General features: G+C 34.1%; 57 protein-coding genes (2 of these 57 running past the window's edge). 23 read left to right on the top strand and 34 right to left on the bottom strand.

All coding sequences use genetic code 11. The features are described 5' to 3' along the window. Window positions 1-1,472: the 5' portion of a glutamate synthase large subunit gene (gltB, locus tag J7574_RS16720; RefSeq protein ID WP_290971034.1), read on the bottom strand. 3,046 nt of this gene lie to the left of the window's left edge; 1,472 of the gene's 4,518 nt are visible here — the first part of the coding sequence; its start codon is at window positions 1,470-1,472; its stop codon lies beyond the left edge, outside the window. 416 nt (window positions 1,473-1,888) lie between these two features. Here gltB and sucC point away from each other — a divergent pair, with 416 nt between their 5' ends. Beyond that, window positions 1,889-3,082 carry an ADP-forming succinate--CoA ligase subunit beta gene (gene sucC, locus J7574_RS16715; RefSeq protein WP_091131042.1) on the top strand — a complete coding sequence of 398 codons (1,194 nt, stop codon included), beginning with the start codon at window positions 1,889-1,891 and terminating at the stop codon, window positions 3,080-3,082. A 266-nt stretch (window positions 3,083-3,348) separates the two neighbouring features. Here sucC and J7574_RS16710 read toward each other — a convergent pair whose 3' ends face one another. From J7574_RS16710 to J7574_RS16695, 4 genes are all read right to left on the bottom strand, one after another. Continuing rightward, the gene (locus J7574_RS16710; RefSeq protein WP_290971030.1) at window positions 3,349-3,816 is read right to left on the bottom strand and encodes a DUF1456 family protein; all 468 of its coding nucleotides are present in this window, start codon (window positions 3,814-3,816) and stop codon (window positions 3,349-3,351) included. Between the two features lie 98 nt (window positions 3,817-3,914). Next, the gene (locus J7574_RS16705) at window positions 3,915-4,949 is read right to left on the bottom strand and encodes an aminotransferase class I/II-fold pyridoxal phosphate-dependent enzyme (RefSeq protein WP_290971028.1); all 1,035 of its coding nucleotides are present in this window, start codon (window positions 4,947-4,949) and stop codon (window positions 3,915-3,917) included. Window position 4,950: 1 nt separating this feature from the next. Further along, window positions 4,951-5,961: a dipeptide epimerase gene (locus tag J7574_RS16700; protein ID WP_290971026.1), complete on the bottom strand. Its 1,011-nt coding sequence runs from the start codon at window positions 5,959-5,961 to the stop codon at window positions 4,951-4,953. A gap of 28 nt (window positions 5,962-5,989) precedes the next feature. Beyond that, window positions 5,990-6,787, bottom strand: coding sequence for an alpha/beta hydrolase-fold protein (locus J7574_RS16695; protein WP_290971023.1), 798 nt, complete (start codon window positions 6,785-6,787; stop codon window positions 5,990-5,992). Window positions 6,788-6,844: 57 nt separating this feature from the next. On the opposite strand from J7574_RS16695, the gene J7574_RS16690 reads away from it, so the two are divergent. After that, complete coding sequence (locus tag J7574_RS16690) at window positions 6,845-7,246, top strand: excinuclease ABC subunit B (RefSeq protein WP_290971020.1); 402 nt, start codon at window positions 6,845-6,847, stop codon at window positions 7,244-7,246. Here the strand turns inward: J7574_RS16690 and uvrB are convergent. The 4 genes from uvrB to rlmF form a co-directional block, all read right to left on the bottom strand. Beyond that, window positions 7,243-9,234, bottom strand: coding sequence for an excinuclease ABC subunit UvrB (gene uvrB, locus J7574_RS16685; RefSeq protein ID WP_290971018.1), 1,992 nt, complete (start codon window positions 9,232-9,234; stop codon window positions 7,243-7,245). The genes J7574_RS16690 and uvrB overlap by 4 nt on opposite strands. Before the next feature lie 156 nt (window positions 9,235-9,390). Continuing rightward, window positions 9,391-10,329, bottom strand: a complete 939-nt coding sequence (locus J7574_RS16680; RefSeq protein ID WP_290971016.1) for an alpha/beta hydrolase — start codon at window positions 10,327-10,329, stop codon at window positions 9,391-9,393. 85 nt (window positions 10,330-10,414) lie between these two features. Continuing rightward, entirely contained in the window at window positions 10,415-10,651 is a 237-nt protein-coding gene (locus J7574_RS16675) for a uroporphyrinogen decarboxylase (RefSeq protein WP_290971013.1), read from the bottom strand. Between the two features lie 307 nt (window positions 10,652-10,958). Then, window positions 10,959-11,906, bottom strand: a complete 948-nt coding sequence (gene rlmF / locus J7574_RS16670; RefSeq protein ID WP_290971011.1) for a 23S rRNA (adenine(1618)-N(6))-methyltransferase RlmF — start codon at window positions 11,904-11,906, stop codon at window positions 10,959-10,961. Between the two features lie 180 nt (window positions 11,907-12,086). Between rlmF and J7574_RS16665 the strand changes: the two genes are divergently transcribed. Further along, window positions 12,087-12,827, top strand: a complete 741-nt coding sequence (locus tag J7574_RS16665) for a hypothetical protein (protein WP_290971009.1) — start codon at window positions 12,087-12,089, stop codon at window positions 12,825-12,827. Between the two features lie 2 nt (window positions 12,828-12,829). On the opposite strand, the gene J7574_RS16660 is transcribed toward J7574_RS16665, so the two are convergent. From J7574_RS16660 to J7574_RS16630, 7 genes are all read right to left on the bottom strand, one after another. Continuing rightward, window positions 12,830-13,492: a thiamine diphosphokinase gene (locus tag J7574_RS16660; RefSeq protein ID WP_290971005.1), complete on the bottom strand. Its 663-nt coding sequence runs from the start codon at window positions 13,490-13,492 to the stop codon at window positions 12,830-12,832. A gap of 65 nt (window positions 13,493-13,557) precedes the next feature. After that, window positions 13,558-14,013, bottom strand: a complete 456-nt coding sequence (locus tag J7574_RS16655; protein ID WP_290971003.1) for a RidA family protein — start codon at window positions 14,011-14,013, stop codon at window positions 13,558-13,560. Window positions 14,014-14,095: 82 nt separating this feature from the next. Beyond that, a complete protein-coding gene (locus tag J7574_RS16650; protein ID WP_290970999.1) occupies window positions 14,096-14,539 on the bottom strand; it encodes a DinB family protein in 444 nt (147 codons plus the stop codon). Window position 14,540: 1 nt separating this feature from the next. After that, on the bottom strand, window positions 14,541-15,023 hold the full coding sequence (locus J7574_RS16645; RefSeq protein ID WP_290970996.1) for a GyrI-like domain-containing protein: 483 nt from the start codon (window positions 15,021-15,023) through the stop codon (window positions 14,541-14,543). A 2-nt stretch (window positions 15,024-15,025) separates the two neighbouring features. Continuing rightward, the gene (locus J7574_RS16640; protein ID WP_290970993.1) at window positions 15,026-15,847 is read right to left on the bottom strand and encodes a DUF4249 domain-containing protein; all 822 of its coding nucleotides are present in this window, start codon (window positions 15,845-15,847) and stop codon (window positions 15,026-15,028) included. A 30-nt stretch (window positions 15,848-15,877) separates the two neighbouring features. Next, complete coding sequence (locus tag J7574_RS16635; RefSeq protein ID WP_290970990.1) at window positions 15,878-18,259, bottom strand: TonB-dependent receptor; 2,382 nt, start codon at window positions 18,257-18,259, stop codon at window positions 15,878-15,880. A gap of 99 nt (window positions 18,260-18,358) precedes the next feature. Then, window positions 18,359-19,579 carry a macrolide family glycosyltransferase gene (locus J7574_RS16630; RefSeq protein WP_290970988.1) on the bottom strand — a complete coding sequence of 407 codons (1,221 nt, stop codon included), beginning with the start codon at window positions 19,577-19,579 and terminating at the stop codon, window positions 18,359-18,361. A gap of 107 nt (window positions 19,580-19,686) precedes the next feature. Between J7574_RS16630 and J7574_RS16625 the strand changes: the two genes are divergently transcribed. Continuing rightward, window positions 19,687-20,628 (top strand): helix-turn-helix transcriptional regulator, encoded by a 942-nt coding sequence (locus J7574_RS16625; RefSeq protein WP_290970986.1) that lies wholly within the window; start codon window positions 19,687-19,689, stop codon window positions 20,626-20,628. 64 nt (window positions 20,629-20,692) lie between these two features. On the opposite strand, the gene J7574_RS16620 is transcribed toward J7574_RS16625, so the two are convergent. The 3 genes from J7574_RS16620 to trmD form a co-directional block, all read right to left on the bottom strand. Continuing rightward, entirely contained in the window at window positions 20,693-22,912 is a 2,220-nt protein-coding gene (locus tag J7574_RS16620) for an NADP-dependent isocitrate dehydrogenase (RefSeq protein ID WP_290970984.1), read from the bottom strand. A 283-nt stretch (window positions 22,913-23,195) separates the two neighbouring features. Further along, window positions 23,196-23,546, bottom strand: coding sequence for a 50S ribosomal protein L19 (gene rplS / locus J7574_RS16615; protein ID WP_290970982.1), 351 nt, complete (start codon window positions 23,544-23,546; stop codon window positions 23,196-23,198). 216 nt (window positions 23,547-23,762) lie between these two features. Then, window positions 23,763-24,443, bottom strand: a complete 681-nt coding sequence (gene trmD, locus J7574_RS16610) for a tRNA (guanosine(37)-N1)-methyltransferase TrmD (RefSeq protein ID WP_111365359.1) — start codon at window positions 24,441-24,443, stop codon at window positions 23,763-23,765. Window positions 24,444-24,625: 182 nt separating this feature from the next. On the opposite strand from trmD, the gene J7574_RS16605 reads away from it, so the two are divergent. The 10 genes from J7574_RS16605 (at window position 24,626) to J7574_RS16560 (ending at window position 32,139) form a co-directional block, all read left to right on the top strand. Further along, window positions 24,626-24,976 carry a hypothetical protein gene (locus J7574_RS16605; protein ID WP_290970974.1) on the top strand — a complete coding sequence of 117 codons (351 nt, stop codon included), beginning with the start codon at window positions 24,626-24,628 and terminating at the stop codon, window positions 24,974-24,976. Between the two features lie 335 nt (window positions 24,977-25,311). Then, entirely contained in the window at window positions 25,312-25,773 is a 462-nt protein-coding gene (gene tnpA, locus J7574_RS16600; protein WP_290970971.1) for an IS200/IS605 family transposase, read from the top strand. A gap of 13 nt (window positions 25,774-25,786) precedes the next feature. Continuing rightward, window positions 25,787-26,323 carry an NADPH-dependent FMN reductase gene (locus J7574_RS16595; protein WP_290970968.1) on the top strand — a complete coding sequence of 179 codons (537 nt, stop codon included), beginning with the start codon at window positions 25,787-25,789 and terminating at the stop codon, window positions 26,321-26,323. 31 nt (window positions 26,324-26,354) lie between these two features. Continuing rightward, the gene (locus J7574_RS16590; protein ID WP_290970965.1) at window positions 26,355-27,227 is read left to right on the top strand and encodes a sugar phosphate isomerase/epimerase; all 873 of its coding nucleotides are present in this window, start codon (window positions 26,355-26,357) and stop codon (window positions 27,225-27,227) included. A gap of 12 nt (window positions 27,228-27,239) precedes the next feature. Beyond that, window positions 27,240-28,142 carry an archaemetzincin family Zn-dependent metalloprotease gene (locus J7574_RS16585; protein WP_290970962.1) on the top strand — a complete coding sequence of 301 codons (903 nt, stop codon included), beginning with the start codon at window positions 27,240-27,242 and terminating at the stop codon, window positions 28,140-28,142. Between the two features lie 152 nt (window positions 28,143-28,294). Further along, window positions 28,295-28,993 carry an aspartate/glutamate racemase family protein gene (locus tag J7574_RS16580; RefSeq protein ID WP_290970960.1) on the top strand — a complete coding sequence of 233 codons (699 nt, stop codon included), beginning with the start codon at window positions 28,295-28,297 and terminating at the stop codon, window positions 28,991-28,993. A gap of 93 nt (window positions 28,994-29,086) precedes the next feature. Beyond that, on the top strand, window positions 29,087-29,437 hold the full coding sequence (locus J7574_RS16575) for a cupin domain-containing protein (protein WP_290970957.1): 351 nt from the start codon (window positions 29,087-29,089) through the stop codon (window positions 29,435-29,437). 179 nt (window positions 29,438-29,616) lie between these two features. Continuing rightward, window positions 29,617-30,771, top strand: a complete 1,155-nt coding sequence (locus J7574_RS16570; RefSeq protein ID WP_290970954.1) for an MFS transporter — start codon at window positions 29,617-29,619, stop codon at window positions 30,769-30,771. Window positions 30,772-30,813: 42 nt separating this feature from the next. Beyond that, window positions 30,814-31,746, top strand: a complete 933-nt coding sequence (locus J7574_RS16565) for a peptidylprolyl isomerase (RefSeq protein ID WP_290970951.1) — start codon at window positions 30,814-30,816, stop codon at window positions 31,744-31,746. 90 nt (window positions 31,747-31,836) lie between these two features. Beyond that, entirely contained in the window at window positions 31,837-32,139 is a 303-nt protein-coding gene (locus J7574_RS16560) for a cytochrome c (protein ID WP_290970949.1), read from the top strand. A gap of 105 nt (window positions 32,140-32,244) precedes the next feature. Here J7574_RS16560 and J7574_RS16555 read toward each other — a convergent pair whose 3' ends face one another. The 3 genes from J7574_RS16555 to J7574_RS16545 form a co-directional block, all read right to left on the bottom strand. Next, window positions 32,245-32,640, bottom strand: a complete 396-nt coding sequence (locus J7574_RS16555; protein ID WP_290970947.1) for a GreA/GreB family elongation factor — start codon at window positions 32,638-32,640, stop codon at window positions 32,245-32,247. A gap of 371 nt (window positions 32,641-33,011) precedes the next feature. Further along, window positions 33,012-33,566, bottom strand: coding sequence for a thioredoxin family protein (locus J7574_RS16550; protein ID WP_290970944.1), 555 nt, complete (start codon window positions 33,564-33,566; stop codon window positions 33,012-33,014). Window positions 33,567-33,693: 127 nt separating this feature from the next. Next, window positions 33,694-34,587: an alpha/beta hydrolase gene (locus tag J7574_RS16545; protein WP_290970941.1), complete on the bottom strand. Its 894-nt coding sequence runs from the start codon at window positions 34,585-34,587 to the stop codon at window positions 33,694-33,696. A 123-nt stretch (window positions 34,588-34,710) separates the two neighbouring features. Between J7574_RS16545 and J7574_RS16540 the strand changes: the two genes are divergently transcribed. Further along, on the top strand, window positions 34,711-35,046 hold the full coding sequence (locus tag J7574_RS16540) for a tRNA-binding protein (protein WP_290970938.1): 336 nt from the start codon (window positions 34,711-34,713) through the stop codon (window positions 35,044-35,046). An 83-nt stretch (window positions 35,047-35,129) separates the two neighbouring features. Here J7574_RS16540 and J7574_RS16535 read toward each other — a convergent pair whose 3' ends face one another. The 4 genes from J7574_RS16535 to J7574_RS16520 all read right to left on the bottom strand — a co-directional run bounded on the left by J7574_RS16535 (window position 35,130) and on the right by J7574_RS16520 (window position 38,904). Beyond that, window positions 35,130-35,678: an alpha/beta hydrolase gene (locus J7574_RS16535; RefSeq protein ID WP_290970935.1), complete on the bottom strand. Its 549-nt coding sequence runs from the start codon at window positions 35,676-35,678 to the stop codon at window positions 35,130-35,132. A gap of 23 nt (window positions 35,679-35,701) precedes the next feature. Further along, window positions 35,702-36,526 (bottom strand): alpha/beta hydrolase, encoded by an 825-nt coding sequence (locus J7574_RS16530; RefSeq protein ID WP_290970933.1) that lies wholly within the window; start codon window positions 36,524-36,526, stop codon window positions 35,702-35,704. Window positions 36,527-36,688: 162 nt separating this feature from the next. Beyond that, window positions 36,689-37,057, bottom strand: a complete 369-nt coding sequence (locus J7574_RS16525) for a PUR family DNA/RNA-binding protein (RefSeq protein ID WP_177212505.1) — start codon at window positions 37,055-37,057, stop codon at window positions 36,689-36,691. 68 nt (window positions 37,058-37,125) lie between these two features. Next, a complete protein-coding gene (locus J7574_RS16520) occupies window positions 37,126-38,904 on the bottom strand; it encodes an ABC transporter ATP-binding protein (RefSeq protein WP_290970931.1) in 1,779 nt (592 codons plus the stop codon). A gap of 204 nt (window positions 38,905-39,108) precedes the next feature. On the opposite strand from J7574_RS16520, the gene J7574_RS16515 reads away from it, so the two are divergent. The 3 genes from J7574_RS16515 to yajC all read left to right on the top strand — a co-directional run bounded on the left by J7574_RS16515 (window position 39,109) and on the right by yajC (window position 41,817). Continuing rightward, window positions 39,109-40,215 carry a Glu/Leu/Phe/Val dehydrogenase gene (locus tag J7574_RS16515; protein ID WP_290970929.1) on the top strand — a complete coding sequence of 369 codons (1,107 nt, stop codon included), beginning with the start codon at window positions 39,109-39,111 and terminating at the stop codon, window positions 40,213-40,215. A gap of 288 nt (window positions 40,216-40,503) precedes the next feature. Next, a complete protein-coding gene (nusB, locus tag J7574_RS16510; protein ID WP_290970926.1) occupies window positions 40,504-41,415 on the top strand; it encodes a transcription antitermination factor NusB in 912 nt (303 codons plus the stop codon). A 126-nt stretch (window positions 41,416-41,541) separates the two neighbouring features. Continuing rightward, complete coding sequence (yajC, locus tag J7574_RS16505; RefSeq protein ID WP_008462186.1) at window positions 41,542-41,817, top strand: preprotein translocase subunit YajC; 276 nt, start codon at window positions 41,542-41,544, stop codon at window positions 41,815-41,817. A 240-nt stretch (window positions 41,818-42,057) separates the two neighbouring features. Here yajC and J7574_RS16500 read toward each other — a convergent pair whose 3' ends face one another. From J7574_RS16500 to J7574_RS16475, 6 genes are all read right to left on the bottom strand, one after another. Beyond that, window positions 42,058-42,645 (bottom strand): DUF1801 domain-containing protein, encoded by a 588-nt coding sequence (locus J7574_RS16500; RefSeq protein ID WP_290970922.1) that lies wholly within the window; start codon window positions 42,643-42,645, stop codon window positions 42,058-42,060. Then, the gene (pepT, locus tag J7574_RS16495) at window positions 42,646-43,923 is read right to left on the bottom strand and encodes a peptidase T (RefSeq protein WP_290970921.1); all 1,278 of its coding nucleotides are present in this window, start codon (window positions 43,921-43,923) and stop codon (window positions 42,646-42,648) included. It abuts the gene before it with no gap. A gap of 119 nt (window positions 43,924-44,042) precedes the next feature. Further along, on the bottom strand, window positions 44,043-45,191 hold the full coding sequence (locus J7574_RS16490) for a formylglycine-generating enzyme family protein (protein WP_290970917.1): 1,149 nt from the start codon (window positions 45,189-45,191) through the stop codon (window positions 44,043-44,045). A 135-nt stretch (window positions 45,192-45,326) separates the two neighbouring features. Continuing rightward, window positions 45,327-46,310 carry a DUF6515 family protein gene (locus tag J7574_RS16485; RefSeq protein WP_290970914.1) on the bottom strand — a complete coding sequence of 328 codons (984 nt, stop codon included), beginning with the start codon at window positions 46,308-46,310 and terminating at the stop codon, window positions 45,327-45,329. Window positions 46,311-46,382: 72 nt separating this feature from the next. After that, a complete protein-coding gene (locus J7574_RS16480; RefSeq protein WP_290970910.1) occupies window positions 46,383-47,603 on the bottom strand; it encodes a porin in 1,221 nt (406 codons plus the stop codon). A 103-nt stretch (window positions 47,604-47,706) separates the two neighbouring features. Continuing rightward, window positions 47,707-50,145 carry an arylsulfatase gene (locus tag J7574_RS16475; protein WP_290970908.1) on the bottom strand — a complete coding sequence of 813 codons (2,439 nt, stop codon included), beginning with the start codon at window positions 50,143-50,145 and terminating at the stop codon, window positions 47,707-47,709. Between the two features lie 410 nt (window positions 50,146-50,555). Between J7574_RS16475 and J7574_RS16470 the strand changes: the two genes are divergently transcribed. Further along, window positions 50,556-51,590: a quinone-dependent dihydroorotate dehydrogenase gene (locus J7574_RS16470; RefSeq protein WP_290970905.1), complete on the top strand. Its 1,035-nt coding sequence runs from the start codon at window positions 50,556-50,558 to the stop codon at window positions 51,588-51,590. Here J7574_RS16470 and J7574_RS16465 read toward each other — a convergent pair. Beyond that, a complete protein-coding gene (locus J7574_RS16465) occupies window positions 51,576-52,298 on the bottom strand; it encodes a DUF3307 domain-containing protein (RefSeq protein WP_290970902.1) in 723 nt (240 codons plus the stop codon). The genes J7574_RS16470 and J7574_RS16465 overlap by 15 nt on opposite strands. After that, window positions 52,295-52,909 carry a SatD family protein gene (locus tag J7574_RS16460; protein ID WP_290970899.1) on the bottom strand — a complete coding sequence of 205 codons (615 nt, stop codon included), beginning with the start codon at window positions 52,907-52,909 and terminating at the stop codon, window positions 52,295-52,297. The genes J7574_RS16465 and J7574_RS16460 overlap by 4 nt, the downstream gene beginning before the upstream one ends. A 367-nt stretch (window positions 52,910-53,276) precedes the next feature. On the opposite strand from J7574_RS16460, the gene J7574_RS16455 reads away from it, so the two are divergent. The 4 genes from J7574_RS16455 to guaB all read left to right on the top strand — a co-directional run. Further along, complete coding sequence (locus tag J7574_RS16455) at window positions 53,277-54,143, top strand: hydroxymethylglutaryl-CoA lyase (RefSeq protein WP_290970896.1); 867 nt, start codon at window positions 53,277-53,279, stop codon at window positions 54,141-54,143. 78 nt (window positions 54,144-54,221) lie between these two features. After that, window positions 54,222-54,773 carry a hypothetical protein gene (locus J7574_RS16450; RefSeq protein ID WP_290970893.1) on the top strand — a complete coding sequence of 184 codons (552 nt, stop codon included), beginning with the start codon at window positions 54,222-54,224 and terminating at the stop codon, window positions 54,771-54,773. Further along, the gene (locus J7574_RS16445) at window positions 54,770-56,167 is read left to right on the top strand and encodes a DUF5723 family protein (RefSeq protein ID WP_290970890.1); all 1,398 of its coding nucleotides are present in this window, start codon (window positions 54,770-54,772) and stop codon (window positions 56,165-56,167) included. The genes J7574_RS16450 and J7574_RS16445 overlap by 4 nt, the downstream gene beginning before the upstream one ends. Window positions 56,168-56,386: 219 nt before the next feature. Continuing rightward, window positions 56,387-57,671: the 5' portion of an IMP dehydrogenase gene (gene guaB, locus J7574_RS16440; RefSeq protein WP_290970887.1), read on the top strand. 188 nt of this gene lie beyond the right edge of the window; 1,285 of the gene's 1,473 nt are visible here — the first part of the coding sequence; its start codon is at window positions 56,387-56,389; the stop codon falls past the right edge of the window.

Raw genomic sequence — 57,671 nt, 5'->3', positions numbered from 1 at the left:
ATAGCTTCAGCTCCGTCGCTACCCATTGGATTGATGATTGTTTTTAAATCTTCAATAGTATAACCAAATAAACGCTGTCTTGTTAAGAAATCTAATTTTTCAACAGGAGTAGGGTTGTTGGTGTAAGGAATTTTAGCCAAAGGCAATAAGTTAGCATCAACCCATTCTTTATATGGACGTTTTGTAACTATCGCTTTCTTAACTTCCTCGTCTTCGATGATACGACCTTCATTCATATCAACCAAGAACATTTTTCCTGGCTCTAAACGACCGTGTTGGATTACATCCTCTGGATCGATGTCTAATACACCAATTTCAGATGACATAATTACGAATCCGCTTTTTGTTAAAGTATAACGAGAAGGACGAAGACCATTTCTGTCTAGTAAAGCACCAATTACGTTACCATCTGTAAACGGAATAGAAGCAGGGCCATCCCAAGGCTCCATGATACAAGCATTGTACTCATAGAAAGCTCTTTTCTCCTCAGACATAGTTTGGTGTTTTTCCCAAGCTTCAGGAACAACCATCATCATTGCCTCTGGAAGAGAACGGCCAGTCATTAATAAAAGTTCAATTACCATATCCATAGAAGCAGAATCTGATTTTCCTTCTAAGATAATTGGAAATAGTTTTTTGATATCATCGCCAAAAACTTTGCTCTGCATAAGCTCTTCACGAGCACGCATACGGCTTACGTTTCCGCGAAGGGTATTGATCTCACCATTATGACACATGTATCTAAATGGTTGAGCCAAATCCCAAGATGGGAATGTATTGGTAGAGAAACGTTGGTGTACAAGTGCAAGACGAGTTACCAAGTCTGGATCTTTCAAATCTATATAATAACGGCTGATGTCTTCTGGCATCAATAGACCCTTATATATGATAGTAGTGGTCGATAAGCTAGAGAAGTAAAACATGTGGCTTTCAGAAGTTTTAGATCCTCTTACGGCATGTTCAGCAATTTTTCTAGCTGCAAAAAGTTTTGCATTAAATTCTTGTTCAGTTAAATCTTGACCGTTTTTAGAAACGAAAACCTGTTTAACTGTTGGTTCTTTTTCTGCGGCGATTTCACCTAAATTTTCAACTTCAACTGGCACATCTCTCCAACCTAAAACTTTTAAGTTCTGGTCTTTAATAGTTGCTTCAAACGCATTAATGCAAAAAGAAACCTGGTTTTTGCTTTTTGGTAAAAAAACCATTCCTACTGCATACTCACGCGCTTCTGGGATTTCAAAGTCACAAACTTTCTTAAAAAAATCATGAGGAATGTCGAATAAAATTCCGGCTCCGTCTCCAGTTCTTCCATCAGAACTAACGGCACCACGATGTTCTAATTTAATTAAGATGTCTAATGCTTTGTGAATAATATCATTTGACTTAATACCATTCAAATTACAAATAAATCCTGCACCACAATTGTCGTGTTCAAATTCAGGCAGATAAAGCCCTTGTTCTTTAACTCTCATTCTTGATATTTTTTTTACAAAAATAAAGATTTCGTTAAACATAATGTATTGAAATTATGAATTCGCTTTCATTTTTATAGGAATATTAGAAAAAGGCTTCTTAAATGATAAAATTATCAGATTAAGCATTGCGAATTATCAAAATGACAATTACGATTAAAATATATTAAGAAAAATCGTCTCTTAGGTATTGATATCATTGAAGTTTTTGTTAAATCTCAAACGTTTTAGCGGTTTTGTGTTAACTTTTTGGATACAATTGTTTAATGATTTTTTTTCTTTCGATTTAAATAGCTAAATAATCAATTTAAGGTATAGTTATTAATTTAAAAAAGATTTTACTATTCAGTTGTATTTTGTTACTTTTGTCGCACTTTTATTCTGAAATAAATTCAGAACCAGACAAATTCTATATTATGAACATACACGAATATCAAGGAAAAGAAATTTTAGCGAGTTACGGAGTACGCGTACAACGCGGAATCGTGGCTAATAATGCAGTTGAAGCTGTGGCCGCTGCAAAACAATTAACTGCCGAAACGGGAACAGGATGGCATGTAATTAAAGCACAAATTCACGCAGGTGGTCGTGGAAAAGGTGGTGGAGTTAAGCTGGCAAAAAACTTACAACAAGTTGAAGAGTTAGCAGAACAAATCATCGGAATGCAGTTAATTACGCCTCAGACTCCGCCTGAAGGTAAAAAAGTTAACAAAGTATTAGTAGCTGAAGATGTTTACTATCCTGGAGAAAGCGAAACTTCTGAATTTTATGTTTCTGTTTTATTGAATAGAGGTACAGGACGCAACATGATTATGTATTCTACTGAAGGTGGTATGGATATCGAAGAAGTTGCTGAGCACACTCCACACTTAATCTTTACAGAAGAAATCGATCCTTCTGTTGGATTGCAAGGTTTCCAAGCTAGAAGAATTGCTTTTAACTTAGGACTTTCTGGAAATGCTTTCAAAGAAATGGTGAAATTCATCGATGCACTTTACAATGCTTACATTGGTTCTGATGCTTCTATGTTTGAAATCAACCCTGTATTAAAAACTTCTGATAACAAAATCTTAGCTGTTGATGCTAAAGTAAATATCGACGATAACGCTTTATACAGACAACCTAAATATGCTGAAATGAGAGATATCCGTGAGGAGAATCCTATCGAAGTTGAAGCTAAAGAAGTTGGTCTTAACTATGTTGACCTTGATGGTACTGTAGGATGTATGGTAAACGGAGCTGGTCTTGCAATGGCAACTATGGACTTAATTAAATATGCTGGTTTTGAGCCTGCTAACTTCCTTGACGTAGGAGGAACTGCTGATGCTAAGCGTGTTGAAACAGCTTTCAGAATTATCTTGAAAGATCCAAACGTAAAAGCAATCTTAATTAACATCTTCGGAGGAATCGTTCGTTGTGACCGTGTTGCTCAAGGTGTTGTTGATGCTTACAAAAACATGGGAGACGCTATCAATGTGCCAATTATTGTTCGTTTGCAAGGAACAAATGCTGAGATTGCAAAAGAATTAATTGACAACTCTGGAATGCCAATCTTATCTGCAGTTCAATTCCAAGAAGCTGCTGACCAAGTTAAAGCTGCTCTTTCTTAATTAAAATAAGAAATCAAATTATATAAAAAAAACCATTCCGTAAGGAATGGTTTTTTATTTTTATGTTCAAACGTATATCGTAGATGCACTGCAGTGCATCTCTACAATAAACTCTGTGTAAAAAATATAGCCACGAATTCACGAATTATTATTCTTAAAGATTAAATAATTCGTGAATTCGTGGCTAAAAAAAAATTCGAACTTTGCGTTTATAATAAGTTTTGTGAGTAAAAAATTCTTACGTGCTTTGCGGTTAAACCGCCCAGTTAAGATTTTTTATTCTTCCCGTTTTTGTAAACCACTTTTTCTACAACAACTGGTTTTCCATTTCCTTTTGGGAATGATTTCTTTTTAGGTTTTCCGGCTGATGAACCTGATTTTGATGGATTTTGGTCTCCTCTGTATTTTTCAGAATCTTTTGGAGTTGCTTTAAATTCAGCTCTTTCTTTTGTGTTTTCTCTCTTTGGAATTTCAGCTTTATGCTTTGCTAAAACATCATTTGGATTTTTAGGGTTTTCTTTTGTTCCTCTCAAATGAATCACCAATCCGTTTAGGAAGTTTCTCAAAACCTGATCGCCGCATTCCATATAATTTGGATGGTCTTCGGCTCTAAAAAAAGCACCTAGTTCTGACTTTGAAATTCTAAAATCTACTAATTCTAAAATCTCAACTATTTGGTCATCACGGAGCATTAAAGCCACGCGAAGTTTTTTAAGTATATCGTTATTTGTCATATTTTTTGTTTCCCGTTTTTTTGTTTCAAGTTTTTCCAATCTTTACTTGAAGTTAAAACCCATTACTTATTTTTTACAAAGGTAGTTTTTTAAAATGATTAAAATTGAGAATTAAAATCATTTAAAACGCCGACCAATTTATCCAAATCTTCTTTGGTATGATTTGCTGTAATCACAATGCGATTCAACGGTTCGGCTTCTTTAGTATATTTAAAACTAGCAATAACTATATTTTCGTTTTTTAAGGTGTTAACCAATTCTTTTGGCAATAAATAAATTAAAGGATAATATTTGCTGAACTTAACGTTTTCATTTTTAATTAAAATCGAATCGATATAGTTTAGATTATCCAAAAGTTTTTGATGCTGCCTTTTGTAAATTTCTGAAGCATCAGAAAGTGTTTGCACAAAAGCTGGATTCATTCCTGCTGCGCTTGTAAAAGTTTCTAATTCTTTTAATTCTTTTACAAATTCAGAATCTGATGCAATTACTCCACCAGTTAATCCGAAAGCTTTTCCTAGAGATGAAACCAAGATTTTTCTTTTGATTGGAAAATCAATTGAGGAATAAATTCCAGAACCATTTTGGCCAATAATTCCTAACGAATGCGATTCATCAACAACTAAAGTAATTTCCTTTTGATTTGAAATCTGTTTTAAAAAAGACAAATCAGCAGGTTTGGTTTGGAAAGAAGGAACGCCATCAGTCAAAATCGTTATTTTTTCTGGTTTTGAATCCAGCAAACGATCATTCAATTTTTCATTTATAAAAAAAGGAAAGCTATTTTCAATTTGAATAGCCGAGTGAATTTCATTCAAATGAAAAAAACAATCGGTTTGCTTTTTCAGTTTTTCTAAAACTAATTTTCCAGCGAGCATACCAGAAGAAACCGTCACAGTATCTTCTGAGCCAATATGTTGAGCTAAAAACTTTTCCCCAGCAGTGTAAGCGCTTAATTTAATGTTTGCAGTTCTCGAACTTCCGTAAGTGGTTCCCCATTTCAAAATGTTCTGAACGACCAAATCTTGAAATTTTTGGTTTGTCGGAAGACCCAAATAAGCAGTTCCTCCAAAATACAAATACTGTTTTTGGTCGATTTCAATGATTCTATCTGGAAATTTTTCGACTATCATTTTACAGCAATGTAACTCCGGTTCCGTTAAGATTGGAGTAATTGATAATACCGTCTTCAATTGTTACACCTGTTGCAATATCTTCGGCCAAAAGCAATGCGCCATCCATATCAACATAATCCAATTGTGGTAATAAATGAGCTATTGCCGAAATTCCAACAGTAGATTCGGTCATGCAGCCTACCATTGTTCTTAAGCCTAATTTTTTAGCTTCTTCAATCATACGTTTTCCTGGAGTGAGTCCACCGCATTTTACCAGTTTTACATTCACACCATGAAAATGATTGAAACATTTTGCTACATCTTCTTCAATAATACAGCTTTCGTCAGCAATTACTGGAAGTACAGAATGTTTGAAAACTTCTTTATGTCCTTCCCAATTATCAGCTTTCATTGGCTGTTCTAGAAATTCAACGCCAAGTTTCTTTAATTCAACTGCATTATTTATAGTTTCGTCAACCGTCCATCCGCAGTTGGCGTCAATTCTAAAAATGGCATTGGTATGTTTTCTCAACTCTTTTACAATGGCAATATCTTCCTTTGTGCCCAATTTAATTTTGTAAATCGGCCAAGGCAGTTCTTGCATTTTAAAAACCATTTTCTCAATCGTATCAATTCCAATTGTGTAATCGGTTAGCGGATTATGATCGGTTTTGTAATTCCATAATTCGTATAATTTCTTGCCTTTTTTACGAGCATACAAATCGTTATAAGCCAAATCTAAAGCGCACAAAGCAAACATATCGTCTTTCAAATACGGATGAATTTTAGACCAAAATGCTTCTGGAGTTTCGTCTTCTGTAATTTCAATAATCGATCTAATTTTTTCCAAATCGGCAATCATCATCGGAACTGTAATATGGTAATACGGATTTGAAGTTGCTTCTCCAAAACCAGAAAAACCATCGCTTTGCAATTCTACAATCAGTGAAGGCTGTACATCAATAGATTCTCTCGAAATCGTGAAAGTGTGCTTTAGTTTGAGATTGTATTCTCTTAAAATAAGTTTCATTTTACAGGAGTATTTTTTTATTTTTTAATTAATAGCCTAACCAAATCAACGCTTCGACAAAGTTGTCACGCCACAATTTCTCATTGTGTTCTCCGCCTTTTACAATTTTTGTCTTATCCAAATGGAGACAATAGCAGCGTTTGGTATCTAATAAACGTTTCATTTTGGTTAAATCGTTTACCATATCATCACTTTCTTTATCGCCACACAGAAAATAGATTTTAGTCTTGATTTTGGACTGTTTTTCGGTGAAAGTATAAATGTCATTAGAAAACCAAAAAGATGGAGAAAAAACGCCTGCCTTAGCAAAAACATCAGGATATTTTAAAGCACCATAATACGAAACCAAACCGCCAAGTGAACTTCCGAAAAGAATGGTGTTTTTAGCTTTTGTTTTCGTTCTATAATTTTTGTCAATGTACGGTTTTAGAGTTTTTACAATAAATTCTAAGTAGTTATCCGCATTTCCTCCACCATATTTTTCATTTTTGAAAGGAGTCAATTCCTCAATTCGTTTTTCATTTCCATGTTCGATTCCTACTACAATTACAGGAGCTTTTAAGCTGTCTAATTTTTCGTCTACATTCCATTCGCCAGAATAAGAAGTTTTGGCATCAAACAAATTCTGAGCATCATGCATATAAATAACGTTGTATTTTTTCTTTATGTCTTTGGAATAATTTTCGGGAAGATAAATCCAGATTTTCTTTGTGGTATTGAGTTGCGGAGCTTCAATTGTAAAAGTAGAAACGTTTTTTGAAGCTGTGCTTTGAGCCTTTGCAATAAAAGTAAATAGAAGTAAAACTGCCAAGAAAATCTTCTTCATTATTCGTGTTTTGTATTTTTATTTAAAAGCAATATTTTAGCTAAAAATAATAAATTGATGAATACAGAAGCAGAAAAAAGAAGTTTACTTTTAGAAATGATTATGTTCGCCACTGTAGATGGACATTTGCACAAACGTGAACTTGATTTTTTAAGACTTGTAGCTTTGGAATTGAGTATTAGGGAAGAAGAATTTCAGGATTTATTTCATCAAGAAACCGAAACAATTCCAATAAAATCAGAATTGCAAAGGATAAATCAATTTTACAGATTGGCATTACTAATGCATTGCGATGGTGTTTTGCACGAAAGAGAACACAATGCTATTCAGCAGATTGCTTTAGAAATGGGATTAAATCTGTCGGCAGTAAAACGTGTTTTAGCAATGATGAAAAAAGCACCCAATACGGTAATTAATCCGATTGTATTACTAGAGATTTTTCAGGAACAGCATAATTAAGGAAGCTGTTCCTGCAGTTTTTTAATTTCGTCGCGAAGTTTAGCCGCTTGAAGGAAATCTAATTCTTTCGCTGCTTTTTCCATTGTTTTGCGCTTTTCGCGAATCATTTTCTCCAATTCCGTTTTAGACAGATAAGCCGTTTCTGGCTCAGCAGCTACTGGAATTGGGTGTCCCAATTCGTATTCTACCAAAGGATTTTTGGTAAACGCGCTTTCGATTTTCTTGTTTAAAGCCTGAGGAGTTATGTTGTTTTCTACGTTGAAATTAATCTGTTTTGTTCTTCTGTAATTGGTTTCGTCAATTGTTCGTTGCATACTCGCCGTGATTTTATCAGCATACATAATCGCTTTACCATTTAAGTTTCTCGCCGCACGACCAATAGTCTGTGTTAAAGATCTGTGATTACGCAAGAAACCTTCTTTATCAGCATCCAAAATAGCAACAAGCGAAACTTCTGGTAAATCGAGACCTTCACGAAGCAAATTTACTCCAATCAAAACATCGAAAAGTCCTTTTCGCAAATCCTGCATGATTTCGATACGTTCTAAAGTATCGACTTCAGAATGGATGTAACGGCATCGAATGTTTACTTTCGTTAAGTATTTAGCCAATTCTTCGGCCATTCTTTTGGTTAGAGTCGTAACCAAAACTCTTTCGTCCAGTTCGCAACGAATCTGAATTTCTTCGATCAAATCATCAATCTGATTTAAACTTGGGCGAACTTCAATTTCAGGATCTAATAATCCAGTTGGACGAATGATCTGCTCAACATAAATACCGTCCGATTTCTGCAATTCGTAATCGGCAGGAGTTGCAGAGACATAAATTACTTGATTTTGCAACGCCTCAAATTCTTCAAATTTTAAAGGTCGGTTATCCATTGCTGCAGGCAAACGGAAACCATATTCTACCAAGTTTTCTTTTCGGCTTCGGTCACCTCCGTACATGGCATGAACCTGAGAAACAGTTACGTGACTTTCGTCAACAACCATTAAATAATCACTCGGGAAATAATCTAACAAACAGAAAGGTCTTGTTCCAGCTTCACGTCCGTCAAGGTATCTGGAGTAATTCTCGATTCCAGAACAATACCCTAATTCGCGAATCATCTCTAAATCGAAATTGGTTCTCTCTTCCAAACGTTTTGCTTCCAGATGTTTTCCGATTTCTTTGAAATAATCAACCTGTTTTACCAAATCTTGCTGAATCTGCCAGATTGCACCTTGTAAAACTTCAGGAGAAGTCACAAACATATTAGCAGGATAAATAGTTAAACGTTGAAATTTTTCTATTACCTGAGAAGTTTTGGCATCAAACGCTTCAATCTCTTCAATCTCATCTCCAAAAAAGTGAATTCTGTACGCATCGTCAGCATAACTTGGATAAACTTCTACAGTATCTCCTTTAATTCTGAAAGTTCCAGGATTAAAATCGGCTTCTGTTCTTGCGTATAAACTCTGAACTAAACTATGCAATAATTTGGTTCTCGAAATAACTTGGTCTCTTTTAATTTCGATTACGTTTTTCTGAAATTCGACAGGATTTCCGATACCGTATAAACAAGAAACTGATGCCACAACCAAAACGTCACGTCTTCCTGAAAGTAGGGAAGAAGTGGTGCTTAAACGCATTTTTTCTAGTTCTTCATTTATAGATAAATCTTTTTCAATAAATACTCCAGTCACAGGCATAAAAGCTTCCGGCTGATAATAGTCGTAGTACGAAACGAAGTACTCAACAGCATTATTAGGAAAGAATTGCTTGAACTCTGAATACAATTGTGCGGCCAACGTTTTATTGTGAGCCAAAACCAAAGTAGGCCTTTGCACTTCCTGAATAACATTGGCAACGGTAAAGGTTTTTCCCGAGCCTGTAACTCCCAATAAAGTTTGGTATTTATCTCCGTCGACCACACCTTGAGCCAATTTTTGTATGGCTTGCGGCTGATCTCCTTTTGGACTATATTCTGAGGAAACTTGAAATTTCATTTGCGTATACTGAAAATTTGGTTTTGTAAAGATACGAAGTTTGTGTAACTAAGCCGTTTAAAGTCTGTTCCGAATTGTACTAATTTGCACTAATTTTTAGTTTCCTAGTCAAATACAAATTCGTAGAAATTCGCGTAATTCGTGGCGTAAAAAAACTTAATCTAAAAAATTAATAATGGCGTCATTTACAATTTTAGGCTGATCGATAGTTAGAAAATGACCTGCATCTTTTACGATTTTGGTTTTACTGTTGGGTAAATGTTTTTGCGCTGTTTCCAGACTTTCTTCTGAATTGATTACATCTTTATCTCCAATTAAAACTAAAACAGGATTTTGGATGGATTCTAATTCTTTGTTTGAAAACGGAAGCATTTTTAACATGCTGGAATTGGATTTTGCATATTTATTGGCTAAATAAAACTGTCTTTTATAAATACGGCTTATGTTTTCTGGGTGAGTTGAAAAAGTTGATAATGTTTTGGTAAATTTCTTTTCGCTTGGAAAAAGTTTCAACATCAAAGCCGAAGTTGTTTTTCTGACTTTATCTATAAATTTGAAAGTTTGTGCAGGACTGAGTAAAACAATTTTATCAATAGAATTTGGTTTTTGAATCGCTAGCAATGTAGCAATCCATCCACCTCGTGAAGCACCAATTATGTCAAATTTCTTTAATTTATAATGATCGAAAATTTCATTGTAAAAAACAACGATTTCTTCTGATGAAAGTGGTTTTGCAGTTAGATTGGATTTGTTGGGTTCCATGATAAAATCGATCGCGTAAATACGGTGATTTTGGCTTAATGGTTTAATATTAGGATACCACATGGTAGAACTCGCGTCCATTCCGTGGAGTAAAACTAGAGCTTTTCCGTTTTTTGGACCTGCAATTACAACGTGTGCGGTTCCAAAACTTGTTTTTACATCTTCTTCAGTATAGGGAATATTCCAAAGTTTTAAAGCTTTATCGTAAGCTGTTTGGTATTTTACTTCTTCGCTTCGGGTTTTAAAAACATAGTCTTCATATTTTACTTTTTTTGAAGCACAGCTCGTGACTAAAAACACTACGATAGCTAATCGGGAATATAGTTTTAACATAGTAATAAAATTCAATTTTCAGCTTAAAGTTACTAGTAGAGTGGGCGAAATGTGTATCAGAATTCTATTTTAAAATATCATAATTTTAAGATTTGTCACTTTTGGAAGTCAGATAATAAATCTGTACGAAAGCTAAAATCGCATTCGGAATAATTACTGGCCAAAGCCATTGGTTGAAATCTTTATAATCATTAAGGAAAATGCCGTAAATGACAAAGCAGATACAGCCAAACATATTAATGAATCGAATTGCTCTAAGGTTTTTCAATAAAAAACCACCCACAATAAAAACCGATGCGAGATAACCAATATATTCTGCCATAATCTTGATTTAAAAAGGTTTACAATAAATGTACTTAAAGTAAATTATAAAATCAAGGTTTTGGTTTGGAAATCAGATATTTGGAAAGTTTAGTTTGCCAAAAAATATTTCACTCCGCTGGAGCTTTGAAGAATACAACTGATATTTTTCTATAAATATTTCGTCCCGCTGGGACTATTCAAAAATAATTGTTTATTAATTCCTACTAATGCTCCAGAGGAGCCAAATATTTATAGCAAAATCAAAGTGTGTTGATAAAAAGCTCCAGCGGAGCGACACATTATAAATTACAGAAATCAAAATTGTTCTAAATCGGAAAATTTCGTTGAGTATCGCTTAAAAAACTCCAAGCCACAATACGGCTACTTTTTTGTCCTTGCGCCATATCGATTGTTTTAATAGCTACAGCATTTACTTTCTTTAAAGTTTTATAAATCGATGGAAGATTTTCTTTTTTAGAAACTAAAGTCGTAAACCATAAACATTGTGAGGCATATTTGGCGCTTTCGTAAATCATTTGAGTTATAAATGTAATTTCTCCGCCGTTGCACCACAATTCGGCATTTTGTCCTCCGAAATTTAAAACTGGATTTGCATTTCTTTTTTCCTTCGGATTAAGATTGGAAACTTTTCTCGAAGCACTTTTGTTGGCTTCTTCTGCAGAGGCATGAAAAGGCGGATTACATATTGTAAAGGTAAAACGATCTTCGGGCGTAATGATATTTTTGAAAATAAATCGAGATTCGGTTTGCTGCTGCAAACTAATGGCATCTATTAATTTCGAATTGTTTCCGATAATTTTACTGCAATTTTCAATGGCTTTTTTATCAATATCGGTTGCAACAAAACTCCAATTGTAAATAGCGTTTCCTAATATCGGATAGATTAAATTTGAACCTGTTCCGATATCTAAACCTAAAACAGATGAAGTATTTGGAATCTCATTGTTATTGCTTTCCGCTAATAAATCGGCAATGTAATGAATATAATCTGCTCGTCCAGGAATTGGCGGGCAAAGATAATTTTTCGGAATATCCCAATTTTGAATGCCATAATAGGTTTGCAGTAAAGCTCTATTTAAAGCTTTTACGGCATTTGGATTACTAAAATCGATAGTTTCGATTCCGTGTTTATTTACTGAAATAAAAGCTTTTAATTCTGGACAATTTGAAATTAGTTTTTCAAAATCGTATCTCGAGCGATGAAGATTTCTTGGGTGTAAAATATTTTTTTCAGAATTGTCGTTTGCTTTCATTTTCATTGATTTCGATTGCAAAGATAGGGATTCCAATTTTGGAATAAGAATTCCATAGGAATGATCTATTTTGTAGCAACGGATTAGATTAATGATACTCGAATAAGTCCTGTAGAAATGATGCATAATTTTATCTCGATTTAATTCTATATTTATAAAATTAAATCGAGATAAAGTAATATGTTAGAATACGAATTTTTCAAGAGTGAAATCGGTACAACCTATCTTAATATTAAAGGTAAATGGGAAGGTTTGAATGAGTTAAGTTCTTGTAGTATCGATTATATAGAAGAAATTTTAGATAATTTGACTAAAATATTAAAAGACGGGATTAGAGAATATGATTTTGGTTTCGAAATATATTCTGTAGAATGTACAAAAGAAGTTTCTAAAGTTATTGACACTTTTGACGGATGGAAAGAAATTGGAGAAATTGCAACTTCTGATATTTATAAGTTAATGTTAGATATAAGAGAATTGGTTAAGAATAATTCTGTTATTTCTAAAAAAGTAGAAACAAGCACCTTTAATTCCGACAAAGTTATAGGAAGTTTTTTTGATGGTGAAGAGCTTTATCCTGTAAAAGACGGCTATTTTAACTGGCTTCCTTCTGACAATTCTGTTTGGCGTAATTCATTTATTCAGATTTATGATAAAAGTATTTACATCATTCAAGAAAACGTAAAAGTCTTATCTACCTTTAGATTTTATGAAAAAGAAGAACTTGAAATAACAGCTAAAAAATACAATCTTAAAATAAAAGAAGAGAACAATGTTTTTTACGCTTTTTGTGAGCCTCACAGCATGGAGCAATTTCAAATATCCGAAAATGATGAATTTGCAGTAATTTATTCTTTGCAAGGAAGTAGAGCCCCTGAGAGTATTTTTATTTATAAAATTATAAACAAACAAACGATATAAAACTAATCAAAACATTCCATTAAAAGAAGATCTCCTTCGCGATGCGTAATGGTTACAATACCATCTTTTTCGACTGAATTACTGCTTCCGGTTCTGTAACCCATTGTGAGTGTGTCGTCGTTTAATTCGTATTTTAAATTGGCAGAAGAAATTCCGTTAACAACTCCAATTGGAATCAATGAAATTGGTGTGTTTGCGGTATACCATTTTTCAAATTTTGTTGGCAGAAGAAATATTTTAGAATGATCGTCTAGAATCACAATTTTCAGTAAATCTCGATAGCGAACAATTTGTGTCAAGTTTGTAATGGTATGATCGGCACGTTTTCCTGTTGCCCAAACGACATTTACAGCTGGAATTTTTCTTTCGATAAGATAATCAAACGCTTTTTCCAAATCGGTTTTATCTTGATCTGGCGTGTGGACGATTTCGATTGGAAATTGAGAAGTTTTGTAAATTTCAGGATCGAAACCACGATCAAAATCGCCCAATAAAACGTCGACTTTTATACCTAATTCAATCACTCTTTCGATAGCCGAATCTAAAACGACAACCAGTGGAGACCATTCTAATAATTGTCCTAATAATTCAGGATCGCAGGCCGCACCATTGGCAATTATTAAAGCAGGTTCTTGATCGTCGCGGACTATGTGATGTGATGACATGTAAGTTTTTTTGAATGAAGTACAAATGTACAAAAGATCTAGTCTTTGGCAGAAAATGTCTTTATTTAATTGGCTTTAAAAGCAACTGCGTCAACTTCTATGAGCATTCCGTCAAGAGCTAATTTTGGAACAGGTATTAATGTACTGGCAGGAAAAGGTTTTCCGTTCCAGACTTTACTGATTTCTTCTTCCCAAATTTTTAATTTTTCTGAGGAGTGATCAACGATCAGGATTGTAATTTTCATTACATTTTCTGGTTTTAGCTCATAGCTGTTTAAAATCACTTTGAGATTTTCTAGTGCAGTTTTTACTTGTGTTCTAAAATCTGGGCTTAAAAGATGCTGTTTTCCTAAACCTCCGCTTTGACCTGAAATATAAATAAGTTCGCCAGGTGTTTTTACTGCAGAGGCATGGCTGAAGCCATAAGGTGCAGGATTGAATAAAGATTCTGGATTTTTAAAGGATTGTGCTTGTGCTTGAAACGCGTAAATAAACAATAAAAAGGCAAGTAAATGTTTCATGTTTTTAAAATTAGAATTAACAGTACAAAGGTTTGTCAATTCTAATTTTAAAACATTTACATATGTTGAGAAGTTGTTTTTTTTAATCTAAAAGTCTTCTATGATAATTGATTTGTCCTAAATGATAGGCTAAATGCGTAGAAAGATGAATTAGGAAGAATCCAGTTGTCATTTCTTTTTCAAAAACAATCTGCGGATAAATCTGTTCTAAATCTTTTTCGGTTAACGAATCTAAACTTTTGTTGATGACTTCAATTGTGTTTTCAATTTTTGAAATCAGTTCAGATTTTGGAATATCTTTTAATGAAAACTCCAAAGGACGATCTCGCACATAACCTGTTTTGCCTATTTCTGCACCAATATAAGTGTTTAGATTTCCAACTAAATGCAGGCATAAGTTCCCTGCTGAATTGGAAATGTTTTTGTCTATTATCCAAATCGTGCTTTCGTTTTGATACGATTCGATTTCGTCCTTCAGTTTGTTTAAATCTCTATTAAAAAGAGATTTTAGTGATTCTATTACCATTTTAATTTCTGCTTTTTATCGGAATCCATATTTCTTCTTCAGAAGTAGGATCGTCTTTTTTATATTTTTCATCCATTACAGCAAAATGCGGTCTGTCATCTACTGTGTATTCAGAATTTGGAAGCCATTCTGTAAAAATATAATGATACGTTTTATGCCCTTCTGAGGCTGGGCCTAAATGAAGAAAAACGGCATATAGACCATCAGGGACTACTAAGGTTTTCATTCCTTCTGGAAGATTTTCATAATCTGAAACTTCTACGGCTGCCCATTTATAGAAATTGTCACTAGGATCAAAATTGTCAAAGTGGTTTTCTTCATAAACTTCTAAAGAATACAAATTAGCACTTATTGCATTTTTTATCTCTTTTCTATTGGGCATAAAACCACTCCATAGCTGGAAAGTTTTATTCTCGATAAATGACATTTCTATAGAATGTCCAATGAGTTTTTTTTCGGTTAAGGTTTTAATTTTTGGTTGCATGATTATTGAATTTTGTACTTTTCTGTACTGGTTTCGCTTAAGGAGAAATATCCCAGCGGATAATTGTCTTTATTGGTTACATTGATCATATTTCCTTTTACAGTCGCAGGTGGAGACTGAAATGGACCTCCAACATTGCTTCCGGCAATGCTAACTAAAATATTCATGTAATTGTAGTATTGCTGTGAAATTCCGTAGTGCGTTACTTCAATTTGATTTCCGGTTTTTAAATCTTCATCGTCTGAAAAGCTCGAAAATTCATTACCATTAAAAAATTTATCCTCATCTACATAAAAAGTTGATTTGACTTTATTTGAATAGGAATATTTGTATAAGTAAAAATTAGCTGCATCGGCTGGGTCATTATAAAAAGCTTTTACTTCAATATCTTTTCCAGAAAATCCGCCTTGGTTATTTTGTTCTATTCGCGTAATTGATGCTACCGATTTTAAAGTTTCTGTTCCTATGTATCGGTTTCCTCTACTAATTATGGTTAACGTATATTCTTCATCGATAATGGGTTTGAAAGTGTTACATACATATTGACCTGTTTTTTTAACTTCGATAAAATTAAATCGTTCTTTTTTACTGTTTTCTATATAGATAATTGCATTTGAAACAGTTGGAATTACGTCTTCAAAATAACCGGTTGTTGTAGTCAGTTTTATAGTTTGTTCGTTTCCTTTTGTTCCTTTCTCCCAATTAATAGCAGCTTCAATTACCAGTTTTGCAGGCGCTGTATCTAAATCAACATTAACAACTTCCTCACAGCTTGTAAGGAAAAGAGAAAGAAAAAATGCGATTAAAAAAACTAATTTTCTCATAAGCATATCTTTAGTTTTTGAATTGATTTTTTAAAATTTGAAATTATAGCTAACGGCTGGAACAATTCCGAAAATGGAGGTTTTAACGGCTTCATTTTCTCCTGTATCATTATTTTGACGAAAACTAATTGAAGCTGCGTTCATGCGATTGTAAAGATTGTATATGCTGAAAACCCATTCTCCTTTCCAGTTTCTGTCTTTGTTTTTGTGCGGCGTTAAAGTTGCAGAGACATCCAGATGATGATATGCTGGAAGTCTATTTCCGTTTCGTAATCCATAACTTGGAACCACAATTCCTAAATAGTGATACTGACCGTTCGGATACGTAACTGGCTGTCCCGACTGTAAAGCAAAGTTAGCACCAAAAGACCATTTTTCGTTTAAATTGTAAGAAGATGTAATAGCTAAATTATGTGTTTTATCGTAAGCAGAAGCATACCATTTACCATTGTTAATACCAATTTCTTCCGGAGTTCTTCCAGGGGTTTGCTGCTCAGATCTTGAAATGGTGTACGAAATCCAGCCATTAAATCGACCTTTGTTTTTCTTAACCATCAGCTCTAAACCATACGAGCGCATATGGCCGTTTAAGATAACTTGTTCGATAGCATTGTTAGCTATTAAATCGGCTCCGTCTATATAATCTAACCTGTTTTGTATTTTTTTATAATAAGTTTCTACTTCTAGAGAATAGGCATCGTTGTAAATATTTCTGAAATAGCCTAAAGCCACCTGATCTGCAAGTTGTGGTTTAATGTAATTATCACTCGGCATCCAGACATCGAGCGGAGTAGGAGAAGAGGTATTGGAAATTAATTGAAGGTACTGCGCCATTCTATTGTAACTCGCTTTAAGAGATTGGTCTTCGTTTAATTGATAGGAAATAGAAAAACGCGGTTCAAAATTACCGTAACTCTGAATGACTTTATTTTTTCCGAAATACTTTGTTGAGGTAGGTGTTCCTTTCTCATAAATCTGCATATCAGTATTAAAAACTACTGCTTCGTTATTATCATAATAATTGATGGTAGAAGCTCCTAAACGATAAAATAAGCTGTAGCGTAATCCGTATGCAATAGAAATTTTTTCAGAAAGCTGACTTTCTGCATCTAAATACACAGAAGGCTCAAAAGCATATTTTTTGTCTAATTGGTCTGGATTAATTCCTGAATCTTCGCTACTTGGTTTAATTGTTCCGGGATTAAATTGATAATAGATTCCGTTTAATCCATAGTTAAGTTTTAGCTTATCTGAAATATAATGTTTGAAATCGTATTTGATGTTGTAATTTTTGATTCCAGAATCCCAATTGAAACCAACAAAATCAAGATCTAATCCGTAATAATAATCACTATAAATTAAAGAGAGATTAGAGAATAGTTTATCAGAATACAAATGATTCCATCTCAGGTTTAAAGTCGAATTTCCGTAGGTATTAGTAAAACTCTTATTTAATCTAAAAACATCACGCCCGAAATAACCAGATAAATATAAACTGTTGTTGTCGTTGAGTTTGTAGTTTAATTTGGTGTTTAAATCATAAAAGTAGGCTGCATTGTTTTTATTCTCTTCGGAGAGTTTTAAAAAAAGATGTGCATAGGAAGCCCTTCCGCCAATTAAAAAAGAACCTTTGTCTTTTACAATCGGACCTTCAGCCAATAAACGACTTGAAATTAATCCGATTCCTCCATTCATATGAAAATCTTTACTGCTTCCGTCTTTTTGATAGATTTCTAAAACTGAAGAAGCCCTTCCGCCATAACGTGCTGGAATTCCGCCTTTGTATAATTTTAAATCTTTAATGGCATCAGGATTAAAAACAGAAAAGAATCCGAAGACGTGAGAAGAATTAAAAATAGTGGCTTCGTCTAAAAGAATCAGATTCTGATCTGCACCGCCTCCGCGGACATTAAATCCAGAAGCGCCTTCACCTGCATTGGTAACACCTGGAAGCAATAAAATAGATTTTAAAACATCAACTTCTCCCAAAACAACAGGCATTTTTTTTATCGTTGAAATAGAGAGTTTATTCACGCTCATTTCAGGAGTTTTGATGTTTGATTTGCCTTTGTTTTCTGTAATTATGACTTCTTGCAATTCTTCGCCACCTTCTTTTATGGCGAAATTGATTTTTGTATTTTGATTTAAGTTAATGCTTTTCTGAATGGTTTGATAACCGATGTAACTAACTTCAATCTCATATTCGCCTTTTGGTGCAGAAAGAGAATAGAAGCCATATTCGTTAGTTGTGGTTCCTATTTTTAAAGAAGGAATAAAAATATTGACTCCAATTAAAGTTTCGTTGTTTTTGCTATCGCTAATGGTTCCACTTAGAGTGAATTTTTCCTGCGCAAATGAGGTGAAAATCGTAAGAATAAAAAGAAAAAATGTGCAGGTATTTTTTGTAATCATTATGTTGATTTTGATTTACATAGTTAACAAATTCTACTTCATATTCTTACGGAACTTTTGTTAAACATAAGTTAAGAAAATCATGGTTTTGTTACAGGTTTACTTGTTTTTTAATTTAAATATTTCTTCTGCTGCTTTTTTATAACCGCCTGCACTTTTAAATGAGTCGTTTATCTTGGCACTATTTTCAATGTAGCTTGAAGTTGTTAATATTTTTTCGACTGAATTTTTAATGGTTTCAGCAGTAATTGTATTGGTGTCGAGTACGATTGTAGCTCCAAGTTCTTCAGCACGGTTAGACAGGAAAAACTGATCGGCTCCTAACGGAATTGAAACAAAAGGAACTTTGTAATACAATAAATCGCCCATACTGTTCATTCCGCCATGAGTTATGGCTACAGTGGTGTGTTTTAATATTTCTAATTGTGGCACATAATCCCTGATAATAAAATTTTCGGGAATTTCTGCTTCTGAAAAATTTACTTTATGCGCAGCCATAACCACAACATACTCAGTGTTGGCAAAAGCTTTGAAAAACATGTTGTTTAAATCTGTAGAGTGGTTGCTGAAAATTGTTCCTAAAGAAATGTAAATCACTTTTTTGCCTTCAATTTTTTCAAAAGGGAAGTCCACAGTATATTTCTTTTTATAAACTGGCGGTCCGATAAAAATGAAGCTTTCGTCATAATTTTCCATATTTCTAATAAAATATTTAGACGTATAAACGATATTTAAGTCGCCTTTATTAAACAGCAAATCCATAATATTATCGGGGATTTGTTTTTTGTACTTTGAAATTAGATTTTCTCGTACTTTTTTAAATTCTTGAATAATCTCAGCATTTAACCCAAAAGGCGCTTTTTTCTTAGGTTCTATTTCTGCTTTTGCTTTTTTATTAAACAGTTCGTCTTTAGTTGCAAATACAGCATAAGAAGAAATTGCCGGAATCTGTAAAATTTGAGAAATGAGTTTTGCGTAAGGATAAGCAGCCGAAAAAACGATGTAATCAAAATTTCGATCTCCTATTTCATTTAAAACATCATCTATGAAAATCTCAGGATGTAAAAAAGCACTTGTAAGTCCTGTTAAGGATTTCTTTTTTGATTGCTCTTCATTTGGTTTTACTTCTTTCTTTTGAAAAATATTTAGATCTTCTTTATAGCTTATAAATTCAGCACCTAATTCTTCGATTGATTTTTTGAATTCTTCAGAGCTAAAAAAGGTGACTTTTTCTCCTTGAAGGACTAATTCATTTGCTAAACCCATCATTGGATTCATGTGTCCATGCGATGGAATGCTTAGGAATAATGCTTTTGACATAATTTTTAAATTTTTGTTTCAGCAAAATTAGAATACAATAAAGTGATTAAATAGCTACTTTTGTTTTAAAAATAGTCGTAAACGGTATTTTGTAATAAACGATTCAAATGGGTTTAATAGAAAAACTTGCAGCATTTACCAAAACGAAATCTGATAACGGATTGTTTGTTTTGCCTGAAAGTTATGGTCAGGGTTCTATTAGGTCTTATAATTTTTCTTCTCAAATGAATATGATGATTAGTCAGTGTGAGTTTAAGGAAGAAATGACAATTAGAAGAGCTGGTGGAGATTCTCGAAAAGATGAAATCACTTTTAGTTTTAGGAATTTATTTCAGCAAGATTATAAGAACCCAGCAAATCGGAGTGTTTTAATTCCTTCTGTGCAAGTATCTGCTGGAGATATTGACGTTGAAATTCTGATTCCAAAACAAACAAGAATCAATACAATTGTAATTACAATCCACATGGATTTGCTTAAGGCTTGGATTAATGCACAAGATGAAAATAAATTTTTGGCAAGTATAACATTGAGGGATAAGCCTTATTTATACGATCATATTATTTCGAATGAAATTCAGCAGGTTGCCAATAAAATTGCTTTGACAGATGAAAAGCAGCAATTGAGTCATTTCTATCTGAAGTTAAAAACTGAAGAGATGATTTATCTTTTTCTGTCTGAATTATCAAAAAGAGAAAGTGTGACAAATTATCCTTTAAATGTGTCTGATGTAAAAACAATGTATGCTATAAAAGATTCTTTAAGTGCTGATTTAAGTAATCCTCCTGATTTAGCAAGTCTTGCTTCTTCTTGGAATATGAGCGAAAGTAAAATGAATAAGCTATTCAAACAAATATTCGGAAATAGCATATATAATTATTATCAGGTGCTTCGAATGAATGAGGCCGCTTATTTAATTCGGGAAGAAAAATTATCAGTTTCTGAAACAGGTTATCGATTAGGATTTTCGAATTTAAGCCACTTTTCAAGAATATTTGAAAAACATATAGGAATGAAGCCTAAAAAATATTCTGCAGTCTCTTTTTCTTAAAATAAAAAGGACAACCTTGTGAGTTGTCCTTTTTGTTATTAAGAAATACTAGATGTATTCTGAATTATTTGATTTTAGCAACAATTGCGTTGAAAGTTTCGCTTGGACGCATTGCTTTGCTTACCAATTCTGGAGTTGGCTGGTAGTAACCTCCGATGTTTTGTGGTTTACCTTGAGCACCAATTAACTCAGCATCGATTTTAGCTTCGTTAGCTTCAAATTCAGCTGCGATTGGAGTAAAGATCGCTTTCAATTCTGCATCTTTAGTTTGAGCAGCCAAAGCTTGAGCCCAGTAGAATGCTAAATAGAAGTGAGATCCACGGTTGTCAATCTGACCTACTTTACGAGCTGGAGATTTATCGTTAGCCAAGAATTTATCGTTAGCTTGATCTAAAGTTTCAGATAAAACGATCGCTTTAGAATTGTCTAAAGTTTGTCCTAAATGCTCTAATGAAGCACCAAGAGCTAAAAACTCTCCTAATGAATCCCAACGTAAATATCCTTCTTCTGTAAATTGCTCTACGTGTTTAGGAGCAGAACCTCCAGCGCCAGTTTCGAACAATCCACCACCATTCATTAAAGGAACGATAGAAAGCATTTTAGCAGAAGTTCCTAATTCTAAGATTGGGAATAAATCTGTTAAGTAGTCACGTAAAACGTTTCCAGTTACAGAAATAGTATCTAAACCTTTGATGATTCTGTCTAAAGTAAATTCTGTTGCCGCAACTGGGTTTAAGATTCTAATATCTAAGTTTGTAGTATCGTAGTCTTTAAGGTATTTTTGAACTTTTACGATCAATTCTCTATCGTGTGCTCTGTTTTCGTCTAACCAGAAAACAGCAGGAGTGCTAGATAAACGAGCTCTGTTTACAGCTAATTTAACCCAGTCTTGAATTGGAGCGTCTTTTGCTTGACACATTCTGAAGATGTCATTAGCTTCAACGTTTTGCTCCATTAAAACATTTCCGTTTGCATCAACAACACGAACAACTCCGTCAGCTTTCATTTGGAAAGTTTTATCGTGAGATCCGTATTCTTCTGCTTTTTGAGCCATTAATCCAACGTTAGGAACACTTCCCATTGTTTTAGGATCGAAAGCACCGTGTTTTTTACAGAAATCAATTGTTGCAGTATAAACTCCAGCGTAAGAACGGTCTGGAATTACAGCAAATGTATCTTGAGCTTTTCCTTCTTTGTTCCACATTTGTCCAGAAGTACGGATCATTGCTGGCATAGAAGCATCAACAATTACGTCTGAAGGAACGTGTAAGTTTGTAATTCCTTTATCAGAATTAACCATTGCTAAAGCAGGTCCGTTTGCGATTGCTTGATCGATAGCAGCTTCAACTTCAGCTTGCTCAGGTCTTCCAGCAATTTTAGCATAGATATCACCTAAACCGTTTCTTGTGTCAACGTTTAATTCTTTGAATAAAGTTTCATATTTTTTGAAAACATCTGCAAAATATACTTCAACGATAGCGCCAAAGATAATTGGATCAGAAACTTTCATCATTGTAGCTTTTAAGTGTACAGAAAGTAAAACTCCTGCAGCTTTAGCTTCAGCGATTACATCAGCAGCAAAAGCTTTTAATTTGCTTACGCTTAAAACAGAGCTGTCAATGATTTCGCCCGCTTTTAATGGAGTGCTAGCTTTAAGAACAGTTGAAGTTCCGTCTTTAGCAACAAATTCGATTTTTACATCGTTTGCTTCATTTACAGTTACTGATTTTTCACTTCCGTAAAAATCACCGCCTGACATAGAAGCCACTTTAGTTTTTGAGTCAGCAGACCAAGCACCCATTGAGTGTGGATTTGCTTTTGCAAAGTTCTTAACTGCTCTTGGAGCTCTACGATCAGAGTTTCCTTCACGTAAAACTGGGTTTACAGCAGAACCTAATACTTTTGCATATTTTGCTTTAATTTCTTTTTCAGTATCATTTTTAGGATCTTCAGGATAATTTGGAACATTGTATCCGTGAGATTGTAATTCAGCAATAGCCGCTTTTAATTGCGGTACAGATGCCGAAATGTTTGGTAATTTAATAATGTTAGCTTCTGGCTGAGTTGCTAATTGGCCAAGTTCCGCCAATGCATCTCCAGTTTTTTGAGCATCTGTCAAAGATTCTGGGAAGTTTGATAAAATTCTTCCCGCCAGCGAAATATCTCTGGTTTCGATTTCAATTCCAGCTGTTGCGGTAAAAGCTTGAACAATTGGTAACAAAGAGTAAGTTGCCAATAGAGGCGCCTCATCAGTTAAGGTGTAAAAAATTTTTGATTTTGTCATTTTCTTTTTTTTTTTTATAATCGTATCGTCAGGAGTTAACGATGTAAAAGATATATTCGGCTCAAAATGAGCGGAGCAAATATAGTAAAAACACAACGAAATCGGTTGAGTTTTGATGAGAAAAGACGAAATTAACAGATTGTTATTTCATGCTCGTTAAATTGCTAAATCGATGATTTTGGTATTAAAAAATTACAGTTTTGTTAGCAATGAAATTAGTACATAAAAAAAACTCGTTTCAAACAATATGAAACGAGTTTTTTTATAACAATTTGATAAATGATTATCTTCTTTTATCTTTAATCTTAGCTTTTTTACCAGTAAGTTGTCTGAAGTAGAAAATTCTAGCTCTACGTACGTGACCTTTCTTGTTTACTTCGATTTTTTGTAAAGCTGGTAAGTTTACTGGGAAGATACGCTCAACACCAACAGATCCAGACATTTTACGGATAGTAAAAGTTTCTGTGTTACCAGAACCTCTTCTTTGAATCACAACTCCTTTGAAAAACTGAGTTCTTGTTTTTTCACCCTCTTTAATTTCGTAGAAAACAGTAATAGTGTCTCCAGCTCCGAAATCTGGGAAATCTTTTTTAGCAACGAATTCGTCTTGAACGAATTTTAATAAATCTGCCATGATAATTTAAATTATGGTTTTTATATTAGAACAACATTCACGGATCTCGCCAGAGGTTGGTCAAATTCGGGTGCAAATGTAAAAAATAATTATAAATTATGAATTATAAATTGTAAATTATTTTTAGTTTGTTTTGTTTCAAGTTTAAAGTTTCAAGTTGTTGCTCTCTAGAGTTTTAACTTGAAATAAAAACAACTTTAAATTCTAAACTAAATTTTAATGTCCTTCTAACAAATCTGGACGTCTATTTTTAGTATGTTCATACGCCATGTCTTCACGCCACTTGTCAATTTTAGCCGCGTGTCCGCTAGTTAAAACTTCCGGAACTTTCCAACCTTTATAGTCTGCAGGTCTTGTATATATTGGTCCTGACAATAAATTGTCCTGAAAACTATCTGTCAATGCTGAGGTTTCGTCACTTAAAACACCTGGAATTAATCGGATCAAGGCGTCAGATAAAACTATTGCACCCAATTCTCCTCCCGATAAAACATAATCTCCAATTGAGATTTCTTTTGTAATAAAATGATCTCTCACCCTTTGGTCAACACCTTTATAATGTCCGCATAAAATGATAATGTTTTCATACATCGACATTTTATTCGCCATTTTCTGGTTTAAAGTTTCACCGTCTGGCGACATATAAATTACCTCGTCATATTCGCGCTGACTTTTTAAATGTGTAATACAGTCGTCGATAGGCTGAATTGTCATTACCATTCCTGCACCTCCGCCAAAAGGATAATCATCTACACTTTTTTGTCTATTGGTGCTATAATCGCGAAGGTTGTGAAAATGCACTTCGACCAAACCTTTGTCAATGGCGCGTTTCATAATTGAGGCCTCAAACGGACTTCTTAGTAATTCAGGTAAAAGAGTAATAATGTCAATTCGCATCTTTATTAGATAATTTTCTTGCTGGCAAAGATACAAATAATGCTAAAGAGTCTTTTGGTAATAATTATATAACATACTTATTGAATTATGTAAAATTTAATGTTATAACTTTAGTTATTATTACATCTCTAATAATCAACGAATAACAGCCAAAATCTAAATATAAATCCAACACTTAAATTATGAAAAAAGCAATATTAATACCTGCCGTATTTGCACTTTTTGTATCCTGCGCAAGTACCAATTCAGCAAGCGTTGCTGTCGGTGAAGCCAAATCGAAAGTACTTAGAACTTTAGGAAATCCAGTAAGAACATTAGATAACAAAGAAAATGGAGAAATTCTTGTTTACGCCGATCAGGTTTTTACTGATGGTGGAACATCTTTGGCGGGAGCTAATTACTGGCGTTACAATTATGTGTACGTAAATAAAGAGGGGAAAGTTACTTCTACACGACAAGAAAAACAGAATTATCCTCCTCAGGCAATTGATTCTCAAAAAATGGAAGGATTAAATCTGTTGACTTCTAAATAAAATTTTGTCCCTACGGGACAAAATGAATCGGATTTTGCTTTGGCTACCGATATTTTGTTCCTAACGGAACTATTCTTTTTGTAGATATATCAAATTGAATTGAATTTGTTTTTTTTGCTTGGCTACCAAAATTTTGTTGGCTGAACTAATCTTTTGATCAATATATTAAATTGATTAAAGATTAGTTGTTTCTGATTAACTTTATTTAATAAAATTGAAAGATATTTCTTTCTTTTTATTATGTTTGTACTGCTAAAATGTATTCCGCTAGGAATAAAATATCGGTAGAATAAATAATAAAGTAAAGAATCGATGTCCCGTAGGGACTATATGTAATGGCAAACACATATACACAAATACATATTCATTTTGTTTTTGCTGTCAAGTATAGAAAAGCAATTATTGATGCAAAGTGGAGAGACGAATTGTTTAAATATATTTCTGGAATCATCAGAAATAATAATCATAAACTTTTGGCTATAAACGGAGTTTCAGATCACGTTCATATTTTGGTTGGGGTAAGGCCAGTGCAATCTATATCAGAATTGATGAAAAGTGTAAAGCAAAATTCATCAAAATGGATTAATGAAAATAGATTTATAAATAGTCATTTTGAATGGCAAGAGGGATATGGAGCGTTTTCATACAGTAAATCTCAATTAAGTGCTGTCATAAATTATATTCAAAATCAAGAGCAGCATCATAAACAGAAAACATTTAGGGAGGAGTATATTAATTTTCTTGAAAAATTTGAAGTCGATTATGATGAAAAGTTTATTTTTAAGGAATTAATCTAGTCCTTATTTGAATATGCCTTCAAAAAAAATAAAAATCCTAGCCATATCTGGAAGTACGAGAAGTAATTCTAGTAATTTCAAAATCCTGAAATATGTTTCAAATTACTTAAAACCCGAATTTGAAGTAGAAATATTTGAAGATTTACAATCTCTTCCTCATTTCAACCCAGATTTAGACACAGAAAATCCTCCGCAAGAAATCACTATGTTTAGAAATAAAATAACAAATGCCGATGGTGTTATTATTTGTACGCCCGAATATGTTTTCAGTCTTCCGGGAAGTTTAAAAAATGCTTTAGAGTGGTGCGTTTCAACAACTATTTTTTCAAATAAAAACACGGGCTTGATCACAGCTTCTGCTTCTGGCGAAATGGGACACGAGCAGCTTTTGTTAGTCATGAGAACGTTAGAAGCAAAGTTTAATGATGCAACACAGCTTTTAATTCAAGGAATTAGAGGGAAGGTGAATGCTGAAGGAGAAATTACATCAGAGCAAACTGCAGTAGAACTTCAAAATTTTGCAGAAAACTTTAAGAATCAATTTTTATAATATATTTACTATTTGAAATTTATATCATAAAATGATTAGCAGAAGAAATTTTATCGTAACCACAGGTCTTGCCACTACAGCAGTTTTGGCTTCACCATCATTTGCATTTTCTATGAATAAAAAAGAAATAGGTTTACAGCTATATACGCTTCGTAATGAACTTCCAAAAGACGTAAAAGGAACTTTAGAAAAAGTAGCTAAAGCAGGTTATAACACTGTCGAAACATATGGTTTTTCGACCAAAGATCAGTTTTGGGGGCTAACCCCGAAAGAACTGAAAAAGATTTTGGATGAAAATGGTTTAAAAGCAGTTAGCGGACATTATAATTTAGGAAGTTTTCTCTATGATGGAAACACAGAAGAACTAATCTCGTCAATTGAAGCAGCGAAAATTCTAAAAAACGAATTTCTAACGGTTCCTTGGATTGATGAACCTTTTAGACGAAATATAGAAGATTATAAAAAGATTGCAGCTCGTGTAAATGAAGCAGCAAAAATGTGTAAAAAAGAAGGCTTGAAACTGGCGTATCATAATCATGATTTTGAATTTAAAAAATATAATGGTACTACAGGTTTTGACATTTTATTAAATGAAACCGACAAAGATTTGGTCTTTTTTGAATTGGATTTGTATTGGGTTGTTCATTCAGGAAATGATCCTTTGCAATTATTCAAAGAAAATCCAGGCCGTTTTAAAATGTGGCACGTAAAAGACAAGGATAAAAAAAACAATGATTTGAATACAGAAGTAGGTTCTGGAACAATAGATTTCAAGCCATTATTTGCAGCAGCAAAAAAATCTGGAATGATTCATTTTTTTGTGGAGCAGGAAAATAACTTTGCTTCCAATTCTTTTGAATCTATTAAATCAAGTTGTGATTTTATTTCGAAAAATTTACTCTAGTAAGCCAGGTTTATGAAGAAACTTTTTTTGTTACTATTGGTGGTTTTTTGTTCTTGCGAGTCGAGTAAGAAAGAAAAAGCAAAGCCAAATACAGAGCCAAAGCAAGAACTTAATTTAAAACTAGATCCCTATTTTGTAGCTATAAAAAGTAATGATGTTAAACTTGGCAAACCTATTTTTGGTGATTGGCTTTATTCTCGTAATGAAAAAGGGCAAACTTTTGAACAGTTTATCAGAACAAAACATATTATTCCAACGAAAGAAGAAAACATCATTTATCTGCAGCCTATCGGAGAGTTTAATTCGGTACAGAAGAAACAAATTGAATTAGTTCGTCAATATTTGGAAATATTTTTTCAGTTGCAAACTAAAGTTTTAAAGAAGCTTTCAAATGATATTATTCCGAACAATGCTCGAAGAATTGGTGATGTCGAGCAGGAACAATTTTTAGCAGGTTATATTTTAACTGATGTTCTAAAAGAAGAGAAACCAGATAAGGGAGTTGCTTTAATGGCAATAACAGAAAAAGATTTGTATCCAAAGCCAGAATGGAATTATGTTTTTGGACTAGCCTCCTACAGGGATAAAATTGCGGTAAGCTCGATGTATAGAATGCAAAAAGAAGCAGACTTTAATTTGAGTTTAGGTCGATTATTGAAAATTTGTTCGCACGAAATAGGGCATATGTTTGGTCTGCATCATTGCATTGAAGCCAATTGTGTTATGAACGGCACAAATAGCATGGTAGAAACAGATCGACATTCGATTAGATTGTGTTCACTTTGCCAGAGAAAATTAAATTCGGGTTTTAAATACGATGATGTAAAAAGATTAAAAGAGCTTGAAAAATTTTTTAAAGAGAATAATCTGAATGAAGAATCAGCTTTAATGAAAAAAGATCTTGAAAAAATATAAAAATAAAAAGAAAGGGAATACCAGTAAAGAACTTATATAGAAGACAAAAAATAATTTTACTTTCAATCCTTTTGAATCCATCTTGTAAGTTACAATTAGAAGTTGAAAGTGAAATAAATATCTAAAGAATATCTCATAGAGAAAATAAAGACATGAAAAAATTAGGGCTTGTAGGAGGGATCAGCTGGGTTTCGACAATAGATTATTATCGTTTTATTAATGAAGGAATAAATGAAAAATTGGGAGGACTTGTCTTTGCTGAATGTATTATATATTCTTTGAATTTTGATGATTTTCAGAGAAATAATACAAATGGAGATTGGGATGCTAGTTTTAAATTGCTTTTAAAAGCCTGTAAAAGTTTAGAGAAAAGTGGCGCAGAAGCGATTGTATTATGTGCAAACACAGCACATGCAGTTTCGGACAGACTTGAGAAAGAAATTGCATTGCCAATAATTCATGTTGTTACAGCTACTGCTAACGAAATAAATAAGCTCGGATTGAAAAAAGTTGGTTTATTGGGGACAAAATTTACAATGGAAATGGATTTCTATTTTGATAAATTGGCTGAAAATAATATAGAAGCCATTGTACCTTTTCTTCAGGAAGATAGGGATTTTATTCAAAAGACTTTAAAAGAAGAATTAGGAAGGGGCATAATTTCTGAACAAACTAAGAAAGCTTATCTTTCTATAATTGATGAATTAATTGAGAATGGAGCCGAAGGAATTATTTTGGGATGTACAGAAATTCCGTTGCTACTAAGTCAAGAAGATATTTCTGTACCTGCTTTTGATACAACAAGAATTCATTCTGAAGCGGCGGTGAAATTTGCCGTTTCAGAGAATTAAACTAAACTTGTCAAAAAGAAAAAACACTTGGGTTTTCTAAAAGCATTAGAGATAATTCGAAGGAATTTTGAAATTATAATTAAATAAACGAATATGCAGAATTTAGGAACAAGCAAAGAATTTATAAAAGGCGACGAAATCGAGTGGGAAGTAGTGGGCGAAGGAATCAAACGCAAGATTCTGGCTTTTGACGAAAGAGTGATGCTGGTAAATGTACATTTTGAAAAAGGCGGAATTGGTACTCTACACGATCATTATCATTCACAAGTTACGTACATCTCAAGCGGAAAATTTGATGTAACGATAAGCGGAGTTACTCAAACTTTAAAAGAAGGCGATAGTTTTTATATTCCGCCACACGCTGTGCACGGAGTTGTTTGTCTTGAAGAAGGAATGCTAACAGATGTTTTCAGCCCTGCAAGAGAAGATTTTTTGAACTATTAAAAGTTGAAAAATAAACCATATAAGGCATATAAGAAAATTTAAGCGTTTAGTTTAAATGAACTTATATGACTTATATGGTTTTAAAAAAAAGCTTAAAATTTATACTTTTTTTAAAGTTCTGCTAAAGATTAGAATGGTATTTTTGCAGCATGAATTTATCAAAAACTAATGTACTGTTTATGGCAGTTTGCACTGGTCTTATAGTTGCAAATCTTTATTACTGCCAGCCTTTGATTGTTTTAATTGCCAACGAATTTAAAATTCCTGAAGCCAGCGCCGGAACAATAACCTATCTAACGCAAGCAGGTTATGCAATCGGACTGTTTTTTATGGTGCCGCTTGGCGATAAAATAGAACGAAAAAGGCAAATCTTAATGACCACTTTTGCTACTGTAATTGCTTTATTAATTGCAGCAACGGCCAAAAGTTTTCTTGTTCTGCAAATTGCTTCTCTGCTTATCGGAATCACATCTATTGTGCCGCAGCTTATTCTTCCTCTTGCCGCTTCTTTGAGTGCGCCCGAAGAAAGAGGAAAAGTTGTTGGAACTATTATGAGCGGACTTTTAGTCGGAATTTTGCTTTCGCGAACATTAAGCGGATTCATTGGCCAAGTTTTGGGTTGGAGATCGATGTTTTATATCGCAGCCGGAATTTGTCTTTTGATCTTTTTTGTCATTCAAAGCAAGTTTCCGCAGAACAAACCGCAATTTCAAGGGACTTATGGTCAATTAATTAAATCTTTATTCACGCTTATAAAAACACAACCTGTTTTGCGTGAAGCAACTGCAATCAATGTTTTCAGTTTTGCTCAATTTGGAGCGTTCTGGACCACAATGGTTTTATTGCTTTCTGGAGAGCCATTCCATTTTAATAGCGCCACAATTGGATTGTTCGGAATTGTTGGAGCTTCTGGAGCTTTGGCAGCACCTTTAGTTGGAAGACTGGGAGATAAAGGAAATTCAAGAATTGCAGTGGGTTATGGCTGTTTATTGGTTTTAATCAGTTTCATCACGTTCTATTTTGCTATAGAAAGCGTAATAGGAATTGCTATCGGAATTGTATTTATTGATATCGGAATTCAAGGAGTTCATATTTCAAACCAAACGAGAGTATATTCTTTATTGCCAGAAGCTAGAAACAGGTTGAATACGGTATTTATGTCGCTTACTTTCTTAGGAACAGCTGCAGGATCTGCTTACGGTTTATTACTTTGGAAAATGGGAGGATGGCCAGCTGTAACTATCGGTTGTATGGTTTTATCTTTAATATCATTAACGATTTACGGACTTACTTATAAATCAAAATCTAAAAAGGCAAAAGCACAAATTGATTAAAAAATTAATTTGTAAATTTGCGTTCAAATTAAAAATAACAACATGGAAAACGGAATATACGCTAAATTCAATACTAGCAAAGGTTCAATTTTAGTAAAATTGACACACGATTTGACACCAGGAACTGTAGGTAACTTTGTTGCTCTTGCAGAAGGAAATATGGAAAATAAAGTAAAACCTCAAGGACAAAAATTCTATGACGGATTAACTTTCCATAGAGTAATTGCAGATTTCATGATTCAAGGTGGTTGCCCTAAAGGAACAGGAACTGGAGATCCAGGTTACAAATTTGATGATGAGTTTCACCCAAGTTTAAAACACGATCGTCCAGGAGTTTTGTCTATGGCAAACTCAGGGCCAGGAAGCAATGGTTCTCAATTTTTTATCACGCACGTTCCAACTCCTTGGTTAGATAACAAACATACTGTTTTCGGTCATGTTGTTGAAGGGCAAGATGTTGTAGATGCTGTTGCTCAAGGTGATAATTTAGAGTCTGTTGAGATCATCAGAGTTGGTGAAGAAGCTCAAAAATGGAACGCTATCGAAGCTTTCATTGGTTTAAAAGGTGCTCGTCTAAAAAGAGAAGCAGCTTTAAAAGCAGAATCTGAAGCAAAGATGGAACAATTAGCTGCTGGTTTTGATAAAACAGAAACTGGTTTACGTTATAAAATGATTCAAAAAGGAGACGGTAAAAAAGCTGAGGCTGGTAAAACGGTTTCTGTTCACTACGAAGGATCTTTAGAAAACGGAAAAGTTTTTGATTCTTCTTACCCTCGCAAAAAACCAATCGAATTCAAATTAGGAATTGGACAAGTTATCGAAGGATGGGACGAAGGTATTGCTTTATTGCAAGTTGGAGACAAAGCTCGTTTTGTAATTCCTTCAGATTTAGCTTACGGACCATCTGGTGCAGGAGGAGTTATCCCGCCAAATGCAACTTTGATTTTTGACGTTGAATTAATGGACGTAAAATAAGACTTTAGAAACAATTTAGTATTGTTATAAATAGAATCCCGTATGCCAAGGCATATGGGATTTTTTTATATTTACTAAAAAATAAAGCCAATGAAAAATATATTAATCCTTGCAGGACTTGCCTTATTTATGGTTTCTTGCGGAAGTAAGAAAGCAGCTCCTGTAGCATCTGCGCCAGCTAGTGCAACGGCAAAAGCTGTAGCATTAACACCTGAATTAGAAGCGGGTAAAAGTTTATACGAAAATAATTGTGCAAAATGCCACAAATTGTTTGAGCCGAAAAAGTTTACAAAGGAAGAATGGACGCCAATTTTGGTAAAAATGGGTAAAAAAGCAAAATTAGATGAAGCTCAAATGGTTTCAGTTACAAATTATATTGATTCGCAATTGTAATTTTTGTTTGAGATAAAAGCATAAAAAAACTGTTCAATCGAACAGTTTTTTTATTTTCAAATAGATATAAAAAAAACACCGTCACAGAATGAGGTGTTTGAAAAATTAGGAATGATGTACAGCCGAATTATCTACAGCAACTACTTTTAAAGTTTTAACTCCAGCAGGCAATTCCCAGTCTACTTCGTCATTTTCTTTAAAACCAATAATAGCGACACTTAGAGGTGCTAAAATTGATATTTTGGACTGTTTTACGTCTGCAGCAGAAGGTAATACGATTTGAATTTTCATCTGCTTCTTTGCTTTTACATCTTCAATTGTTACAAAAGAATTAATTCTTATCACTGTGCTGTCAAGTTCGCTTTCCTTACTAATTACAGCGCGATCTAATTCTTGCGAAAGCTGATTGGCTTCTTTAGTATTTGTTGAATTTTTACTTTTTAAAATCAATTCTCTTAGAAACTGATAATCTGATTTAGAGAAAGTGGGTGTTGGTTTCATATCTATTTGAATTTATTGTTATAAAATTTTTTAAATGGTTTATTCTTCCTTTGAGATTATTAGAAAATAAATGATTTGTAGTCTTTTGGACTAAAATATTTAAATGGAAAAACAAAAAAATATCTGATCAAAAATGAATTTTGTCAAATAAATGATTCGTTAAGCTGATGTAAATCCTCCGTCAAAAAGAAGAAAAAAGTGAAATAGACGGAGGCCTAAAAAATAAAGGCCTTATTATGCGAAATAATTACAGCAGGAAGCGGTTTTGCTATGCAAAACGGCTTTATAGAGACTGTAAGTGGTGTTCTATTTCCCATAAGGAGTAAAATTGAACGGCAAATATACGTAATTTTTTTGAATTTAATGCGTATTTACTTCCATTTTATGCCACAGCCCAGACTTGGTTTCTGCGGTTCTTTCAAACTTCTGTTGTAAATTAAGGCATCTATAGCACCTCTTAGATCGCTTCCGCTAAGAGGAATTCCGTTGCCTGGTCTTGAATCATCCAATTGTCCGCGGTAGAATAATCTGTCTTGATTATCAAATAAATAGAAATCTGGAGTGCAAGCTGCTTGATAGGCTTTTGCTGTTTCTTGACTTTTATCATACAAATAAGGAAAATCAATTTTATTCTCTATGGCAAATTCGGTCATTAATTCTGGACTATCCTGCGGATATTTCACAACATCATTGCTCGAAATGGCGACAACTCCTAAACCCTGTACGCGATAATCGTTGGCAATCATGACAATTTCCTTGATAACGTGATGTACAAATGGGCAATGGTTACAGATAAACATCACCAAAGTGCCTTTAGAACCTTTTAAATCCTCAAAAGAAAAAGTGTCATTAGAATTGGTGTCTTTTAAATAAAAATCAGGAGCAATTGTTCCTAATGGAAGCATTGTTGATTCTGTTCGTGCCATTTTTTCTGAAATTTGATTCCCAAAAATAGCTTTAAAAATCTGTAAATAAAAGAGCACAAGAATAAAAAATATCCAAAAAAGCAGTTAGCTGCCAGAGCTTGCTTCTTTGGATACTTTTTTTAGTTTTTTAGGAATTCAAAAATTCCAATAAGTCTTCGTTAAGCTTATCTCTATCGGTGTAAAAAAGACCGTGCGGTGCTCCTGAATATTCGATATAAGTATTGTTTGCTATAGATTTTGCCGCTTTTCTTGAAGTAAGATCAATTGGCACAATTTTATCGTCGTCTCCATGAATGATAAGAGTTGGAACTTTAATAAAATCGAGTTCTTCTCTAAAATCGGTATAAGAAAAAGATTCAGCGCATTTTAAAGTAGCTCGAGGAGAAGCAGCAGAACATAGATTTCTGTAATATTCTAATAAAGGCGTGCTAACGGGTTTGTTGATAATGTTTACGCCAAAAAACGTTTTTCCAAAATTATCTACAAACGCGATTCTATCTTCTTTGATGGCTGCTGCGGTATTTTCACTTTTTTCTTTCGGGTGGCCATCAGGATTATCGTGAGTTTTTAAGAGAAAAGGAATAATTGATGAAATCAAAGCAGCTTTGGTGACGCCTTTTCCGCCATGACGGCTAAAATAACGAACCACTTCACCGCCACCCATTGAAAATCCAACAATCGTTACATCTTCCAACTCCAGCTGTTCGATAATTTCTTTAAGATCATCTGCCAAAGTATCATAATCGTAACCATCCCAAGGCTGAGAAGATTTCCCGAAACCTCGACGGTCGTAAGCAATAACGCGAAAATTGTTCTGCACTAAATGGTCTATTTGATATTCCCACATTTCGTTAGAAAGCGGCCATCCATGTATAAGGATTACAGGTTTACCTTGGCCGTAATCTTTAACGTATAGTCGTACATTTTGTGCTACTTCTATATATTTATCCGTGTGAACCTGTTTTAAATTAGATTCAAAATCTTTAATTGACATGCACGCATTTGGTTCAGTATGTTCCATGTTTATATGTTTTTCGTTTAGCTACTAGTTCTTATCGTAAAATTAGAGCGTTGGCAAAAGAAAAGGTTATAGAATTAGGCGCATTAATTACAAAATTTATAGGTTTGTAATAAAAGATTAAAAATGGATTTAACTTGGAGCGAATTTGGAAGAACCGATATGCGCGTCGGAACTATTATAGAAGTAAACGATTTTCCTGAAGCCAGAAAACCAGCTTTTCAACTAACCATTGATTTTGGTTCAGAAATAGGAATTAGAAAATCTTCGGCACAAATAACTAAAAGATATCAGAAAGAAGATTTAGTAAATCGCCAGATTGTGGCGGTAGTGAATTTTCCGAAAAAACAAATCGGAAAGTTTATGAGCGAATGTTTGGTACTTGGCGCTGTAGGCGAGGAGGGAGATGTTATTTTATTAGCTCCCGATTTTAAAATTCCAAACGGACTGCGTATTGGGTGAAGTGTTCAGTGATCAGATTTTTAGTGTTTAGTTATTAAACTCATTGAGAGAACTGAATACTAAAAATCTGATCACTGATTACTTTAAGAATTTATTTTATCAATTAATTGCTGTAAAATCAACTGCCCTTCTTCCCAATATTTTAAATCAGAATCGGAGTTGATGTGGCCTTGTTTTCCGATATTAACAAAATCGCTTCCCCATTTTTCTGCGAAGTAATTCTTTCTTTCAAAAGAAGCATACGGATCATTTTCGCTTGCTACAACTACAGATGGGAAAGGTAATTTATAAAGAGGCATTGGCGAAAAATTTCTGATGCTCTCTGGTGTGTGTTCTGGCGAATCTACATCTGCTGGTGCAACCAGAAAGGCGCCAATAATATTTGGATTGTTGTATTTTTCTGCCCAATGCAAAACCAATGAAACAGCCAAGCTGTGCGCTACTAAAATAGTAGGTTCGCTAAGTTTTAAAATATTCTCGTTTAATCTATCAAGCCATTCTTCTCGAATCGGTTCATCCCAATTGTCTTGTACAACACGAATTGAGTTTTCGAATTTCTTATGCCAAAAAGTTTGCCAGTGTTTTTCTCCAGAATCTCCAAGTCCTGGTATAATTAATAGTTGTGTCTCCATTGCCGTGGATTTTTATTTAGTGATTATTTTTTGCGTTCTTTTAAAATTCGGTTTACTTCATTAACCAAAAGCGGAAAACCAGGTTCTGTCATTCCGTGGCCGTAGCCGTCCAATTCATATAATTTAGTTTGCGTGTGTCCAACCAACTTCATCATTCTGGCCATATATGCGTTTTCTTCATAGCGTCCCAACATTTCCAATTCACGATCTCCTGTAATTAACAATAAAGGCGGAGCATCGGCACGAACGTGGTATAGAGGAGCAAATTCGTCAATTTTTGGCTGTTTTTCTGGAATTCCGTTTTCTCTTCTAATTTCGAAATGTGTAATGCATTGTCCGCTAAACGGAATAAGTCCTGCAATTTGATTGGCATCGATATTTTCTTTTTGAAGCCATTTTTTATCCAAGCCAATCATCATTCCCAAATATCCTCCTGCGGAATGTCCAGAAACAAAAATCTGAGATTTGTCTCCGCCATAATTGGCAATATTATTGAAAGTCCAAGCAACTGCAGCTGCGGCATCTTCAATCGCTTTTGCCGCTTTTGCTTTTGGCGACAATCTATAGTTTACGCCAATAATAGCAAAACCTTTATTTTTTAAAGCTTCTGGAATTTCTTTGTTTCCGCCAGTTAATCCTCCGCCGTGAAACCACACAATGGTAGCAAATCCAGTTTTATTTTTCGGATAATAAATATCTAAAACACATCTTTCGCTAATATATTTATCTGCTTTATTTGCAGCTGCATTATAATATTGAATATTATTTTTCGTTTCATATTCTATATTCTGAGCAGAAAGAGAAATTCCAAAGAAAACGAAACTTAAAAGAAGAATTAATTTTTTCATTTTTTGTTAGTTAAGAGTAAAATGTAATTTGTGAAATGTTACAAGTGAGATGAAGTGAATGATGCATCTCACATTTTACAAATCGCATCTCACAAATAAATATATAAAAAAAGCCCAAAATGCAGAACAAATTGGACTCCTACTTATAGGGATGATTTTTGATTAAATATCGTCAAAATCAATATCTGTAAAACTAGATCTTTGGCTTTCAGATTTTTCAGAACTGTATTCTTTTTTAAAATCTTTTTGGTGTCTTTCAGAAATAACTTCTTCTCCTTTGTGGTTTAAAACATAAGAAGTCATTTCTTCTAATATTTCAGAGAATGCACTAAAATCTTCTTTGTATAAATAGATTTTGTGTTTTTTGAAGTGAAAAGAACCATCTTCCTCAGTAAATTTTTTGCTTTCGGTAATAGTAATGTAATAATCATCAGCTTTGGTAGCTCTCACATCAAAGAAATAAGTTCTTCTTCCTGCGCGTAATACTTTAGAAAAAATCTCTTCTTTTTCTAACATGTCATTTTCTCTCATAATACGTTCTATCATTTTTGGAATTAATAGTACTCAAAAATCATAAAAAATTATCTATTACGCAACAATTAAAGTAATTCTTTTTCCGAAAGTTGTTTTAAATATAACGCCGAATAATATCCCTCTTGATTTATTAATTGATTATGAGAGCCTTGTTGAATTATGCGACCATCTTCGAGAATAATAATTTTGTCTGCATTCTTTGCAGAAGATACTCGATGACTCACAATTATGGTGGTTTTGTCTTTAGAAATTTCAAACAAATTATTCAAAATCATTTCTTCGGTTTCGGTATCAACTGCAGACAAACAGTCGTCAAAAAGTAAGATTGCAGGATTTTTTATAATCGCTCTTGCAATAGAAACACGCTGTTTTTGCCCTCCCGAAAGTGTAATCCCTCTTTCTCCTAAAATGGTGTCATATTGTTTGTTAAAAGCAATAATGTTGTCGTGAACAACGGCATTTTTTGCCGCCTCGATCACTTCTTCATCCGTTGCATTTTGATTTCCGAATTTGATATTGTTTTTAATCGTGTCCGAAAATAAGAAAGCATCTTGAGGCACGATTCCGATATTATTGCGAAGATCATTTAAGTTTAAAGTGCTGATTTCGTTTTCATCAATTTTAATTTCGCCGTCTGTCACATCATACAATCTTGAAATCAAAGAAAGAATCGTCGATTTTCCAGAACCTGTTTTTCCTAAAATGGCGAGCGTTTCTCCTTTTTTAACCGTAAAAGAAACATTTTTCAAGGCTTCGATATTAGTATCTTTATAAGTAAAAGAAACATTTTCGAAAGCAATATATCCTTGTATTTCTGACGAATCTTCGTTGTTGTTTTTAATTTCTGGTTCAATTTTCAAAAATTCGTTCAAACGTTTTTGCGAAGCTTCTGCTTCTTGTACCATAGAAGAAACCCATCCTAAAGAAGCTACGGGCCAGGTTAGCATATTTACATATAATATAAACTCGGCAATGGTTCCGATATTCGGAATGCTTCCGTTAATGTACATCACGCCTCCAAAATAAATAACCACCAAATTACTAATTCCGATAAGGGCAATCATCAACGGACCAAATAAAGATTGTACTCTAGCCAGACTTAAACTTTTGCGTTTGCTTTCTTCCGCCAGATCAACCATATTATTTTGATGCTGATTTTCTAAAGAATATGCTTTTATAACGCGAATTCCTGAAAAAATTTCTTGCGTGAAACTCGAAACTTTAGAAAGATATTGCTGGAAAGTCGTGCTTCGTTTATTGATTTCAGAGCTTAGTTTAAAAATGCAATACGAAAGTATCGGCAGTGGCAATATAGTATATAAAGTAAGAAGTGGCGATACATTATACATATATATGATAACGATAGCAAAACGAATAAATGTATTAATAGTATACATTACCGCTGGACCAACGTACATACGAACTTTAGAAACGTCTTCGCTAATGCGATTCATCAAGTCTCCGGTTCTGTTTTGTTTGTAAAAATTCTGAGAAAGATTTTCGTATTGTCTGAAAACTTCATTTTTTAAATCAAATTCTATATGACGAGACATTACAATTAAAGTCTGGCGCATTAAAAAGGTTAAAAAACCAGCAACAATCGTAGTTCCGATGATAAGTAGCACATTATGAATGAGATCCTGATGAAAACCTGCAATCACGGTTTCAGAATTTTGCTCTGAAATAGAAAGTTTATCAAAACTCTCAATAGCGTTTAAAGACTTGCTAATGAGCTTTGGAGTGAATAAAGAAAATATTTGTGCGATTATGGTTATTAAAATACCTGCTGAAAAACTATATTTATACTTAATGAAATATTTGTTTAAATAGCTTAATTCTTTCATTTTTTTAAGAAATGTGATATTGAATTGATTTGTATTTAAGAATTATTATCAAATAAAATTATAATAATTTGCGATTTAATCAAAACAATAATATTGTAAAATTGTTATTTAATAGATAAAAAATTAGCACATGTGTATTTTTTAATTATGTTTGAGAAGTCTTTTTGACGAATTCGTAATTTTAACCTAATTAATACTAGCGCTATGGATGCAACTTTCGCAACTGGAAAGGAACTTCAAAAAATGGATCCTGTTTTTGGTCAATTATCTTTTGACGATCACGAACAAATTGTATTTTGCAATGACAAAGATACAGGTTTAAAAGCAATTATTGGTATTCATAATTCGGTTATGGGACCAGCTTTGGGAGGAACCAGAATGTGGAATTATAACACAGAATGGGAAGCTTTAAATGATGTTTTACGCCTTTCAAGAGGTATGACTTTTAAATCGGCTATTACTGGACTAAATATTGGTGGAGGTAAAGCGGTTATTATTGGTGATGCAAAAACACAAAAAACACCTGAATTGATGCGTAAGTTTGGTGAATTTGTTCACTCACTTAGCGGAAGATATATTACAGCAGAAGATGTCGGAATGGAAACTAAAGACATGGATACTGTAAGAGATGTAACACCTTATGTAACGGGTATTTCTGAAGAAAGAGGAGGTTCTGGAAACCCTTCTCCAGTTACAGCTTATGGTGTTTATTTAGGTATGAAAGCTGCTGCTAAAAGTCAGTTTGGAACTGATGTCTTAGATGGTAAAAAAGTTTTGGTACAAGGAATTGGACACGTGGGTGAAACTTTAGTGGATTATTTAACTAAAGAAGGAGCACAGGTAACGATTTCTGATATTAACGAAGAAAAATTATACCAAGTTGCTTCAAAATACAATGCAACAATTTATACTGGTGAAGATTTATATGCTGCAGATGTTGATATCTATGCGCCATGTGCGATGGGAGCAACAATCAACGATAATACAGTAGATAAAATTAAAGCTAAAGTTATTGCTGGTGCTGCCAACAATCAATTAGCTGATGAGAATGTTCACGGAGCAAGATTGCAAGAAAGAGGAATTTTATATGCTCCAGATTTCTTAATCAACGCTGGTGGAATTATCAATGTTTATGCTGAATTAGCAAACTACGGTAAAGCTGAAATCATGAGCAAAACAGAAAATATCTACAATACAACTTTAGAGATTATTGATTTCGCTGCTAAAAACGGAATCACAACACATAGAGCGGCTCTTACTATTGCACAAAATCGTATTGACCAAAGAAGAATCGAGAACGCTGCTAAATAATTTTTAGTGTTCAGCATTCACTCTTTAAGTGTTCAGTCTTAAGATTGACATTTAGAGGACTAGAGTAAAAAAAGTCTCATTTTTAGTTTTTCTGAAAATGAGACTTTTTTATTTTCAAAACTGACCACTCAAAAACTGCACACTGACCACTTTTCCTCAGTTTTTCTCAAAATAAACGTTTTTTTAATGTGTAAATTTTAAAATATGCTTCAAAAGTTATACTTTTGCAGACTAATTTTTAAATGTTCTTACACGGTGGTAAATAGAAGACACATACGCGTTAAAGTAATGCAATCCATTTATGCAATGCATCAAAGCGGTTCTGATAACATGGAAAAAGAGGAGAAATTCCTTTTTTACAGCATTGATAATATTCAGGACTTATACCTTATAATGCTTTCTTCATTGATAGAAATTTGTAAAAAAGAAGCTGTCTATTTGCATCTGTCAAGTAAAAAACACCTTGCTACTGCAGCAGAACGTAACCCAAACGAAAAATTTATCAAAAACAAAATTTTTCAACTCCTTGCCGAAAGCAACTCTCTTAGCATCGCTTTAGAAAATCGTAAAATCAATAATTGGTCTTTAAACGACGATTATATCATTTTGCTTTTAAATGATGTTAAAGAAAGCGATATCTACAAAAAATACATGAGCAATAACGTAAACACGTTTGAAGAAGACAGACAATTTATTATTGATTTGTTTGAAAATGTTATTGTGCCAAATGAAAAATTATACGAGTATTTAGAAGACGATAAATTAACTTGGGTTGATGATATTCCGGTTGTAAACACTCATATTATTAAACAATTGAAGGCTATTAAAACCGAAGATTCAGACGATTTTAGAGTGCCTAGATTGTATAAAGATGTTGAAGATAAAGATTTTGCAAAAGATTTGTTTAGAAGAACAATTTTGAACGAAACGGCTTTTGCAAAAGAATATGAAGATAAAACGCCAAATTGGGACAGCGATCGTATTGCAGAAATTGATACGATTATCTTGAAAATGGCCATTTGCGAGTTTATAAAATTCCCTTCAATTCCTGTAAAAGTAACTCTTAACGAATATTTAGAAATTGCAAAAGAATATTCTACACCAAAAAGTAGTATTTTTATCAACGGAATTTTAGATAATCTCGTTAAAGAATTGACTGCCAATAAAAAAATGGTAAAAGTAGGAAGAGGGTTAATGTAAGAGATATTTAAAATGTCAATATTTTAAATTCCAAAAACCAAAAACCAAACTTCAATTGCTGACGCAAATGAAGTCGAAGAGCAAAAAAAAAGAATATTAAATATAAATCAAAAACAAATTTAAATTATGGGACAATTATCTCAATTTGCGCCATTCCTTTTAATGTTTGTGGTAATCTATTTCTTCATGATTAGACCACAGCAAAAAAGAGCTAAAAACGAAAAAGAATTTGAAAGCAACCTAAAAGTAGGTGATAAGATAGTAACAAAAAGTGGTTTCCACGGTAAAATTGCTGAACTAGCAGAAACTACTGTTGTAATCGAAACAATGTCTGGAAAATTAAAATTAGAGCGTTCTGCAATCTCTTTAGAATTGAGCGCTGCTTTGAATAAAAAAGCTTAAGCTTTTTTAAAATTCCAATAAAATTTTAAATCCCAAATTCCAAGAAATGGAGTTTGGGATTTTTTTTGTATCGGTCATTGCGAGGAACGAAGCAATCACATTGCGATTAGTACTAGTGCGATTGCTTCGTTCCTCGCAATGACCTGTAGAACGAAAAAACCTTTGTCAAAGTTTTAAAACTTTGACAAAGGTCTCATATAGCTTGGAATTTGGAATTTATAAAATTTGGAATTTCAGAAACTACCTGTATTTATCATTCAGCCCAACATTTGCTAAAATCATCGGAAGCACTTTTTCTATTCTCGAAAGCTTCGTTTTTTCTTGTTTAGCCGATTCGATATATTCTAAAAACTCATATTGTTTGTAAGGAGAAAATTTTTCGAAAGCAGACTTTAAATCTGGGTTTTTAGCCATTTCTGCATTAAGAAGTTCTGAAACGATTGCTTCTTTTTTTGCGGGTTTAATGACTTTCCCTTGTTTTTCGTTTTCAATGGCTTCTTTGATATATTCTAAAATCACTTTTTCATCAATCTCTTCTTTAGAATAAAATCGCCATTGTCTCAATGACTTGGTTACATCTTCCTGAGCATTTATCAGTTTCTTTTTCTCATCTTTTAAGAAAACGCCATTAAAAAACCATATGGCAAAATAATCTTTAAATCCGCCAAGGCCAACTACGTTTTTCTTTTCATAAACATACACAGGGCCGCCCCATTTTGTGGTTTCGGTCAGTTCTGTTTTGTCAAGAATCGATTTTAGGAAAAGCAATTCTTCTTCCCATTGATCGCCGTATTTCCAAATGCCTTTATTTTCGGATTTTGTTTCCAATTATTTTCTTTTTTTAGATTTTTCTGATGCATCAAAAATACCTGGAATTGCTGTTAGTTCAGCAATTTTCACGATAACTTCAGTCGCTTTTTGAATGCTTTCTGCTGGAACGTATTCGTATTTTCCGTGGAAATTATGTCCGCCTGCAAAAATGTTCGGACAAGGTAATCCCATAAACGATAATTGAGAACCGTCAGTTCCGCCGCGAATAGGTTTAATGATTGGTTTGATGTTTAATTCTCTCATCGCTTTTTCAGCAATATCGACAATATGTTTTACTGGCAGAACCTTTTCTTTCATATTGTAATATTGGTCTTTTACAACTGCCACTACGATATCTTCACCAAATTTTTTAGCGAATTTTTTATTGAATTGTTTCGCCAATTTATGAATCAATTCTTTTCTTTTTTCGAATTTCTTTCTGTTATGATCGCGAATAATCAGCTCTAAAACTGTTTCTTCAATATTTCCTTTAATGTGGTGAACGTGAAAAAAACCTTCGTAACCTCTAGTTTCTTGTGGAGTTTCGCCTTTTGGTAATTCGTTGATAAAATCATTTGCCAAAAGCATAGAATTGATCATTTTTCCTTTGGCATAACCTGGGTGGACGCTTTTCCCTTTGAAAGTTATTTTAGCCCCGGCAGCATTAAAATTTTCATATTCCAATTCGCCAATCTGACTTCCATCCATGGTATAAGCCCATTGCGCTCCAAATTTTTCAACATCAAAATGATGTGCGCCACGTCCGATTTCTTCATCTGGAGTAAAACCAATTCTGATTTTTCCGTGTTTAATTTCTGGGTGCTGAATTAGATATTCCATTGCCGAAACAATTTCTGTAATTCCAGCTTTATCGTCTGCTCCTAGTAAGGTTGTTCCGTCAGTTGTAATGATGGTTTGGCCTTTATATAATAATAAATCTTTAAAGTAATCTGGAGATAAAACAATGTTTTTCTCTGCGTTTAGAACGATATCTTTTCCGTCGTAATTCTCAACAATCTGAGGTTTTACATTGGCTCCGCTAAAATCTGGTGAAGTATCAAAGTGAGAAACAAAACCAATTGTTGGCACTTCGTGATCAACGTTGCTCGGAAGCGTTGCCATGATATAAGCTTTGTCGTCAATCGTTACCTCTTCAAGACCAATTGCTTTTAGTTCTTCAACTAATTTATTAGCAAGATTCCATTGTTTTTGCGTACTTGGTGTTGTTTGTGAATTTGGATCTGATTCGGTGTCAATCGTTACATAACTGATAAAGCGATCTATGATATGTTGCATTTTTTTGAATTTTTAGCAAATATAGAAAAATTTTTCTGCTGCAAAATTTAGCTTTCAATATCTGGATTAATAAAAAAGGGATTCTAAAATTGAATCCCTTTCTGGTATTTTAAGTTTTGCTACTTGCTTTTTACGCATCTAAAACCAACATGGTTTGCAGCCGATCTAATTTCTCCTTTTCCTCGTGTTCCAACCATGTATCGAGTACAATATTGATCGGTGCACAGAAATGAACCTCCACGGTGTACACGTTTTACTTCAGATGGATCGTTTGGATCGTAGTAAGCATCTGGCCCTTGCGGATTTTTTGCTACTTTCCCGCTTTCGGCCAATGATTTGTAATAGTCTACGCTGTACCAATCGTGTACCCACTCCCATACATTTCCAGCCATATCATACAAACCATATCCATTTGGAGCATATTGTTTTGTTGGAGCAATTCCTTTAAAACCGTCTTCTCCTGTATCGCCATCTTTAATCGGGAAATGTCCTTGGTAGATATTGGCTTGAAATTTACCTTTAGGTTTTAAATCATTTCCCCAAGCATAAAGATTTCCCGTTTTACCGCCTCTAGCAGCAAATTCCCATTCTGCTTCTGTTGGAAGTCTTTTTCCTGCCCATTTAGCATAAGCAGCGGCATCCTCGTATACAACATGAACTACAGGATATTTTTCTTTTCCTTTGATGGAGCTTTGCGGACCTTCAGGATGTCTCCAGTCAGCACCTGGTTCGTAGCGCCACCATTGCAAGAAATTATTCAAATTAACAGCAGAAGGAGTGGGAGTGAAGACTACGGAGCCTGTTACCAGATCTTCTTCATTTGCAGTAGGAAATTCCTCTTTTGTTGGTTTTTGTTCTGCAACTGTAACATAGCCTGTTGCTTTTACAAATTTTTCAAATTCTTCATTGGTTACTTCCGTTTCGTCCATATAATAGCCGTCAACATACACTCTATGAATAGGAGCTGCGTCTTTAGTAACTCCTTTTATACTGCATAAACTTTCGTCTTCGACATTAGTTCCCATAGAAAATTCGCCTCCAGGAATCCAAACCATACCTTTTGGTGCTTTTTCTGTAGGTTTAAATTTATTCTCAACAGTTGGTTTGAATTCAGATTCTATATTACCAGGAACTTCATGACATTCAGCCACTGTTTTTTCTGCTTTTTCTGTTTTATTTTCATTATCTGAAAATCTAGTGTAACTGTAAGCGATTGAAATAATGGATAATGTAAGTAAGGCAAAGATCCAAAAGGTTTTATTTTTCATTCTGGTTAGTTTAAATTTATTATAAAAGTAAGAAAAACTTTCTTTTTTATTGATTCTGGACTATTAATTAAATTTAATTCAAATATATAAAATTCTATAAACTCTATAGGATTAATTGTTTTTTAGTTTTAAAACTTATTTATCGTCTTCTACCATTACAACTTCATATTTGTCTTTACCGTCAACTTGTATAGGTTGATAATACGTTTCGCCAAACTTAATGTATTTTACATCTCCCATTGTTACCTCTTCGCCACCTTCTGGTAAGCTATCTACGATTGTTCCTGCTGTAGGAGCTACAACTTTATAAGAACTTCCATCTTTCTCGTAATAGGTTCCGCCGTAATAATAGTTGTTGACAGTTCCTGTATTGACGGTTTGTGCACCACTCGGAATATTATTTACCGTACCGCCAACGGGTGCAGGTACAACTGTATATCCTCCGCTTGAAGGCGCGTACCAAACTCCTTGATCGTAATGGTATTGAGTGCTTTCTACACTCACCACAATTGCTGTAACAGCCAAAGTTGCAACAAAGAATCCCCAAGGATGCCAAACTGGTCCCCAATAAAAAGGTCTGTACGGATGATAATAATAAGGGTGATAACCATAATATCTTCTGCCGCCATATACATAAGGAGGACGTACATACGCTACGTTACCTCTTCTAACTACAGTATTTCTATTATTTTGAACATGAATACTATTGTTTACATTAATATTGACATTATTACGATTTCTGTTTACTGTATTACCGCTAATGTTTGTATTTCTGTTGCCTACATTGTTTACCGTATTGTTTCTATTTACGGTATTATTTCGGTTTATTGTATTCGCCCTATTATTGATTTGTGCATTCGAATTGTTTGCAGGTCTGGTTACTCTTGTTCCAGAGTTATTTGCTCCCGGTCGGGTTGTAGCAGCTGGTCTGCTTACATTTGGTCTAGATTGGGTTGCGGGTCTAGCTTGTCTAGTGACTCCGCCGCCGCCTCGTGCTCCACCGCCTCCGCGTATTCCACCTCCATGACGTTGTCCAAAACTATCAATCGAAATAAGGAAAAATGTTCCAATTAAGCATATAAGTGCCGATTTTTTTACTGTTTTTGATATGTTTTTCATATTCAGTATTTTAAGTCAATTAAAGTTATGAAAAAAAATGTACGATTTATGTTAACGAGCTAAAAGTTTAGATTATAAAGAAATATCCCATTGTATTCTAAATCGCCATCCCTGCTGTAGCGGAAGTGTTTTGTCTTGAAAACTAAAATAGCTTACCTCTGAAGTCAGTTTGTTTTTATGGCCCTTAAAAAACCAGTTAAACGCTACTGTAGATTCATCCTGTCTATTTTCTCTAATAGAGTTGTCGGGTCTGTATGCTGCATGACGGCCGGCCATCTCTAGGCGTTTTGGCCACCAGTCAAATGCATTATGAAAAAAGTATCCGGCTTGAACGTAATATCCTTTCATAATAGTAGTGTCATCGTTATTGATTTTGTCAATAATCTCTTTGGTGTGCAATTCGCTCTGCCACGAAAAACCACGATACATAAAAGCAGTTTCAAAATTCCATTGGTTCACTCGGTATTGCCCAGGAAGTCCATTTTCAAATCCGTCTAGCGAACCTCCTCCTGCTTGTGAAAATCGAGTATATGGACTTTGGTTGGTAACTGCCGAAAAAGCAATAATTGGAGTAAGTTTTTCGTGAAATTCCAAATCACAGCCTGAAAATTCAAGAGATCTTCCTAAGAAATTCCATTGTGCTCTCCCAAAATACATTAAATGATTATCATCGTTAGAAGTGCTTCCTCGTCCAGTTCCTGTTAAGGCTGCTGCCCAATAATTGAAATCGGCAATACCAGCACCTTTTAAATGGCCATAAACTTCAACTCCTATTTGTCTGTCAACGGTAAAAGGACGGTTTATTAGAGAACGGTCTACCATCTGCTGTTCGCCGCTGCTAATATAGCGCTCGCGGGTAAATTCGGTTTTCCATTGTCCGACTTTAAAGCTTAGCCAATCCCATTTTTCGATCATGATTCTAAAATCAAGCAAATTGGACTGACTTAATTCATATTCCCAATAATATTTAAGCCAAGGTTCAAAAGCGTGACCTCCAATTTTAAGCCTTGCACGGTTTATTTTGAAAGTAGTCTGCGCATCTCTACTATAATCATCGTAAGTTAAAGGATCGGTGTCGTTTGGTGTAGAAAAACGAAACTGCAAACGGCTCGCCAATTGAAAAAGAAATTTTTTATCTCTAGTTTCCAATTCAATTCCTTTTTTGCCATATCTGACATTCATTAATTTCGTAGTATCTTTTTCTTGCTGTGAAAATCCTTTAAATCCAAATACTAAAAGAAGAACAAAGAGCAGATTTTTAGAAATACGATTTGATTTTTTTGCGCTATACATACGATCTATAGGTTTGTAAGTATTCTTAAAATATTTTTATTTAAGAAGAGAAAGAGGCATTTCGATCACATAAATATGATCGAAACGCCTCTTTGCTTATTTTTTAATCTCTACCTAAAGCTCTTTTTGCCTCATTGTTTAAGTCAGAATATTCAATTTTTCCAACATTTACGCCAACTCCCAAAATTTCACCTCCTTTAAATGTTCCTGGAGTCTTGTATTCTTTACTAACGGCATCACCACTGTCAAAACCAACACAAAGTCCGTCGCCAGAAAGTGTAAATTTACCACTCTGCGTTCTCATTGGCCCAGAAGCGACTTCTTTTCCGTCGATGTACAATTTCGTCGTTCCAATAGATTCTCCGTTAGGTCCTTGTTTTTCACGATTAAATTCCATTCCGAAAACGTGTTTTCCTGGAGTTATGGCAACATTAGAAGTGAATTTTTGTTCAGGTGCAATTCCCAAGAAATTATAAACATAATTTAGTTTTTTGTCTTTTAAGAATAAGGTGTGACCTCCAAAACGTGATCCGTGTGCAAAAATAACCCCAGAAGCATTAGCATCTTTTACAATAACATCAGCCACGATTTTATAAGAACGACCACGAACATTTACCGCAACTCCTTCAGGAACAGCAGAAGTTCCTGGATAATAAACATATTGATCACGTGGAGCTTCAGATGAAGGTCTTTCTATTCCTAACTGCTCTACTGCAGTACGGTCATCAAGAGGCAGTACTAAGTTTTTGGCAGCTTCGCTATTCCAATCGGCAATTAATTCTTTTAATTTGTCTGGATTCTTTTTGGCTAAATTATTTACTTCGGCACGATCGACGTCGGTATTGTATAGTTCCCATTCATCTTTGTCAAAATTTCCTTTACCTGTTAAAGGAGCGTGTAAAGCAACAGCTTTCCATCCATCTTTCCATAAAGCACGGCTTCCAAGCATGGCAAAATACTGAATGTGTTTTTGAGTCGGTGTATTGGTTTTAGCATCAAAAGTATATTTCATTGAAACTCCTGACAATGGATATTGCGGAACTCCACGATAAACTTTTGGCATTTCAAGTCCACAAATATCTAAAATGGTAGGAACGATATCGGTAGAGTGATGAAATTGATCTCTAATTTCTCCTCGTGCTTTGATACCTTTTGGCCATGATATTACAAGTGGATCGCAAGTTCCCCCTGCATATTCGCTATATCTTTTAAACATTTTGAACGGAGTAGAAAATGCTGCAGCCCATCCTGTTGGATAATGCTCATAAGTGTCTGGACTTCCTAATTTGTCTATGTATTTTAGGTTTTCTTTCAGTTCATCAGGATATCCATTAAAGAATTTATTTTCATTTACAGAACCTGTTGGAGAACCTTCGCCTGAAGCTCCGTTATCTGCGGCATAGATTACTACAGTATTTTCCAATTGTCCTGTTTTTTCTAAGTAATCTATCACGCGTCCAACTTGAGCATCAGTATATTCAGAGAATCCAGCATATACTTCGGCTAATCTTGAAAATAATTTCTTCTCGTCTGGACTTAGTTTATTCCAATCTAAAACTTCGTCTCCAGGATTAGAAACTCCAGGAGGAAGTGGGTTAAATTTAGCATAGTTTGTTCCTTTTGGAATAATACCTTTTGCAATCATTCTTGGAAGAACCCATTGGCGATACGCTTCATAACCTCCATCAAATTTGCCTTTGTATTTGGCAATATATTCTTCTGGAGCATGATGCGGAGCATGGTTTGCACCAGGGCAATACCACATGTACCAAGGTTTTGAAGGGTTTGTTGCCTGTTGGTCGCGAAGAAAACTTATGGCATGATCGGCTAAATCTTTAGATAAATGATAACCTTCTTCTGGAGTTGCAGGAGGTTCTGTAAAATGATTGTCCTCTACAAGATCTGGATACCACTGATTAGTTTCTCCTCCAAGGTAGCCGTAGTATCGGTCAAATCCCATTTGCAAAGGCCATGTACTGCGGTCTCCACCCGAAGCAATATCTTGTTCCGGAACGTTATGATCTTTACCGATCCAGAAAGTACTCCATCCATTATCCTGAAGAATCTGTCCGACTGTAGCCACTTGTTTAGGAAGTCTTCCGCTTGCTCCAGGAAAACCCGCTGCGGCTTCGGTAATAGCAGCCATTCCGTTAAGGTGATGATTACGTCCTGTTAATAAAGTGGAACGAGTTGGCGAACAAAGTGCTGTAGTGTGCCATTGCGTATAAGTTAAACCGTTGTCTGCCAATTTCTGCATCGTTGGCATGTTGATCGCTCCTCCGTAAGGGGACCAAGCAGCAAGACCTGTATCATCATATAATATAAATAGGATGTTTGGCGCTCCAGCTGGAGCTTTTTTAGGAGAATAAGGTGCCCAGTCTTCTTTGGAATCACGAACATCTAAACTAATTTTTCCTTTAAATGTTTCTTTGGTCACTTGTTGTGGATCTGCCTGAGCAAATATTTTCGAATCTGTTCCTATTGAAAAGCAAAATAGGAGCATGAAAATATTTTTTAGAATTAATTGCGTGCTGACTTTCATAATTTTTAGTTATTAATTAATGGTTCTTGTGAGGTCTTTTGTTGAACTTTTGGATAAAAATTAATCTGAAAATAGGTGGTTTATTTTTTCGGAACGAAATGTCTTGACTGATCTGTAGATCTCTAAATGAGGATTTTAAAACAGAATCTCTCAAAATTAGGTATTCTTTAATCTAAAGGTGATTTTAAAAGGTTTGAATAGGTTTCATTTTATAATTTGCAACATAAAAACATGTTTTTTGAGGAGATTTTGTTTTGTGAGTTCTCGAATTCTGACAAGTTTTTAGAGTTGTTTTAATTCTGAACAGAATAATTAAACAAAATAGAAATTATTTGTTTTGGTAAAAAAGTACCTTTTTAAACTATAATATTTAAATTTGCATCCGAAAAAATAACAACAACACAACTCTTATGTATAAATTGATAATTCGTCCGATACTTTTTTGTTTTGATCCTGAAAAAGTGCATTATTTTACCTTTTCATTTGTAAAATTCATTTCAAAAATACCTGGAGTTTCGGCGATTATAAGATCAATTTACGAGGTAAAAGACGCTCGATTAGAAAGAGAAGTTTTCGGAATTAAATTTAAAAATCCGGTTGGACTTGCGGCTGGTTTTGATAAAGATGCGAAGCTTTATAAAGAGTTTGCCGATTTTGGTTTTGGTTTTATTGAAATCGGAACGGTAACACCAGTTGGACAAGAAGGAAATCCAAAAAAACGTTTGTTCAGATTGAAAGAAGACCAAGCAATTATTAACCGAATGGGATTTAATAATGGAGGTGTTCTAGATGCTGTAGAACGTTTGAAAAAGAATTCGGGTGTTTTGATTGGTGGAAATATCGGAAAAAATAAAGTGACTGATAATGAAGATGCAGTTAAAGATTATATCATTTGTTTTGATGCACTTTTTAATCATGTAGACTATTTTGTAGTAAATGTGAGTTCGCCAAACACGCCAAATTTAAGAGCTTTACAAGACAAAGAGCCATTAACCGCTTTATTGCAGACTTTGCAAAACAGAAATGTAGAGAAGCAAAAAACAAGTACACAAAAAGTAAAACCAATTCTTTTAAAAATTGCTCCAGACTTAACAGATGAGCAATTGTTAGATATTATTGACATTGTAAAAACAACTCAAATTGCAGGTGTAATTGCAACAAACACCACCATTTCTAGAGAAGGATTACAATCTGCGAATCAAACAGAAACAGGAGGATTATCTGGAAGACCTTTAACAAAACGTTCTACAGAAGTAATTCGTTTCCTTTCGGAAAAAAGCAATAAAGCATTCCCAATTATTGGAGTAGGAGGAATTCATTCTGCAGATGACGCTATTGAAAAATTAAACGCTGGTGCAAGCTTAGTGCAATTGTACACAGGTTTTATTTACGAAGGCCCTGCTTTGATTAAAGCAATCAACAAAAAGGTTTTAGGACAATTGTAATTCTAAAAGCAACGCCTGAACTAAAAGGCCAGCTATTATTGCGATACCAAAACTAATTAAAGTTCCGATCATTACATATTCTGTGAGCTTTCGGTCTTTGGCTTCTTTCAAATCTCCAAACCTAAAAATAGATTTAGCGGCAAGCAGAAAACCAATCGCTTCAAAATGCCCGGTTAATATAAATCCGAAAACAAATAGGCGTTCTAAAATGCCAATATAATTTCCAGCAGCTATCAGAGAATTATCCTGATGGCTGTTTTGGCTTTCTGGAGCCCATATCGAAATTATGGTTTTTATAAAAATAGAGGTTGGTTTGGTTATCAGTAAGATTCCGGTAAGCAAAATCCAAAAGGCATTATCTTGCCAAAAATTGATTATCGCTTTGTTTTCATACAAGAGAACAACACCAATTAAAATTAAAACATGCACAATTTGATCGGCAACAAACCACGTGCGTTTGGTTTTCTCTTTTTGAAAATTCAGCTTAATTAAGTCTACAATTCCGTGTGTAACAGCAATTAAAATCGCATAAGGTATAAAATTGATTTCACCTGCTAGAATTGCGGCTAAAAATCCGTGAAGTAAAACATGAGCGTATAAATAAATGCTTTTATGTTTTTTAATTTCTTTATCAGCAACCCAAGAATTTGGCTGCCAGATAAAATCTCCTAATAAATGGGCGAGAAACAGTTTTATAAATAAAATCATGGGGCTGTAAGTTGTTTTATTTGTTTTCTAAAATATCGATCTAAATTAAGAACCAGATCAAACTGCGCGCGTTTTTGTCTTCTGCTTACAGCGGCTTGATTTATGCCTAGTTTCTGACCTAATTCTTCTTGAGACAATGTTGGGTTTTCGATAGCAGCAGCAACAAATTCTGCCGATTGCACGAGCCAGCTATCCATAAAAGTCAAAGCCAATTGCAGCATCAAATTCAGTTTTTCGTCCAAATCAGTATTATCGGTTCGCATTGCCAAAGTTACTTTCTGCTTTTTTAAAGTTTCAAAAAGTTCTCCCGAATTAATAAATGCAGAACCATTGCTTTGGGATATTCTCTCGGCATTGTGCGTTTTGTCTCCAAAACCAATACTCATTCTCGCATCAGACTTTATGGCTCTTAAATGTGCCTTTATTAAAATAGCAACCAATAGCGCCTCTTCGGGATTGGCAACTTCGACTTGAAATTCATCTCCGCGATAGACTTCCCATTGACTTGGCGTTTTGCCAAATGGAGCCAGGATTTTCTTTAAATCTTCTACCCAATGTTCCGATTTTTGCTGTCTTGAATCAATTATGTCGCCTGTAATTACACTAGTCATAACTCAAATATAATTAAAAAATTATAAACTTTCTATTACAAATATACGTAATAAATTTTATTATTACGTTTTTTGGTAATAATTATAAATATTACAATTTTTGGTAATAATGTTGTGTTTTCGATTTTTGTGGAGTTTTTGCGACAGATTGTAGAGACGCACTGCAGTGCGTATCACGTCCAGTATTTTCAACATTGTGCGTAGACGCACTGCAGTGCGTCTCTACAATTCAGAATGTGTGTAATCTTCAACGGCAGATTTTAGTATGCTATTAAATGAACTTATATGACTTATATGGTTTAAAAAAAAACATAATTTTTATTTCATTAAAAAAGAAACTAACTTAGCCTTTACAAAAGAATATGCTTTGAGTAAAGAAATTAAAATCATCGAATGTCCTCGAGATGCCATGCAAGGCATTAAGGATTTTATTCCGACCAAAAATAAAGTTACTTACATACAAGCTTTGTTGCGAGTGGGCTTTGATACAATCGATTTTGGAAGTTTTGTTTCTCCAAAAGCTATTCCGCAAATGCAGGATACCGCTGCCGTTTTGGAACAACTTGATTTATCTCAAACCACAAGTAAACTGCTTTCTATAATTGCCAATACGCAAGGAGCAATTACGGCTTCAGAATATGAGCAAATTAAATATTTAGGCTTTCCATTTTCTATTTCAGAGAACTTCCAGATGCGTAATACGCATAAAACTATTGCAGAATCTTTGGTTACACTCGAAGAGATCCTTGAAGTTGCCGATAAGAAAAATAAAGAAGTCGTAACGTATCTTTCAATGGGTTTTGGAAATCCGTATGGGGATCCGTGGAATGTTGAAATTGTGGCTGAATGGACAGAAAGATTGGCTGGAATGGGAGTGAAGATTCTATCGCTTTCTGATACTGTTGGAACTTCTACACCTGAAGTCATTACGTATTTATTTTCAGATTTAATTCCTAAATATCCTGAGATTGAGTTTGGCGCGCATCTTCATACCACACCAGAAAGCTGGTTTGAAAAAATAGATGCTGCGGCAAAAGCAGGCTGCACTCGTTTTGATGGTGCTATTCAAGGTTTTGGAGGTTGCCCGATGGCAACCGATAAACTAACAGGAAACATGCCAACCGAAAAATTGGTTTCTTACTTTACGGCCAATAAAAAAATAACAGGACTTAATTCTCTTAGTTTTGAAAGCGCTTACAACGAAGCTTCAAAATTGTTTGGAAAGTTTCATTAAAAAATTGTTATTTTTCTTACCTTAGATAATGATTGCAAGTATAATGCGTTACATTTATTATTGCTATAATTTATTATCATGAGATCAAACTCACTAAATAAAATTTTAAGCATATTATTTTCAGTCTTTTTATTATTTTCCTGTTCAAGCGACTTAAATTTTGATCAGGTAAATGATTTTAAGATTGAACCTGTTTTTGTGGCCAATCTTGCTTATTTTGATATTCCTGCCAATAAACTTGTAGATGATGGCGGAACAAATGTCTATCCCGACGTAAGGGATTTTGATATTTTTAAAAATAGTTTTTTTACCGACCGTCTTAAAAGGGCTGATTTTGATTTTGAAATTGAAAATAATATAAACCGCGCTTTTGTTGTAAATATGCTTTTGCTTGATGCACAAAATCAGGTGTTGCAAACAATATCTTTTACCGTTCCAGCTTATAAAGGAACAGCAAATGTTATAAAATATCCAACAGAAGTGTTTGAAAACGCTCGATTAGATCTTTTAAAAAAAACTCAAAAAATTGGTTTTGTGGTAATTATTGCTTCAGGCCCTCCATTAAATAGTCAGAGTGAAGGAAATTTAAAATTAAGATCAAGTGCAACGGCTTATTTAGTAATCGAATGAGAAAGGCACTAATTCTTTGCTTGTTTTTGCATCTTTCCTGTTTTGCCCAAAACAGAGAGCTTTTGTACAACTTCACGTCCATTCCGCAGTCTTTACTTGTAAATCCTGGAGCTGATGTTTCGTATAAATATTATTTCGGATTTCCAGTTTTATCTGGAATTTCAGCCAATATAGGATCTAGTAGCTTTTCTGCCTACGATCTGTTTGCAAATAATGGAGTCGATTTTAATCAAAAAGTTAGAGATGTTGTCAATAAATCTTCTAGTAGAGATAAAGTAGTCACCAATCAGCAATTGGAAATATTTTCGGGCGGATTTAGAATTGGAGGTAGAGAAAGCCGTTCTTACGTATCTTTTGGACTGTATCAGGAATTCGATTTCTTTATGTTTGTTCCCAAGGATTTAGCTTTATTGGCTTTAAACGGAAATCGAGATTATATCGGCAAGTCATTTGATCTAGGAGAATTGAATGTGAAAGCCGAAGTGCTTTCGGTTTTTCATGTTGGTTTTCATAAAAAAGTAAACGATAAATTTGTTTATGGAGGGCGTGCTAAGATTTACTCAAGTGGTGCAAATGCAACTTCTACAAAAAACTCGGGTTATATCTATACAGGCCAGGAGCCAGGAACTCCAAATCTTTACAATCAGATTATTTCTTCTAATTTAGAATTAAAGACCTCTGGAATTGCGCGTTTTACTAAAGATGAATACGACGGAAATATAGTTAGTGATATTGCTCATAATACTTTTTTTAACGGAAGCTTAGGTTTTGGTGTTGATGCAGGGATTACCTATTATATAAAAGACAATTTACAATTTACAGCAAGTGTTATCGATTTGGGTTTTGTGAGGCAAACCAAAGATATCGAAACTCTTACCTACAAAGGAACTTATAAGTACAATGGTGCCAATCCTGATTTTTTAGGTTCAGACAATCCTGAAAATGTTTTTGATGAGTTTGACAAAGCGATACCTCGAGATACACTTTATAATAAATACACCACGTGGCGACCGACAAAAATTTATTCGTCTATTCAATATTCTTTTGGAGAAGCTCGACCTGATGATGAATGTAATTGCAGAGGTAAAATTGATAAATATTATAAAAATGCCGTTGGACTTCAGGTTTTCGGAATGTCTGCTCCACGTGAGCCTTTGGTTGCTTTGACTGCTTTTTATAGAAGAAACATTTTTAGAAAATTAGATCTTAAAGCAACGTATACTCTTGATACTTTTTCAAATACAAATATTGGTATAGGACTGGCAGGAACAATTGGCCCAGTAAACATTTATGCGCTCGTCAATAATGTTTTAGAATATAAAGATATTTCCAAAGCGAGTAGTGCTGCCTTCCAACTCGGAATCAATTTTGTTTTTCAAGACAAAAAGGATTGAATTTTTTTAAATTCCAAATCATAAAATCCCAAATTCCAAAACTCAAGTGATTCAAATATTAAGTGGCTTATTCGTTCGCAGATTTGGAATTTGGAATTTAATTTTTGGGATTTTTAAACGGTAGGTTTTTTCTTGTAAATATAAATTTATGAATAAGTTAGTATTCAAGTTAGCAATTAATTCACTATATTTGCACGCAATTCAACTAGAAATTGCAACATGATAGCACACAACTCCAAGATTATCGGCGAAGGTTTAACTTACGACGATGTATTATTAGTACCTAACTACTCGAATGTGCTTCCTCGCGAAGTGAGCATTAAATCAAAATTCTCAAGAAACATTACATTAAACGTTCCAATTGTATCTGCTGCTATGGATACAGTTACAGAAAGTGCAATGGCAATTGCTATGGCGCAAGAAGGCGGTATTGGTGTTTTACATAAAAATATGACTATCGAACAACAAGCAGGAAAAGTTCGAAAAGTAAAACGTGCAGAAGCAGGTATGATTATCGATCCGGTAACATTGCCAATGACTTCGACTATTGCAGATGCAAAAAATGCAATGAAAGAATTCGGAATCGGCGGTATTCCAATCGTTGACGAAAACAAAATATTAAAAGGGATTGTTACAAACCGTGATTTACGTTTTGAGAAAAACGGTGCAAGACCAATCGTTGAGGTTATGACAAGCCAAAACTTAGTAACTGTTGCTGAAGGAACTTCGTTAGAGCAAGCAGAAGTAGTTTTGCAAGGTCATAAAATCGAAAAATTACCAGTTGTAAATACTCAAAATGAATTAGTTGGTTTAATTACATTTAGAGATATTACAAAATTGACTCAAAAACCAATTGCTAATAAAGATAGCTTTGGTCGTTTGAGAGTTGCTGCTGCAATTGGAGTTACTGGAGATGCAGTTTTAAGAGCTGAAGCTTTGGTTGCTGCAGGTGTAGATGCAATTATTATCGATACAGCTCATGGTCATACTGAAGGCGTTGTGAATGTATTGAAAGAAGTAAAATCAAAATTCCCACAAATAGATGTAATCGTTGGAAACATCGCAACTCCAGAAGCTGCTAAATATTTGGTAGAAAATGGTGCTGATGGAGTAAAAGTAGGAATCGGACCTGGTTCTATCTGTACTACGCGTATCGTTGCAGGTGTTGGTTTTCCTCAATTCTCAGCAGTTTTAGAAGTTGCCGCTGCAATTAAAGGATCTGGAGTTCCAGTTATAGCTGATGGTGGAATTCGTTATACAGGAGATATTCCTAAAGCAATCGCTGCAGGTGCCGACTGCGTAATGTTAGGTTCATTACTTGCGGGAACAAAAGAATCTCCAGGAGAAACGATTATTTTTGAAGGAAGAAAATTCAAATCGTACCGCGGAATGGGTTCTGTTGAAGCTATGCAAACTGGTTCTAAAGATCGTTATTTCCAAGATGTTGAAGACGACGTGAAGAAATTAGTTCCAGAAGGAATCGTTGGACGTGTTCCTTACAAAG

The organism is Flavobacterium sp. (assembly GCF_017744675.1).
GTDB lineage: Bacteria > Bacteroidota > Bacteroidia > Flavobacteriales > Flavobacteriaceae > Flavobacterium.
The sequence above is the reverse complement of the archived record's forward strand: the minus strand, read 5'-3'. Positions and strand labels throughout refer to the sequence as shown.

What these genes read in the sequence shown, in the direction of transcription:
- J7574_RS16525 (WP_177212505.1), bottom strand. Translation starts at nt 37,057, where the DNA reads ATGAGAGAAAATGACATGTTAGAAAAAGAAGAGATTTTTTCTAAAGTA.
- nusB (WP_290970926.1), top strand. Translation starts at nt 40,504, where the DNA reads ATGCAATCCATTTATGCAATGCATCAAAGCGGTTCTGATAACATGGAA.
- J7574_RS16490 (WP_290970917.1), bottom strand. Translation starts at nt 45,191, where the DNA reads ATGAAAAATAAAACCTTTTGGATCTTTGCCTTACTTACATTATCCATT.
- J7574_RS16630 (WP_290970988.1), bottom strand. Translation starts at nt 19,579, where the DNA reads ATGTCAAAAGCATTATTCCTAAGCATTCCATCGCATGGACACATGAAT.
- J7574_RS16575 (WP_290970957.1), top strand. Translation starts at nt 29,087, where the DNA reads ATGCAGAATTTAGGAACAAGCAAAGAATTTATAAAAGGCGACGAAATC.
- J7574_RS16560 (WP_290970949.1), top strand. Translation starts at nt 31,837, where the DNA reads ATGAAAAATATATTAATCCTTGCAGGACTTGCCTTATTTATGGTTTCT.
- J7574_RS16485 (WP_290970914.1), bottom strand. Translation starts at nt 46,310, where the DNA reads ATGAAAAACATATCAAAAACAGTAAAAAAATCGGCACTTATATGCTTA.
- J7574_RS16555 (WP_290970947.1), bottom strand. Translation starts at nt 32,640, where the DNA reads ATGAAACCAACACCCACTTTCTCTAAATCAGATTATCAGTTTCTAAGA.
- J7574_RS16625 (WP_290970986.1), top strand. Translation starts at nt 19,687, where the DNA reads ATGGGTTTAATAGAAAAACTTGCAGCATTTACCAAAACGAAATCTGAT.
- J7574_RS16695 (WP_290971023.1), bottom strand. Translation starts at nt 6,787, where the DNA reads ATGAAGAAGATTTTCTTGGCAGTTTTACTTCTATTTACTTTTATTGCA.
- J7574_RS16545 (WP_290970941.1), bottom strand. Translation starts at nt 34,587, where the DNA reads ATGGAACATACTGAACCAAATGCGTGCATGTCAATTAAAGATTTTGAA.
- J7574_RS16570 (WP_290970954.1), top strand. Translation starts at nt 29,617, where the DNA reads ATGGCAGTTTGCACTGGTCTTATAGTTGCAAATCTTTATTACTGCCAG.
- J7574_RS16540 (WP_290970938.1), top strand. Translation starts at nt 34,711, where the DNA reads ATGGATTTAACTTGGAGCGAATTTGGAAGAACCGATATGCGCGTCGGA.
- J7574_RS16450 (WP_290970893.1), top strand. Translation starts at nt 54,222, where the DNA reads ATGAGATCAAACTCACTAAATAAAATTTTAAGCATATTATTTTCAGTC.
- J7574_RS16700 (WP_290971026.1), bottom strand. Translation starts at nt 5,961, where the DNA reads ATGAAACTTATTTTAAGAGAATACAATCTCAAACTAAAGCACACTTTC.
- rlmF (WP_290971011.1), bottom strand. Translation starts at nt 11,906, where the DNA reads ATGAAAGCAAACGACAATTCTGAAAAAAATATTTTACACCCAAGAAAT.
- rplS (WP_290970982.1), bottom strand. Translation starts at nt 23,546, where the DNA reads ATGGCAGATTTATTAAAATTCGTTCAAGACGAATTCGTTGCTAAAAAA.
- J7574_RS16710 (WP_290971030.1), bottom strand. Translation starts at nt 3,816, where the DNA reads ATGACAAATAACGATATACTTAAAAAACTTCGCGTGGCTTTAATGCTC.
- yajC (WP_008462186.1), top strand. Translation starts at nt 41,542, where the DNA reads ATGGGACAATTATCTCAATTTGCGCCATTCCTTTTAATGTTTGTGGTA.
- J7574_RS16635 (WP_290970990.1), bottom strand. Translation starts at nt 18,259, where the DNA reads ATGATTACAAAAAATACCTGCACATTTTTTCTTTTTATTCTTACGATT.
- J7574_RS16585 (WP_290970962.1), top strand. Translation starts at nt 27,240, where the DNA reads ATGAAGAAACTTTTTTTGTTACTATTGGTGGTTTTTTGTTCTTGCGAG.
- J7574_RS16620 (WP_290970984.1), bottom strand. Translation starts at nt 22,912, where the DNA reads ATGACAAAATCAAAAATTTTTTACACCTTAACTGATGAGGCGCCTCTA.
- J7574_RS16655 (WP_290971003.1), bottom strand. Translation starts at nt 14,013, where the DNA reads ATGAAACATTTACTTGCCTTTTTATTGTTTATTTACGCGTTTCAAGCA.
- uvrB (WP_290971018.1), bottom strand. Translation starts at nt 9,234, where the DNA reads ATGAAATTTCAAGTTTCCTCAGAATATAGTCCAAAAGGAGATCAGCCG.
- J7574_RS16530 (WP_290970933.1), bottom strand. Translation starts at nt 36,526, where the DNA reads ATGAAAAAATTAATTCTTCTTTTAAGTTTCGTTTTCTTTGGAATTTCT.
- J7574_RS16470 (WP_290970905.1), top strand. Translation starts at nt 50,556, where the DNA reads ATGTATAAATTGATAATTCGTCCGATACTTTTTTGTTTTGATCCTGAA.
- J7574_RS16565 (WP_290970951.1), top strand. Translation starts at nt 30,814, where the DNA reads ATGGAAAACGGAATATACGCTAAATTCAATACTAGCAAAGGTTCAATT.
- J7574_RS16580 (WP_290970960.1), top strand. Translation starts at nt 28,295, where the DNA reads ATGAAAAAATTAGGGCTTGTAGGAGGGATCAGCTGGGTTTCGACAATA.
- J7574_RS16460 (WP_290970899.1), bottom strand. Translation starts at nt 52,909, where the DNA reads ATGACTAGTGTAATTACAGGCGACATAATTGATTCAAGACAGCAAAAA.
- J7574_RS16660 (WP_290971005.1), bottom strand. Translation starts at nt 13,492, where the DNA reads ATGTCATCACATCACATAGTCCGCGACGATCAAGAACCTGCTTTAATA.
- J7574_RS16480 (WP_290970910.1), bottom strand. Translation starts at nt 47,603, where the DNA reads ATGTATAGCGCAAAAAAATCAAATCGTATTTCTAAAAATCTGCTCTTT.
- sucC (WP_091131042.1), top strand. Translation starts at nt 1,889, where the DNA reads ATGAACATACACGAATATCAAGGAAAAGAAATTTTAGCGAGTTACGGA.
- J7574_RS16590 (WP_290970965.1), top strand. Translation starts at nt 26,355, where the DNA reads ATGATTAGCAGAAGAAATTTTATCGTAACCACAGGTCTTGCCACTACA.
- J7574_RS16550 (WP_290970944.1), bottom strand. Translation starts at nt 33,566, where the DNA reads ATGGCACGAACAGAATCAACAATGCTTCCATTAGGAACAATTGCTCCT.
- J7574_RS16520 (WP_290970931.1), bottom strand. Translation starts at nt 38,904, where the DNA reads ATGAAAGAATTAAGCTATTTAAACAAATATTTCATTAAGTATAAATAT.
- trmD (WP_111365359.1), bottom strand. Translation starts at nt 24,443, where the DNA reads ATGCGAATTGACATTATTACTCTTTTACCTGAATTACTAAGAAGTCCG.
- J7574_RS16465 (WP_290970902.1), bottom strand. Translation starts at nt 52,298, where the DNA reads ATGATTTTATTTATAAAACTGTTTCTCGCCCATTTATTAGGAGATTTT.
- J7574_RS16705 (WP_290971028.1), bottom strand. Translation starts at nt 4,949, where the DNA reads ATGATAGTCGAAAAATTTCCAGATAGAATCATTGAAATCGACCAAAAA.
- J7574_RS16595 (WP_290970968.1), top strand. Translation starts at nt 25,787, where the DNA reads ATGCCTTCAAAAAAAATAAAAATCCTAGCCATATCTGGAAGTACGAGA.
- J7574_RS16515 (WP_290970929.1), top strand. Translation starts at nt 39,109, where the DNA reads ATGGATGCAACTTTCGCAACTGGAAAGGAACTTCAAAAAATGGATCCT.
- J7574_RS16535 (WP_290970935.1), bottom strand. Translation starts at nt 35,678, where the DNA reads ATGGAGACACAACTATTAATTATACCAGGACTTGGAGATTCTGGAGAA.
- J7574_RS16675 (WP_290971013.1), bottom strand. Translation starts at nt 10,651, where the DNA reads ATGGCAGAATATATTGGTTATCTCGCATCGGTTTTTATTGTGGGTGGT.
- J7574_RS16650 (WP_290970999.1), bottom strand. Translation starts at nt 14,539, where the DNA reads ATGGTAATAGAATCACTAAAATCTCTTTTTAATAGAGATTTAAACAAA.
- J7574_RS16640 (WP_290970993.1), bottom strand. Translation starts at nt 15,847, where the DNA reads ATGAGAAAATTAGTTTTTTTAATCGCATTTTTTCTTTCTCTTTTCCTT.
- J7574_RS16665 (WP_290971009.1), top strand. Translation starts at nt 12,087, where the DNA reads ATGTTAGAATACGAATTTTTCAAGAGTGAAATCGGTACAACCTATCTT.
- J7574_RS16445 (WP_290970890.1), top strand. Translation starts at nt 54,770, where the DNA reads ATGAGAAAGGCACTAATTCTTTGCTTGTTTTTGCATCTTTCCTGTTTT.
- tnpA (WP_290970971.1), top strand. Translation starts at nt 25,312, where the DNA reads ATGGCAAACACATATACACAAATACATATTCATTTTGTTTTTGCTGTC.
- J7574_RS16680 (WP_290971016.1), bottom strand. Translation starts at nt 10,329, where the DNA reads ATGTTAAAACTATATTCCCGATTAGCTATCGTAGTGTTTTTAGTCACG.
- J7574_RS16605 (WP_290970974.1), top strand. Translation starts at nt 24,626, where the DNA reads ATGAAAAAAGCAATATTAATACCTGCCGTATTTGCACTTTTTGTATCC.
- J7574_RS16475 (WP_290970908.1), bottom strand. Translation starts at nt 50,145, where the DNA reads ATGAAAGTCAGCACGCAATTAATTCTAAAAAATATTTTCATGCTCCTA.
- J7574_RS16645 (WP_290970996.1), bottom strand. Translation starts at nt 15,023, where the DNA reads ATGCAACCAAAAATTAAAACCTTAACCGAAAAAAAACTCATTGGACAT.
- pepT (WP_290970921.1), bottom strand. Translation starts at nt 43,923, where the DNA reads ATGCAACATATCATAGATCGCTTTATCAGTTATGTAACGATTGACACC.
- J7574_RS16690 (WP_290971020.1), top strand. Translation starts at nt 6,845, where the DNA reads ATGAATACAGAAGCAGAAAAAAGAAGTTTACTTTTAGAAATGATTATG.